Raw genomic sequence first — 57,470 nt, forward strand, 5'->3', positions numbered from 1 at the left:
TCCAGGTCTGAAGCAAACCCTCTCGCTCCTGGGGCTCAAGCGGCGTCGCGTCTTCGGGCTCTTGAAAGAGATCATATCTCGTTCCAGAGATCGCGGTCCGAGAGCCTGTCGCGGATATATGCCACCACGCGCGATTCGAAATCTGTATCATCGGTTCCCTGAGCTTCAAGCCGCATTGTATGGGCAACGCGCTGAAGGTCACGTTTGGCTATCTTGCGTGCGCGGGCTTCGACTGCAGCTTCAAGCGAACTGTTTGGAACAAGGGCGTAGACGAGCGTGCAATCCAACGCCTCGGCGGCTCGGCGCAACGTGTTAAGCTGGATGGTTCCCGCAGCCTCAGACTTTTCGATCGTTTCAATCGTTTGGGGCCTGACCCCAACTCGCCCGCCGAGCTGCGCACCGGTCATGCCAAGCGCATCACGTAGCGCGCGGACCCATCCCTTCGGAGGGGCTTTGAACCGGTCGATCGGTTGGAGTGCCCGAAGCCGTTCGTCGAGCTGCAGTCTCGCTCGCTTGCGATTGTCGTTCTTCATTCTCAGCCCATAGCCTGAGGCTGATTTTCAACGGCACAGTATCAGCCTATAGCATGATGCCTTAAGCGTAGAATCAGTTCATAACATGACCAGCGTGCAAAAATCTCAGTCCACAGCCTGAGTCCGTCGGCCGACGATAGCGTCGCGCGCCTTAACTTCGTGGGGCACGGGTTGGGTGGGACGCCGATCTCGCGCAGGACCATGCAGATCTCCTCCGAGGTCGAGGACAGTCTGCCACCGACCCTCGATCCGCGGACCATCGATCTGCCTTCGAGCCAGCTATGAGCTCGCATGCCAACAAGCCGAAATCGTCGCCAGGCGCCCAGGGGGCAAAGTTCTCAGTTTGCGCTCACTGACTATGAGCGCCGAGTGGTCTGGACATGCCCGTCAGCGACGACATGGCGCTGCTGCAGCCGATCGCCTACCCTATCGACATCAGGCTGGCATTGCCTCCGGCCGCGGCGGTGTTGATGGAGGTGGATACCTCCTCCAGCAGCCAGTTGAGGCAGTAAGCATCTGGATCGCGTTCAAGCTGCTCGGTCGGGGCGGACTGGGTGAGCAGCAAAGGACCAGGCATGGCGGCGAGTTTTGCGAGCATGGCCGAGACCCGCTCGGCGTCACCTTCGATCAGAGCGCCGGCCATTGGGTTGGGATGGGCTGATGCCTCCTGCCAGGAAATCCGCTGCGCGACACTGACGGGAACGCCGTTCAACGTCGAACGGAGGCTGTCGTCGCCATCGATGACCGCGCTGTTGCCAGTCGCGAGAGCCGCCGAGATCTGGCGAATGAGGCCGGTCCGAGAGGCCGGAGCGCACAGGATTGCGCCGCGGGGATGAAGCGCATAGAGGTTGCGCTCACCGACGGGACCGGCAAGTTCGGTTTCGAGCCCGAGGGCCGACTGGCTGCCGAGATGGCGTGCCATTTCCGCGTCTTCCGAAAGGCCCTGTTGGTCCAGCCACTTGGCAAAGTCTGAAAGAGCGGGATCGCTATAGACGGAGCTATGTTGCGGGGGAATCGGCGGCGTCTTGACCAGCCGCCCCAGATAGAGGGGCCCCCCTGCCTTGGGGCCGGTGCCGGAAAGACCGCGGCCGCCAAAGGGTTGGACGCCGACGACGGCGCCGATGACGTTGCGGTTTACGTAGAGATTGCCGGCCTTGACCTGCGAGGTAACGATGGCGATCGTTTCATCGAGCCGCGTGTGGAGGCCGAAGGTCAGGCCGTAGCCGGTCGCGTTGATCTCGTCGATCAGGCGGCCGAGGTCCTGGCGCCGCCACCGGATGACGTGCAGGACGGGACCGAAGACCTCGCGCTTCAGCTCCGAAATCTTGTTGATCTCGATGATCGTTGGCGCCACGAAGGTTCCGTTCTTGGTCGCATCCGGCAGTTCAACGCGCTCGACAGCGCAGCCGGCGGCGCCCATGGCGGCGACGTGCGCCTCGATGATATTCCTGGCCTCGGCGGTGATCACCGGGCCGATATCGGAAGCAAGCCGGTTGGTATTGGCGATCGAAAGCTCGCGCAGCGCGCCCTTCAACATGGTCAGCGTGCGATCGGCGACATCTTCCTGCAGGCACAGGATACGGAGTGCCGAGCAGCGCTGTCCGGCGCTGTCGAATGCCGAGGCGATCACGTCGCCAACGACCTGTTCGGCAAGCGCCGAGGAGTCGACGATCATGGCGTTCTGACCGCCGGTTTCGGCGATCAACGGGATCGGCTTGCCGTCCTTTGAGAGGCGCTTGGCAAGTTCCGCCTGGATGATGCGGGCGACCTCGGTCGAGCCGGTGAACATGACAGCAGCGGTTTCCGGCGCTGCGACCAGGGCGGCCCCTACCCTTCCGTCCCCTGGAACGAGCTGGACGACATCGGAGGGAATACCAGCTTCGTGCAGGATCCGAACCGCCTCGGCGGCAATCAGCGGTGTTTCTTCCGCGGGCTTGGCAAGAACCGGGTTGCCTGCGACAAGAGCGGCAGCGACCTGCCCGGTAAAAATTGCCAGCGGGAAGTTCCAGGGGCTGATGCACACCACCGGTCCGAGCGGCGCATGCGAGGGCCCAAGCGTGCGGCGGGTCTGCTCGGCGTAGTAGCGCAGGAAGTCGATAGCCTCACGCACTTCGGCGACCGCGTTCAACAGCGATTTGCCGGCTTCGCGGATGATGAGGCCCAAGAGGGTCTCCATTTTCGCCTGCATGATATCGGCAGCGCGATCAAGCAATGCTGCCCTTTCCACCGGCGAGACTGATGCCCAGGACGACGCGGCTCCCAGCGCGATCGCGACTGCTGCGGCAGCCTCGCCGGCGGTCGCTTCGCGCACGGTGCCGACAACGTCTCGGCTATCGGCCGGGTTGAGAACGTCGCGGGCCGTTGGCCCCACCTCGGTCTGGCCCGTCGGTGCAGCCGTCCACACGATCGTGGCGCTCGCCTTTAGGATTTCTGCCAGCGCCTGCAGGGAGGCTTCGTTGGAGATATCAAGGCCGGCAGAGTTGCGGCGTTGACCGTAAAGGTCGCAGGGAAGCGCGATCTTGTCGTGCTTCTGACCGGGCACCTGCATTTTGGCGACGATCTCGACAGGATCGGCAACAAGCTCATCGATCGAGACATTGGGGTCGGCGATCCGGTTTACGAACGACGAGTTGGCGCCGTTTTCAAGAAGACGGCGCACGAGGTAGGCAAGCAGGGTTTCATGGGTGCCCACGGGCGCGTAGATGCGGCACGGACGGTTGAGGTTCTGCCGGCCGACGACCTCGTCGTACAGCGGCTCGCCCATGCCATGCAGGCACTGGAACTCATACTTGCCGACATAGTAGTCGGAGCCAGCCATGTGGTAGATGGTGGCAAGCGTCTGCGCATTGTGGGTCGCAAACTGCGGGAAGACCGCATCGGTTGCAGCAAGCAGCTTCTTGGCGCAGGCGATGTAGGAGACGTCGGTATAGATCTTGCGGGTAAAGACGGGGAAGTCTTCAAGGCCATCGAGCTGCGCGCGCTTGATTTCGGCGTCCCAATAGGCGCCCTTGACGAGGCGAACCATGATGCGGCGACCCGCGCGGCGGGCAAGATCGATGATATAGTCGAGCACGAAAGGACAGCGCTTGCCATAGGCCTGGACAACAAAGCCCATTCCGTTCCAGCCGGCAAGGTCTTCATCGAGGCACAGCGTCTCGAGGATATCGAGCGATAGTTCCAGCCGATCCGCCTCCTCGGCATCGATGTTAAGGCCGATGTCATAGGACTTGGCGATCATGGCAAGCGCCTTCACCTTCGGCAGCAGCTCGCTCATGACGCGCGCGCCTTGAGCTCTCGAATAGCGTGGATGCAGGGCCGAAAGCTTGATCGAAATGCCGGGACCTTCATAGATGCCGCGTCGGTCGGAAGCCTTGCCGATGGCATGGATCGCAGCTTCGTAGTCCTTGTAGTAGCGTTCGGCATCCGCGCCCGTGGTGGCGGCCTCTCCGAGCATATCGTAGGAATAGCGAAAGCCGCGCTGTTCCAGAGGCTTGGCCCGCTGCAGCGCCTCGTCGATCGTCTCGCCGGTGACGAACTGCTCGCCCATCATGCGCATCGCCATGTCGACGCCGCGGCGGATGACAGGCTCCCCGCAGCGTGCGATCAGGCGGGTGAGCGCGGCTGACAGGTTACGATCGTTGACCGTGGAGGTGAGTTTGCCGGTGACGACCAACCCCCAGGTCGCGGCATTCACGAAGAGCGAACGACCGCCGCCCAGATGCGACTTCCAATCGCCTTCGGCGATCTTGTCGCGGATCAGGGCATCGCGCGTCGCCGTATCGGGAATGCGCAGCAGCGCTTCGGCGAGACACATCAGCGCAACGCCCTCCTGGCTCGAGAGCGAATATTCGTGAACCAGGCCCTCGACGCCGGTGCCCTTGTGCTTGGCGCGAAGCGCCTCGATGAGCTTGCGAGCGGTTGCGGCGGCGCCCTGCCTGACCTTTTGCGGAAGCGTTGCGGCGTCAACGAGGCGCGGGACACAAACGGTCTCCGGCGTACGGTAGGCCGCTGTAATAGCGCGGCGCAGATCGCTTTGCGGTCGGATCTCCGGCGCAAAGCCCTCGAAGGGATTTGCAGTGCCGCTAGACTGCGCGTTAACGGTTTCGTTCGCCACCGGATCGTTGGTGATCGTCATGTCTTTGCTCCAGAAAAGGATAATGGTCGAACATAGCAGCTCCCATAAAGGTGATTTCACTTGAAATTGGCTTTAGGGGAATATATTTGCCTAATTTAGGCGAATAAACAGAGGCAATATCGTGAACATTACCGCAAATGGAAGGGAAATCGACCAATTCGATCACAAGATCATCGAGGCCCTTGTCGCCGATGGCCGCATGTCCATTACCGACCTCGCCAAAAAGGTCGGCCTGTCAAACACGCCCTGCCAGGTCAGATTAAAGAGATTGATCGAAGATGGCTATATTCTTGGCTTTCGCGCGATCGTCGATGTGAACAAACTCGGGAAGAATCACGTCGCATTCACTGAAGTAAAGCTCTCCGACACGCGTGAGCATGCGCTGAAGGCCTTCAATATCGCCGCGCGGAAGCTGCAGGAGGTCGAGGAGTGCCACATGATCGCCGGCGCTTTCGACTATCTCTTGAAAATTCGCACGTCAGACATCGCCAATTACCGTCTCGTGCTCGGCGAGAAGATATCCAGCCTTCCTTTCGTCGCCAGCACGTCGACTTTCGTGGCCATGGAAGCCGTAAAGGAAAGCGGCCACTGACGATGGACCTGTTCTCCTAAGGCCCTTCCCCTTCAAGCCGTCTGTCTGTTGGAGAGCAATAAGCGCGCACCTAAATATTACCCATTTACAACTAACATGTCAGTCTGCTACGTCTAACACATCGACTGGGAGAATTGACATTGACTGAGAAGTTCGGGCTTTCCGTTGCGCTTGCCACACCGTTCGACGCCAAGGGCGAGATCGCTGTTAATGTGATGATTGCACAGGCAAAACAATGCCTTGCATCAGGATGTGAAAGCGTCACGCTATTTGGCACAACCGGCGAGGGATCCTCGATAGGGACGCAGGAACGTGAGCATATCCTCACCGCATTTCTCAATGCCGGTATCGCTCCTGAAAAGATCATCATGGGCGTGCTGGTCGATGCTGCCGAGGATGCTGCGGCTCAGGCCGGAAACGCTCTTTCGCGCGGTGCGCGCAACATTCTGTTGGCCCCGCCCTCCTACTTCAAGAATGTCAGCGACGACGGCCTCTTCAAGTGGTTCTCTGCTGTCTTTGCGATCCTGGGCGACAAGGCGCGCGACGTCATCGTCTACAATATTCCGTCGGTAACCATGGTGCCCCTGACTGTGTCGCTGATCGGGCGTTTGCGTACAGCTTTTCCGACGGTCGTCGCCGGCGTCAAGGATTCGTCCGGCGACTGGCCGTTTACCGAAAGCCTGCTGCAAGCCCACGGCGACCTCATTATTCTGATCGGCGATGAGCGCCACCTTGCAAAAGGCGTACGCCTCGGCGGCCAAGGCGCGATCTCCGGTATGGCGAACTTCCTGCCCGGCGAGGTGAAGCTGATGGCGCAAGAAGGCAGAGATGATGCCCGCGTAGAAGGTTTTGTCGCCGAGCTTCTGAAATATCCGGTTACCGCGGCCGTCAAAGCTATGGTGGCTCGCCTCAGCGACGACGAGATGTGGCTTGCGGTTCGTGCGCCGCTCGTTTCAATTTCCACCGAGGGACAGGAACAGCTTGCTCTTGCCTTCGATGCGCTTTTCCGCTCCAAAGCAGCATAGGCGCCATGTACGAGGGGGAGGCAATGGACGGAATGGACGAGCAGCCGACGCTGCGGGAAAAGGCGTATGAGAGCTTCACACGCCACCTGCTGGCTCGCGACGTGCGTCCCGGTCAGTTCGTCTCCCAGCGTCGCCTTGTCGAACTGACCGGACTGACGCTTGCGGCGATCCGTGAACTTATCCCGCGGCTTGAGGCGGAAGGGCTGATCAAAACGGTCCCGCAGCGCGGCCTGCAGATCGCTCATATCGATCTCAACCTCATTCGCGAGGCTTTCCAGCTTCGGCTATTCCTGGAGAAGGAGGCGGTCGCACTCTTCACGCGCTCCGCGTCCGATGAGGCGATCGCTGAGCTCTTGAAGCAGCATCGCGATATCGCCGACGCCATTGCCAATGGCGACGCCTCCCATGAGCTGGAAGTGCGTGCTCAAGCTGTCGACTGGGGCATGCATGACGCGTTTATCGACGCGCTTGGCAATACGATCATTTCCAACGCCTACCGGGTTAATTCAATCAAGATGCGCTTGATCAGTCAGGAGCGCTTCCGCATCGATGGACGTGTTGGCCCGGTCATGGGAGAGCATTTGAAGGTTCTGGAGGCGATCGAAAGGCGGTCGGCCGAGGATGCGGTCAACAACCTCGCCGCCCACATCAACCACGCGAGGGATCGCGCGCTGAAGATCTAGTCGACAACAAGCCGGCGATGAGGAGATCGGCGGCAACAAGAGGAGGAGTTACATGCCATCATCATTCCTGAATCCCACCCGGCGCGGCTTTCTCGCCGGTACCGCAGCCCTCGGTGCCAGCAGCCTCATGGGCATTCGATCGGCATCGGCAGCGGTCGACTGGAAGCGCTTTGCCGGCACGACGCTGGAAGTCAACCTGGTTAAGAGCCCGCGCAGCGAGACGCTCATCAAGTACATTCCCGAGTTCGAAGAGCTAACGGGCATCAAGGTCAATGCCGAGGCGACGCCGGAGCAGCAGCAGCGCCAGAAGACCACGATCGAATTGAGCTCGGGCAAGCCGAGTTTCGACGTCGTGCATATGAGCTATCACGTCCAGAAACGACAGTTCGAAAAGGGCGGCTGGCTTGCCGATATCAGCGGCTTCCTGAAGGATCCTTCCCTCACCGATCCGTCGCTGGTCGAAAGCGACTTTGCCGAGGCCGGCATGACCTTCGCCAAGGATTCCGATGGCGTCCTGCGCTCCCTGCCCTTCTCGGTCGACTACTGGATCGTTTACTGGAACAAGGCACTCTTCGAGAAGAAGGGCGTTTCTTACCCAACCACGTTCGAAGAACTGGCAAGTGCTGCCGAGGCACTGACAGATCCCTCGACCAACACCTATGGCTTCGTCGCCCGTGGTCTCAAGAATGCCAATACCCCGGTTTGGACGACGCTGCTGCTCGGCTACGGATCGAGCCCGCTTGGGCCGGACGGCAAGCTGCGCACCAATTCTGTGGAGGCCGTTGAAGCGGCCAAGCTCTACCAGCGCCTGATGACCAAGGCGGCTCCTCCCGGTGTGTCCGGCTTCAATTGGGCCGAAGCCCAATCGGCCTTCCTGCAGGGCAAGATCGGCATGTGGCTTGATGGCGTGGGTTTTGCGCCGCCGATCGAGAACCCGGAAAAGTCGCGTGTCGTTGGCCAGGTCGGATACGGCATCATGCCGAAGGGACCGAAGGCGCAGGCGGCTGCAACCACAGGAGATGGTCTCGGCGTCGTGGCAGCAAGCCAGAAGAAGGAAGCCGCATATCTCTTCTGCCAGTGGGCGATTTCCCATGACATGGGTGCGCGCCTGCTTCAGGCCGGCGCCGGTGTTCCGTTCCGCCAATCGGTCCTTGAGGATCAGAAGGTGCGCGAAGGCGTGAAGATGCCGCCTGCGTGGCTGGACGCTGTCGCGGGTTCGGCGAAAGTGTCGCAGCTCGCCCTGCCAATCATCATCCCGGTCACCGAGTTCCGCGACATCTATGGCGTCGGCCTCACCAACATGATCGGCGGCGCCGATCCAGCCACGGAGCTGAAGACTGCCACAGCTCAGTTCGAGCCGGTCCTGGCACGAAGCGAGGGATAATGGCTTCGGTGAGCATGGAAACCGCAACCGCGGTCAAGGCCAAGGCAAAGCAGAGGAGCAAACCGGGCCGGTTTGCTCCCAATTATTGGCCTTTCGTCATTCCCGCCCTGGTCGTCGTGGCGGCTGTCATCGTTTTTCCCTGGGTCTTTACCCTGTGGATGAGCGTCAACAGTTGGACACTTGGCCAGGCGCAGGTCTTTGCCGGGTTGGACAATTACCTCCGCCTGGCCGTTGACCTGCGCTTTTGGGACTCGTTGTGGCATACCGTGCTCTACACGACCTTGTCGGTCGTCGCCCCGTTGTTTCTGGGAACGCTGGCGGCCCTCATCTTCGATGCTCAGTTTCCACTGCGCGGGATTCTGCGCGGAATATTCGTGATGCCGATGATGGCGACTCCCGTCGCCATCGCGCTCGTCTGGACGATGATGTTTCATCCGCAGCTTGGTGTCTTGAACTACCTGCTTTCCTATATTGGTGTCGGTCCGCAGGAATGGATCTACAATCAGACAAGCGTCATTCCCTCGCTGGTGCTGGTCGAAACCTGGCAGTGGACACCGCTCGTCATGCTGATCGTGCTTGGCGGCTTGGCGGCAGTACCGCGCGAACCCTACGAGAGCGCCGAAATCGATGGCGCCAATGTCTGGCAGAAATTTCGATACCTGACGCTGCCGATGATCGCGCCGTTCCTGATGATCGCCGTCATCATTCGCAGCATCGACGCGGTCAAGAGTTTCGACATCATCTATGCGATGACGCAGGGCGGACCGGGCACTGCCTCGGAGACGATCAACATCTATCTCTACAACACGGCCTTTTCCTATTACGACATCGGATACGGCTCGGCCATGGCCGTTATATTCTTCGTGCTCATCGTGGTGCTATCCTTCGTCCTTTTGATGGTCAAGCAGCGCGCCAACTGGTCCGATGGGGAGGCACGCTGATGAAGCGCAAGGCACTCGATCGCATCGGACTTCTCTTCGTGGCGCTGGTGATGATCTCGCCGGTGGTCCTGTTCTTCCTGTGGATGATCTCATTGTCCCTGAAGTACGAGATCGATAACGGCGCCTATCCGCCGATCTTCATTCCTGAACGTTTCGCCTGGTCGAACTACGTCAAGGTGTTTAAGGAAAACAACTTCTTCCTTTACCTATGGAATTCGGTTCTGGTCACCGGGGCGGCGACGCTCCTGGCGCTCGTTATCGGCGTGCCGGCCGGTTATGGCATTGCCCGTCTGAAGGCTGAGAAATCCGCTGTCGTGATCATGATTGCCCGCATGACACCCGGCCTTTCCTTCCTGATCCCGCTCTTCCTGCTGTTCCAGTGGCTGAACCTGCTTGGCACGCTGTGGCCGCAGATCATCATCCATCTCGTCGTTACCGTCCCGATCGTCGTCTGGATCATGATCGGCTATTTCGAAACGACGCCGATGGAGCTGGAGGAAGCTGCAAGCATCGACGGGGCAACACCCTGGCAGGTCTTCCGATTGGTGGCGCTGCCGATCGCAAGGCCGGGGATCGTCGTTGCCTTCATCCTGTCGGTCATCTTCTCGTGGAACAATTTCGTCTTCGGCATCGTCCTCGCCAGCCGCGAAACGCGCACGCTCCCCGTTGCGGTCTACAACATGCTGTCGTTCGAGCAGGTGAGCTGGGGTCCGCTTGCCGCGGCAGCCTTGATCGTCACCTTGCCGGTGTTGATCCTGACAGTCTTCGCACAGCGGCAGATCGTTGCCGGCCTGACGGCAGGTGCCGTGAAGTGACGTCTGCGATTGCGATGGAGGAGCGACAGAAGCGGGCGAGGCACGTTCTGTGTATCGGCGCTGCGCTCCTCGACACGCTCTTTAGAGTTCGTGTCATGCCGACCGGGCAAGGCAAGGTCCTGCCATACGATATGTTGCAGATTGCAGAAGGCATGGCCTCAAGCGCCGCCTTTGCGGTTGCAAGGCTTGGCGGGAAGGCCAGCCTCTGGGCTGCCGTCGGAGACGACGAGACCGGCGAGCGCATCATCGCTGATCTCGCTGAAGGCGGCATAGACACCCGTGGCATGCGTCGCGTGGCAGGCGCCCGCTCGGCCGTGTCGACGATCCTGGTTGACGACGGCGGCGAGCGCCTGATCATCCCCTTCTACGATCCGCGGCTGCATCAGGTCGTCAATTCGGTTACGGCTGACGATGTCGCGGCATTCGATGCGGTTCTGGTCGACGTGCGCTGGCCAGAGCTTGCATTACAGACGCTGCTCGCTGCCGGTGAAGCAGGTATACCTGCCATCCTCGATGGTGACGTGGCGCCCGTCGGAGTGATCGAGACACTGGCGCCTGCCGCAAGCCACATTGTTTTTTCGCAGCCGGCCGCAGAAAGCCTCACGGGGACGGCGGAGGCGGTATCGATGATCCGTCTGCTGAAGGAGCGCTTCAGCCAAGCCTTCGTCAGTGTGACGTTCGGGGAAAAAGGCTCCTACTGGTTCGATGACGACAGCGCCTCTATCCGCCATCTCGAAGCACCGCGTATCACGGCCATCGATACGCTGGCGGCAGGCGATATCTTTCACGGAACCTTCGCGCTGACGCTTTCCGAGGGCTTGGCGATCGAGGACGTGATGCGCGCGTCATCGATGGCGGCGGCCATCAAATGCCAGCAATTCGGAGGGCGCCTCGGGGCGCCCGATCGAAGAGAGCTTGCGGCTGCGCTACTGAACTGGCCGGCTAGGGCTCTCGATGTCACCGCGCCGCCGGATTCGGCGTAAGCCTTTGGTATCAAGCGGCCTTCGAGGCGGTCATGGAGCAGCCGGAGGCCTTGAGCGCCCCTTCCACGACCTCGACGAACAGCTTGCGGAACCAGACCGAGCGGCCGTCGGCGTGATCAACGCGTCGGTAGAGCATCGTAACCGGGTCTGCGGGGAGCTCGATTGGCGGGGCCGAGACTTCAAGGCCGTGCAACTGTGCCATGCAGCGGGCGATCGACTCCGGAATGGTCGCGATCGCCGGCATTGCCCTCAGGGCTGGCGGCAACGCCGAAAAGCGAGGCACGGTGGCGACGACCTGACGGCTTAGACCGACCTTCGCAAGAACTGTGTCGATATTCGTTGCCGTATTGCCTTCAAAGGACACGGTGACATGCGCGGCATTGACGAAGTCTTCCAGCGTCAAGGGTGCCTTTCGCTTCATTTGCACGGGGTCGTAGACGCAGACCGAACACTGACTGAAGAGCGGTTGCCTAACATGCCAGGATGCCGGATCCTCGTGAACCGCAACGCTGAAATCATAAGCGCCGTCGTCGAGCATGCGGGCGGAATCATGCTTGTCCGCAGCGACACCGATCAGCCGTGCGCCCGGTGAGAGTTCACGCAGGCGCGCGACGAGCGGCCCGAAGAAAGCCGATTCCAGATTGTCGCACATGCCGATCTTGAACTCGCCCTGCCAGCTCTTGGGATCGAAGGCATCAGGCGGCCGGATCGCGCGCTCGATCCCCGACAAGGCATCCTCGATCGCAGGCGCAATGGCAAGGGCACGCGCCGTCGGTTGCAGGCCTCGCCCTACCCGCACGAACAGTTCGTCATCAAGTGTCTCTCGCAGCCGCTTCAAAGCGGCCGACAGGCCCGGCTGACCGAGGAGAAGCCGCTCGGCCGCACGAGAGACATTGCGCTCCTGCATCAATACCGAGAAGGCCAGCAGGAGATTGAGGTCTATCTTTCGGAGGATCGCATCATTCATCATTCTCAGTAATACCTGGCATGGTTACTATCAATTTGCAATAGGTTCAGTAGGTGTACATTTTCTCGTTCCCTGACGCTCAATCTTCCTCCCATGGCGTCGGCAGAAAGGAACGATCATTCATGACCAACTCCCGTTCTCCAGGTACAGCGAGCGTAGCATTGCTGCTGCTCTGCGCTGCCAACTTTCTCGATGCAATGGACGTATCCACGATTGGCGTCGCGCTTCCGGCGATCCAGGCCGAGCTCGGCATGAAAGCGACATCCCTCCAATGGGCGGTCAGCGCCTACGTGCTTGGCTATGGCGGGTTCCTGCTGCTGGGCGGGCGCGTCGCGGACGTCTTCGGCCACCGTCGCGTCTTCCTCTGGTCGCTCGGCATATTCGCTGCCGCCAGTATTGCGGGCGGTTTTGTCGATAGCGGCCCGACTTTGATTGCCGCTCGCTTGATAAAGGGCATTGCCGCGGCGTTCACAGCACCGGCTGCCCTTGCCCTGCTCCTGTCGGTGTTCGGCGAAGGGGCAGCCCGTGCGAAAGCGCTTGGCGTCTTTGCCTCTACCGGCGCGACCGGCTTCGTCCTCGGCATGGTGCTCGGTGGGGCCGCGACCGTTTTCAGCTGGCGGGCAACGCTTGTCATGGGCGCGCCTGTCGCCGTCATCGCGCTGGCGATTGCTCCCTTCGTCCTGCCAGCGGATCAACGTCGCAGCGGGCCGCGTGCGACGTTCGACTGGGCAGGCGCAATGACGATCACGCCTGGACTTTTGCTTTTCGTCTTTGGCATTACCAATGCTGCGGCCGAGGGCTGGCAGGCAGTGCCAACCTGGGGAGCACTGGTGGCGGCCACCGCTTTGATCGGTCTCTTCCTCATCGTCGAATCTCGCCATTCTGATCCGATGGTACCGCTTGCGATATTCCGGCGGGCAAAGCTTTCCCACGCCAATGCCATTGCCGCGCTGTTCCAGGGCGTCTATGTCGGCTTCCAGTTTATCGCGACCCTCTACTATCAGACCGTGGTCGGCTGGTCGGCCTTTGCGACCGGCTTCTCCTTTGCCTTCGGCGGCGTCTGCGTCATGTTCCTGGCGCCACGTTTTGCCACGATCGCGCAAAATCGCGGTACGACCGGGCTGATGACACTCGGCGTAGCGCTGCAGGCCATAAGCTATATCTTCTGGATCCTGAGTGTCGGCCACATCAACCCCATCTTGCTGGTTGCGCTGTCGCAGATCCCGCTCGGTGTGGGTTATGCCATGACCTACCCCTCCGTGCAGGTTGCCGCCCTCTCCGACGTTGGCGAAGACCAATCCGGGCTTGCATCCGGGCTGTTGTTCGCGTCCTTCCAGATTGGTGGCGGTATCGTCCTTGCGGCAGCTTCGGCGATCTTCGGTGCGGCCTCCGGTTTTGGCTGGGATCCGTATTTTGCCGGCATCACATTTGTCGCCGTCCTCTCGGTCCTCGTCACACTTGCTGCGGCACTCGGCCCGAGATCGTCTCTTATCGACCGGAGCATCTATCAGGCAGCGGAATAGTCCCTGACCACGTCGCACGCGACGTCGCCGGGTTCTTGCCCGGCGGTGTCCATTTTATGGATGACAGATGCGTGCTTCTCTGCCACAACAAGCCAATGAGAGACAGGGGCGCCCTCCTGATGGTGGGCTGAGAAGCACCCTTTGAACCTGAACCGGATAATGCCGGCGGAGGGAGTCGCTCGGGACTTCCAGCTTCCCGCGCAAGTCCTCGCGCCTTTCCTCCCCGATTGAAAGGCGCACCATGCCAGACCAAACCTCACCGGGAACGTTGCTGAGCCACTTGCGCGCGCGACCGCCACTCGTCCATTGCATTACCAACTTCGTTGCCATGAACATCGCGGCCAATGTGCTCCTGGCGGCTGGTGCTTCTCCCGCCATGGTGCATGCGCAAGAAGAGGCTGGCGAATTTGCCGCGATCGCTGGCGCGCTGACAATCAATATCGGTACACTTTCGTCAGGCTGGCTGCGCGGCATGGAGACGGCCGCCATCGCGGCCGGTCAGTCTGGAAAACCATGGGTTCTCGATCCGGTCGCCCATTATGCCACGGGGTTTCGTCGTGCTGCTGTGGACCGGCTGCTGGAGCTCGGCCCCGCCGTCATTCGCGGCAATGCCTCCGAAATCATCGCGCTTGCCGGCGGCGCAAGCCGTGGCCAGGGCGTGGACAGCCGCGACGGTGTCGAGCAGGCCGAGGAATCCGCACGCCTGCTCGCAAGGGTGCACGGAGCGACCGTCGCAGTGACCGGCGTTGTTGATTTCGTCACCAACGGCGAACGGGCGGCGCGCATCGAGGGGGGCTCGGCGTTGATGCCTCAGGTGACCGCGCTTGGGTGTTCGCTGACCTGCCTTGTGGGCGCCTTCGTGGCGGTTCGGCCCGACGCACCCTTCGAGGCAACGGTTGCGGCACTCGCGACCTTTGCTGTTGCCGGTGAAACGGCGGCCAGCAAGGCGGACGGCCCGAGCTCGTTTTCCTGGCGGTTCCTCGACGCGCTTGCAGGGCTCGACGCCTCACTTCTCGATCGCCACGCACGGCTGCGCTGTGCATGAAGAACATCGATCTTTCACTTTACCTCGTCCTCGATCCCGACCTTTGCGCCCGCCTAGGCATGGTGGAGACGGCGCGGGCGGCAGTCGCGGGCGGAGCGACGGTTGTGCAACTGCGCAACAAGCAAGCGGATACGGCCCGGATGATCGAGACCGGGCGGGCGCTCAAGGCGGCTTTCTTTGGCACCAGTGCGCGGCTCATCGTCAACGATGACGTCGAGGCCGCGGTCGCAATTGGTGCCGACGGTCTTCACATTGGGCAACAGGACATGGATGCACCCACTGCCCGCGCACGGATTGGGCACGACATGATCCTTGGGCTCTCGGTCGAGACCGAGGCGCTGGCCGCGGCGGTCGATCCGGCAATCGTGGATTATGCCGGCATCGGCCCGGTGTTTGCGACGCCGACAAAGGCGGACCACAAACAGCCGATTGGTTTTGCCGGGCTCGCGCGTCTGGTGCGGATCTGTCGCGTTCCCGCCGTCGCGATCGGCGGCTTGAAGGCGGATCATGTCGGAGCTGTCTTCGCGGCTGGCGCTGACGGTCTTGCGGTCGTCTCCGCGATCTGCGGCACCCCTGACCCAGAGGCTGCCACCCGCGACATCGCTGAAAACATTCGAAAGGTTCACGGATGATCCGCAACGTTCTTTCCATCGCCGGCTCCGATCCCTCGGGCGGCGCCGGAATCCAGGCCGATTTGAAGGCGTTCTCTGCCCGTGGCGTCTACGGCATGGCAGTTTTAACCGCGCTGACCGCGCAAAACAGCCAGGGTGTTTCCGGTGTCCATCTGGTTCCTGCCGCTTTCGTTGCCGACCAGATCAAGGCGGTCTTTGCCGATGTGCGCGTTGACGCGATCAAAATCGGTATGATTGCGAACGCCGAAATCGCCGGCGCCGTCGCCGATGCAATCGAACCGCACAAAGGTATACCGATCGTGCTTGATCCGGTGATGGTCGCCAAGGGTGGCGCCTCCCTCCTTGATCTGTCGGCGGTCGAAGTCCTTACTCGGCGCCTGCTGCCGCTTGCGACGCTGCTGACCCCCAACCTGCCCGAAGCTGCGGCACTCCTGCATGGACCTACGGCTGAGAGTCGTGCGGAAATGGCTGATCAGGCGCAAAGCCTGCGTGCATTGGGCCCGCAGGCCGTGTTGATCAAGGGTGGCCATCTGCCTGGGCAGGAGAGCCCTGATGTCCTGGCCACAGCCTCGAGGTTGAGCTGGTTCGAAGCGGCGCGGATACGAACGGCGAACACGCATGGCACCGGCTGCACGCTGTCAAGCGCGCTTGCCGCCGAACTTGCAAAGGGCGCCGCGCTGCTCAAGGCAGTGGCGGATGCAAAGGCCTACCTCGCCCAGGCCGTCGCGCAGGCAGACACGCTGACAGTCGGTTCCGGTCACGGACCGGTTCAGCATTTTCACGAGCTTTGGCCAACGCCACAGCTCGACCGACATTGAGGCACCCATCGAAACGCGGTGGCTATACCGCAGACCAACATTGCAGGCGTTGGCGGTGATGAGCAAGCTCCGCCGGCGGCGGGCCCGCCGCTCAGTTGAAGGGGATGAAAATGGCGACTGGAACCGTCGAGTTTCTGCCAAGCGGGGCCTCAGCGTCAGCCGATTTGGCACTCGTGGTCAGGAGGAGAATTCTTCCCGCACCATGGTGTCGAGATGTCCTGCAATCAAGCACCCACGCGGCGGGGGCGATTTCAGCGTGCGAAACATGAACGTACACGAACCGTTTTGCGATGGCCGTCGAGCATTGCTACGTTATAAGCTAGCCCTACATTCCGGAAGAGCCCTCTAGCGGTAGCCGATGCCTAGTCATCCCAAATCCTCGACCAAAAGTGGCAATGACCCAACCACGGCTGCCAATCGCCCGGCAAATTTGGAGTTCGCTGCCGACCACGTTGAGCCGCAGGCGCCTGCCTCGGACCCATCGGGAGGGCCCGGCTCATCCACCCAAGCCGCCTCCCCGGAACAGCCTCCCCGCTCCTTTGGTCAAAGCAGACAGGCGGCGCACAATCTACTGGGTGCGCTTCGCCATGATTTACAGGCAAGTTTCGCCTTCACAAGGGCAAGGGCCAAGACGGCCGTTTCCGACTTGAGAGCGAAGCTCACGGCATCAATGCCGCTGGACGCCCCATCAACTGTCCACGAACTTGGCAAGTGGTTCGCGGCTGCTCTGGTTAAAACGCGGGGCAGTGTTCGTGGCCTGCGTACAAGGCCCTTCGAAAATCGCCGGCATGCATCGCTTAAGGCGGGCTGGTGGAAGATCTCTATAGCATTGACCTGTCTTGCCGGCCTCCTCCTTGCGGGAAGTGTACTCGTGTGGGCGCTAAAGGACGTACCCTGGGGCGAGATCCGGGACGGAACATTGAAGCCCGTCGTGATACTGGAAACTGCTGACGGGGAACCGTTGGTAAGACAGGGGCCTTATCAGGGACCGTATGCGCAATACAACCAGTTTCCGCCACGTCTGATCGATGCCGTCCTCTCAATTGAGGATCGGCGGTTCATGGATCATTTCGGCATCGATGTCAGAGGAATCGGAAGGGCGCTCCTGCGAAACGTCGAAGCTGGTTCGGTGGTAGAAGGCGGCAGCACGATCACCCAACAGCTCATCAAGCTGCAATATCTCGACAGCGATCGAACAATAAAACGAAAGATACAGGAGGTCGTCATCGCCCTTTGGCTGGAGTGGAAGCTCGGCAAAAGGGAAATCCTGACGCGCTATCTCAACAGCGCCTATCTTGGGGCCGGCGCGACCGGCATGCCGGCTGCCGCGCGGATCTATTTCAATAAGGAAATCGGCGCCCTCAACCTGCCTGAATCGGCGATGTTGGCGGGATTGCTGCGGGCGCCGAGCCAGTGGAATCCCATCGACAATTACGAAGGCGCCCGGCAACGCGCCTTCGTCGTTCTCGACACGATGGTGTCCAATGGCAAGCTCACCGCATCGCAAGCAGAGGAAGTCAAGGCGAGCTTCGCCGAGCTGCATCCGACGACGCCGATACCGCGCTCCGGAAGCTGGTTTGCCGACTGGATTTCGCCGCAGGCAAGCGAAATCGCCGGTTCCTCGCCGGGTTCGACCACGGTGCGCACAACGCTGGTACCGCACCTACAGCAGATCGCCGAAAGGGTCGTGAGAACAGCCTTGGACGGGGAAGGAAAGGCTGCCAGAGCAAAGCAGGCAGCATTGGTTGCGATGACGCCGGACGGCGCGGTCGTTGCCATGGTCGGCGGGCGCGACTACAGGGCCAGCCAGTTCAACCGCGCCGTCACAGCGATGCGGCAGCCAGGCTCCACCTTCAAGCTGTTCGTCTACTACGCAGCCCTGAAGGCTGGGCTCACCTTGTCTGACCGGATTCTGGACGCGCCAATCGACATCAACGGCTGGTCGCCGGAAAATTCGGGCGGCAGCTATCGCGGCTGGGTAACGCTTGCCGAGGCCTTCGCCCGGTCGTTAAATGCCGCAACGGTGGCGCTTGCCGAAGAGGTCGGACTGGACAATGTGATTGCTGCCGCGCGAGAGCTCGGCATCAACGCGCCTCTTGCCAACACGCCGTCTCTGGCGCTCGGCACTTCCGAAGTAAACCTGCTTGACCTCACCAGCGCCTATGCGTCCGTCCATCTCGGCAGGGCGCCCGTCGAGCCCTGGGGGATCATCGACTTTCGGGCGGCCGGAGAGACGAAAACCTTTCGGGTTGGCTCACAAGCAAGGCCGAATGTCGACCTTTCGACCTACCAATCAGATCTCCTCGACCTCCTGCGGTTGGTGGTCGAGCGTGGCACTGGACGTGGAGCCGACCCTGGCACGTTTGCGGCCGGGAAGACCGGCACCAGCCAGAACAATCGCGATGCCTGGTTCGTCGGCTTCACGGAACCGTTGGTTGCCGGCGTATGGGTGGGCAATGACGACGATACGCCGATGAACGGGGTCACTGGGGGCGCCTTGCCAGCGCATATCTGGCGGGACTTCATGCGGGAGGCGATGACCGAACCTAGGCTGAATGGAGCGCCATCGACTGCAGCAGTGATCGAAGGCCAAGGCGCGCCGCAGTCCTGTAACATCACTGCCTGCGCTCGCAGCTATCGCTCGTTTCGGCCGTCGGACTGCACCTACCAGCCCTATTATGGCGGACGGCGGCTCTGCGAAAAGTGATCCTCGCTTCGGCGCACAGGCTCTGCCGCGATCTGACGCGGCGTCTTGTTGCCAAGCCTGCCGACCGGCTGGAGTGTTTCGCGGTACTGATGGTCCATGAAAGGTGTCGAAGGCGTGCACTGCGCTTTCAGGGCCCTATGGCTTGGCTTGTCCTCGAACCAGTTCCAGAAATTGATTCAGCCGGATGCCGTGACGCCTTGCAACGATGCTGACCGTCGCATCTGGCTCATACGTTTCCTGAACGACGGCAAGCTTCTCAGCAGTCGACCAGCGACGCCGCCGCTCTGGGCCGGGCAGGACGTCTCTCTTAGGATTGTGGCTGGTCATCATGGGCACATTACCTCGCTCACTTATTAAGTGGGAGATCATGTCCGGAGATTTATGGGGTCATTACACGTTCTGCAGTGCAGGCGCCGGTTCGTCGCAAGTGGTCATCATGCAGACCGCTCGACACCACTATTAACGACGTTGAAGAATTGTGACTCGACTCGTCCCTCACGCCAGTAGTTCAATTTGAAAACTGGGGTGTGAGGTTAGGTCGATGAGATACGAATGGGATGATGCCCGCGGGCGTCGGGCTTATGCGATCAAGGTCGTCTCGGTATTGTTGGCATCAGCCGTGACGGCCGGGGTTCCGACCTGGATTGTCGCCAGAGCCATGGGGTTTTGACAGACGGCGATAGCGCACTTGAAGCCGGTGCCTGCGGCCAAAAAGCCGGCCACAGGCGAACCACGTGCGCGACCGCCTCGCTCTTAACGCGATATTTGCAAGGCAAGACCACCTGCCGGCACCGTGGCTAAGGTGACTGCCAACACGGTGAGCCGAGTTGAACAAGACGATCCCGGTCCCCGCGCGCCACAACCGGTCACAATCGAGGCAATCAAACGGGTATACGAAGCACGAGGTGTCATTTTCTTCGATGAAGGGCCGCTCCCAACGGAGGAGCCGGTGTCCGCCTCGCAACGCAGTGCTATTTCGTCGCCTTGATTGGATTCGAGCGGATTTGAACATTTGAACTCCCGACCTCATGATTCTTGATCGGAGTAACGAGCCCATTTCATCAGGCACCAAGGTCGGTCAACGAGGTTGCCCAATCGCCGAACTGCCGGCATGCGGGCTTGTCCGGCCGTCTTAGTGTCATCCAGTAGGATTTGTCTTCGTTCGCCGGCCTGTCTGAGAGCAATATCAGACTTCCGCTTTGAATCTCCCGTTCAAACAATGCCACCGGGCATTGAGCTATGCCCTGACCGGCAAAAATTGCCGCGGCCAGCAGGTTGAAATCTTGATATATCGGACCTCGATCCGGAGAGAACGTTATCCTGCCGGTCGTTCGCATCCATTGCGTCCAAACCTCCATTGTTTCGTCATGAAGCAACTCGCCGGAGTCGATCGTCGCAAAATCCACACTCTCCTTTGCCTTCTCGAAATAGCCCCTCGAACATGCGGGATATGTGATCCCGTGCATCAATCTGACGGTCACCTGACTGGCCGGTATATCAACGACACCTTTGTGAGCCTGGATGACGATGTCGGCTCCTTCAAGAGAGACCCCCGGAACGGCATAGACAAGATGCAGCCTGACGTTCGGACAAAGCCGTTGAAAGCCTTGCAGTTTTGGCACCAGCCACCACGAGGCGATGGATGGAATGACGGCAATCGTGAGATCAGGCCCTTCGTCCCTTTGGCGGATCTCAGCGCAAGTCTGAGCCAACTGCGCAAGCGCGTCGTCGACAGCACGTCCAAGCATGACGGCATCCTCGCCGGGCGATATGCCGCGACCATCCCGTTGAAACAGGGATCGTCCGAACCAGCCTTCAAGAGCCTTTATGTGGTGACTGACCGCGGAATGGGAGACGTTGAGTTCTTTCGCCGCCTTCGTGACACTTTGCAGCCTTGCGACAGATGCCAACGCGCGAAGGGCGACAAATGGCGGAATTCGGGACGCATTCACTTGTCTGATTTCCTAACAAATGTGTTCGATCTATCTGCTTTATTTCATGTATGCAGCTTGTCAAATGGGCGCGTCGAAAAGCAAGCAACCGCTGCTAAGGAATGAATTGGGGATCGTGAACAATGTTCGTGCGCACACTGACAGAGCTTATCGGGACAGATCGAGATGTTGATTGGGGTAACGGGTTGAGCCGGCGTTTCGTTCTGGAGCGCGACGGACTTGGCTTCGCGCTGATGGAAACGACGGTTCGCGCCGGCAGCGAATCGCATCTGCAGTACCGCAACCATCTTGAAGTCTGCTATTGCATCGAAGGCCGAGGCGAGATCGAAGATGGCGACGGAAACGTCTGGACACTCGAGCCGGGGACACTTTACGCTTTGGACAAACACGACAAACACGTTCTTCGCGCCCACACAGACATGCGGCTCGTCAGCGTCTTCAATCCACCGATCAAGGGCCAGGAATCGCACAATTACGCAAACGGCGCGTACTCCTCGTATTGACCGCAGTTCAGCGAATGGAAATGCGCTGATGACGATTGCGCAATTCCCCAGAAGCTTTTTCAATCCAGGGTGCGATAGTGACCGGTTTCGTTCATAAGTTCGATCAGGATGCAACCGGTATTGCTGTCGAAGTGGCTGCAGGACGCCTGACAGCGAGGTCGGTCGCCGAAAGCTTCATCGCCCGGACTTTGATGAAAGAGCGTGACATCCAGGCGTTCGCTGCATTCAATCACGCGCTGGTGCTCGAACAAGCCGATCGTATAGACAGAAGTCCCGCAAAGGGACTGCTTGCGGGCGTCCCAATCGGCGTCAAGGATATCTTCGATACGGTTGACTGGGCGACTGAGTTCAATTCGCCGATCTATCGCAACAATCGACCCTCTCGAGATGCCCATGCCGTCGCCCTTCTCCGGCAGGCAGGAGGGGTCGTTATGGGCAAGACAGCGACGGCCGAATTCGCGTTCATGCATACCGGCCCTACCCGCAATCCCCATGATCTGTCACGAACACCAGGCAGTTCGAGTGCGGGATCGGCGGCGGGGCTCGCGGCGGGCCTTTTTGCCGCTGCGCTCGGCACGCAGACCGCGGGTTCCCTGATCAAGCCGGCATCCTATTGCGGGCTCTACGCTTACAAACCCTCGCACAACCTGGTTTCACTCGAAGGCGTCAAGCCGCTTGCACCCAGCTTTGACACGGCGGGCTGGTATGCTGCATCCGCACGAGATCTGAGCCTGATTGCTCGGGTCTTGATTCCTGGTTTGCCAAAATACGCTGCGGCCAATGGGCGGTTGAAGATCGGCTTTTGTAGAACGCCGTATTGGGGCATGGCCGATCCGGATGTCCACCAAGCTGTCACGGCAGCCGCAACCGCGTTTGCCGAGCGGGGCCATGGCGTCGACGAGATTGTTCTGCCACCGGCTTTCGAAACAGTTGCTCGTGATCACCAGATCATAAACGATTGCGAAGGTGCCAGGGCGCTCCACAAGGAACAAAGGACCTCCATCGAATTGATGAGTCCGGAGCTCGCCGAAATGTTTGCGCGCGCCTCGGCGATTTCCTGGCAAGATGAAGTCGCAACGCGGAGCCGGCTGGCGTTGTTCGTTTCTGTTATGAATGCCACCATCGAGCCCTATGATGCCGTGATCGCACCGGGCTGCGCCCACGTGGCACCGGTCGGACTGGCTGCTACCGGAACGTCGGACTTCATAAGGCTTTGGACGGCATTTGGCCTTCCCCAAGCCAGTATTCCGCTCATGCGCAACGACGGGGAGTTGCCGATAGGTCTCCAGGTCATCGGTTCAGCATTTTCCGATGTAAAGCTTCTGCATTGCATCGAGGTCCTGTCCGGCACCCTGAACCATCGCTCCGGACATGCCCAACCGCAATGAGTTCGTCGCATTCCTCAACAAGGAGAATCCCTATGCGTTCTGCCTTTCATCTTGCCTATCACGTGACCGATCTGGACGCGTCGAGGCGCTTCTATGGTGATGTCCTTGGCTGCCGGGAAGGCCGCAGCACGGAGACTTGGGTGGATTTCGATTTTTTCGGGCATCAGATTTCCTTGCATCTCGGCACACCGTTCGCCGTCACCCGGACCGGCAAGGTCGGCGACCACATGGTGATGATGCCACATCTCGGCGTCGTGCTGCCGCTCGATGACTGGTTTGCACTGGCGGACCGCCTTCAGGCCGCTCAGATCAATTTTGATATCCCGCCAGTCGTTCGCTTTGCCGGCGAGCCAGGCGAGCAGCGCACCATGTTCTTCTTCGACCCCAGCGGCAATCCGATCGAAGTCAAAGGTTTCCGTGATTTCGACGGTATATTCGCACGCTAAGCATCGTCCCATTTGACGATTGCATTCCAAATCTCAAACCGAAAGGCCCACTATCGCCTCATGCCCTGCCGAGGGAAATCCATCAGAAATTGGCGGCGAATGGATACTATGAACAGAGCTTCGTGGCCCTGTATGGCGACGCCGCGCTCGAAGAGGCGAAACAACATTGAAGGACGCCTGCAGTAGATGGGTTTCCCCTGATGTCGATCTAAGGCACGCGCGTCATTGAGAACGCCCGAACGCGAAGATAGAAGCCGTCACCCATGATTTGCCGATAACCTCCGGGTGAGATGTCGGAACTTCCAAGTTCCAGCAACGTGCCGCCGATGCTGCTGCATAAACGGGCTGCGCAAGCTGCTTGCGATGGCTCACGGCGCACCTGAGCCCCTCCCCGGTATTGCGTCACGACAGCAGGGCACCCGCGGAACCTCCGGCACGCTTTGAAAATTGGCAAGGGCTCCTTGGCTCTTTCGTGCTTGGCAGACCAGTCGGTCCCTATAATGGCGACAGCCATTCCGGACGGTGGAGAGTGCAAGCAACTAGTGTCGCGGATTACCCTCGTGAACTTTCCGGTCTTGATCGGGCACCAGCTTCGTCCTCGTGCTCCTTGCCGGAGATTGATGAGCATGCGATTATGATGCTCTCATCATCACGCACAAACGGAGCATTCGGCTTCAATAACGATGAACAACGCTTCAGGAGCGTTTGATGATCGGCATGGGCGTGCTCGTTTCCAAGACGAACAAAAATAGGAGGTTGCTATTCATGCCTTCTGAAACGCACCGTAGCTTCCAGATCCCACGTCGTGATGGACTTTGTCTTGCGAGCCTATCCAATGGAACTGGCCTCTCCATCTCGCTCCTGCCGAACGGGACGTTGTTTGCGATCGAATACAGCGATGCGATGGGCGCAATCATGATCAATCAGGTCTTGGGATCTCCGGTCTATGGCGGCATTGGGAGGCTTTATCTCAGGATCGGTGGTTCGCGAGCCGGTGTCTTTGAAATGGTCGGACCGCGAGCTAGGGTTACATTCAGCCAAGGTGCGACTGACTTCTTCTGGGAAGGGGAATCGGGGGATATTCGACATTCAGTTCAACTTGAGTTGCACCCGACCGAGACGACGTGGTTCTGGCGGGTGACGTTGGAAAACCTCTCGCGTGATCCTCTGGAGGCGGACCTCATCCTCATGCAGGATGTCGGCATCGGAGATTTCGGTTTCCTGATGGGAAGCGAAGCCTATGCCTCCCAATACATCGACCACACGATTGCCAATCACCCTACGTTTGGGCCGGTGGTGATGAACCGCCAGAACCTTAAACAACCCGGCGATCGCAATCCATGGCTCGCCCATGGTTGTGTCACGGGAGCTGCCGCCTACGCGACAGACGCGGTGCAGTTGGCGTTTCCGAGGCGTGATTGCCACAGCGCGATAGTTCCCGATTTCGGAGACAATCTCCCCAGTTTCCGTCGACAGCATGAACTGGCATGCCCGAGTATCCAATCCACACCGTTTTCCATTTCACCGGGCGCAATCTCAACATCGACATTTTTCGGTCTGTTCGTACCCGATCACCCCGAGCCTTCGAGCGAAGGAGATCTCTCAAGGCTCGACAGAATGGAGCATATGATGGCCGTTCCCGTGCGAAGGGACAGGTCGGCAGCGGGTATCTCGCGCAGTCTGCTTCAGGACGCAAGCGAAGCGACGCCTCTAGCGCTCGACGATGAGGCCGTGGCCGCGCTCTACCCTGTGCGGCACTTGGAGGAGCGCAAAGATGGAAAGCTTCTTTCCTTTTTCGTGCCGGACGGATTGCGCAACCGCCATATCGTCCTACGGGACAAGGAGCACGTGTCCGTTAGGCGCCACGGCGCGATCGTGCGGAGCGGCCAAAACATGCTGCTGGATGATAATACTCTTGCCGCAACCTGCTGGATGCAAGGTATCTTTGCCGCGCAACTGACGATCGGGAACACGTCGTTCCACAAACTCTTCTCGGTATCGCGCGACCCCTATAATTTGTCAGTCGCGAGTGGCTTGCGGATCCTCGTCGACCAAGGCCACGGCTGGCAGCTTCTTGGTGTTCCTTCGGTTTTCCAAATGGGACTTAGTGACTGCCGGTGGCTCTACAAACTTTCAGGGCGCACCGTCACCATCACTGCAGCCGCCTCCGGCATAGAACCGGCGATGCAGTGGGAAATGACGAGTGACGGTGCCCCCTGCCGTTTCCTCATCGTCGGACACCTCACGTTAGGCGAACGGGAATATGAAAGCGGCGCACGCATCGATGTCAACGTCGCACGCAGGCGCGTAACCTTCCGCCCGGACGCCACTGGCCTCTGGGGACAGAAATATCCGGACGCTGCCTATCATCTGGTCACGTCAATGCCTGACGTCGTCGAAGCTATCGGAGGGGACGAACTCCTGTATACCGATCGCGTCGCGCGTGGCGGGCCGTTCGTGGTCCTCAAGGTCGGTGAGACACACAGATTCCGCTTCGCCGTCACCGGCTCGATGGTTGACGCGGGCCAAGGCGAAGAGCTCGCGGAGCGCTACGAAGCCGGTATCGACCTCGTGGATATGCTTGTTCCCGCCACGCAATTCTGGGATCATGTGACGCGCGATCTTTCGATTCAGGGAGAGGGCCCCGACCTTGTCGCACACGCAACATTCCTTCCCTGGCTCGCCCATGACGCAATCATCCATTTGAGCGTTCCACATGGGCTTGAGCAATTTACCGGTGCCGCTTGGGGAACGCGCGACGTCTGCCAAGGCCCGGTGGAGCTTCTGCTCTCCTTCGAACATGACAACGAGGTTCGAGAGATTCTGAGGATTCTATTTGGCGAGCAGTTTCGGGACCGAGGCGACTGGCCACAGTGGTTCATGCTCGAACCCTATTCGAACATTCGCGCCGGGGAAAGTCACGGCGACATCGTCATCTGGCCCTTGAAGGCACTTTGCGACTACGTCGAGGCAACGGGCGACATTGCGGTCCTTGACATTGATGTCCCATGGCGGATCGACGACACCTTGGAGCAAACGCAGGAAACGGCGACAATCTCCGGTCATGTCCAAAAGCTGCTCCAAACGGTTCAAGAACGTTTCATCCCCGGCACAAGTTTGATCCGCTACGGCGACGGGGACTGGAACGATTCCCTTCAGCCCGCCGATCCGCATCTCCGAGACTGGATGGTGAGCAGTTGGACCGTCGCACTGTTGTACGAACAAATGACCCGATATGCCGTCATTCTTGACCGCGCCGGACGCACAGCGGAATCGGCTGAACTTCGTATAACAATCGCTGCCACGCGCCGGGATTTCAATGCTTTGCTGATCCGTGATGACGTCGTCGCTGGCTACGGCATATTCGACCCTGGCCGAGACGTCGAGCTGCTGCTCCATCCAGATGATCGGCGTACCGGTCTCAAGTACTCGTTAATTGCAATGACGCAATCGATCCTCGGTGGGTTATTTACGCCCGAGCAGAGCGAACAGCATTTCGCAATCATTGAGGAGAACCTCCTGTTTCCGGATGGCGTGCGTCTTATGGAAAAGCCCGTGCTCTATTCGGGGGGCACCGAACGGCTATTTCGCCGCGCTGAATCATCTGCATTCTTCGGCCGCGAGATCGGCCTGATGTATATGCACTCGCATCTTCGTTATTGCGAAGCGCTGGCGTTGCATGGCGACGCCGAGGGCCTGTGGAATGGGCTTGCACTCGCCAATCCTATATCGCTTGCCGACCGGCTGGCGCAGGCCTCGCTGCGCCAGCGAAACACCTACTTCAGCAGCAGTGATCCCGGTTTCAGCGACCGCTACCAAGCTACTTCCGACTGGGAGGGATTGCGGTCCGGTCGGATACAAGTTGACGGAGGATGGCGGATATACTCCAGCGGTGCGGGCATCTTCACGAAAATCTTGGTCGAGAAGGCTCTGGGGGTCAGGCGAGAGTTTGGCCAGCGGATTCACAAGCCGTTGCTGCCGGGATCGGTAAGGCTCACCAGCGTACGCCAATAAGCGGTCAGAGAGCCCGAATTTAGCTTCAACTAATGAGTGACGGAGGTAGCTCCGTCGTTGTCCGTCGAACGTCGTGAACAACCAGGATGCGATCGTGCGGCAAAGCGGGGAAAAAAGACGGAACAAGAACCCGGCGGAATTCGCGACTGAGTTGCCACGGTGTACTGTAGCCGACTGCCATTCCGATTTCTCCCACCCCCTGCCGTCTAAGTTGGAGCATCTCGCGGGCAGCTATTTTTGGACTTAAACTTTATCGGGCATCTCCATACTGTCGCACAACCGTGATAGATTTCCGCCGGTCAACTGGGGAGGCGCGGATGGATACGAACTATCGGGTCACTGGCAAGAACGCGGCGGCACCATTTTCTCTCACCATCCATCGCGGCGACGGCATGCTGCTTCTGGGAATGGACTGGAAGGATGGCCGCCCCCCGACCAACTTCGTTGGTTTTGCGATCCAGTATCGAGAGCCTGGAACCGATTTCTTCAAGAACGTGCGCAATCGCATCGGCTTCCCTGGCCAGGACGTTCCCGGTGACGGTATTCGCACCACTGACGCGCCGATCCAAAAATTCCGCTGGGTGCATTTTCCCTTCAACGCAGATCTGCCAGGCGCCTTCGTCTATCGAGTGATGCCGATGTTCATGGGTGCCGACGGTGCGCTCACGTCTGGCGAGGCGCAGGAAGCGGAACTCGCGCTGATGCGCGAAACCATTCCCGGCAAGCTCAACGTCGCCTTCACCCGGGGTTTTGTCTCATCGCAGGCATTCGTACGCAACTTTTCAGCCGGCGGACCCTTGATCACGCTAGTGCCGCCTGATGGGGATGAGGGATTGGACTTCGTGCCTACTCATGCCGATGCCGACCGCGCACTCGCCTGGATGGGGTTCGAAGCGCGCGGCGAAACGCTTTCGCTACTCGAACGCGCACGCGATGCAGGCGCGCAGGTCCGCGTCATTGCTTATGACCTCAATCTGCCGGAAGTGGTCGAACGGCTGGAAGCGCTTGGGCCAAATCTCAAGGTCATTATCGATGACAGCGCCCGAACCAGGGGACACGGACGACCAGACTCCCCCGAGACCCATGCGGCCGAACGGCTGATCGCCTCGGCCGGCGCGGAAAACGTGAAGCGCCAGAACATGGCAAACCTGCAGCATCACAAGTCGATCGCTGTCCGCGGAGGCGGTGTCGATACCGTCGTCTACGGTTCGACGAACCACAGTTGGCGGGGCTTTTATGTTCAGTCGAACAATAGCCTCGTTGTTCAAAGTGCAAGCGCGGTCGACGACTATTTTGCCGCCTTCGAGAATTACTTCACGGCGGACGGTGCGGCGGATTTCATCGCCTCGGCCAGCTCCCGCGGCTGGCATGACCTGGGGCTGGACGGCATCGACGCGAAGGTCGCCTTTTCTCCGCACAGCGAAGCCAACGGCCTGCTAAATGAGATCGGCGCCGATATCGACGCCGCGGGGTCGAGCGTGTTCTTCTCGCTCGCCTTCCTCGGACAGACCACCAGGGGGCCGATTGGCCCGGCCTTGGGGCGGGCGTTGCGAAAGCCGGATGTGCATGTCATGGGCATCGCAGACGGACGGGTTGCCGCCGATAACCTGGGACTGACCGTGTTCAGTCCCGACAATCGCCGCCGTGTCGTGCGCGCGGCAGCACTGACGGGCAACGTTCCGCCGCCGTTCCTGACGGAACCATCCGGACTTGCCGGCGTCCATGGAAATCAGCGCGGAACGAGGATGCACCACAAATTCGTCGTTCTCGACTTCGACAAGCCGACCGCCCGGGTCTACCTCGGCTCCTATAATTTCTCGGAGCCAGCCGACCTCGAGAACGGCGAAAATCTGGTGCTCGTCCGCGATCGCACGGTGGCGACCAGCTACATGATCGAAGCACTCAGGATGTACGACCACTACCGATTCCGCGTCGCATCCGAAGATGGGGAAGAAACGGGGCATCCGCTCGAGCTGCAATTGCCACCGCACACGGGCGAAGCCGCCTGGTTCGAACGCGACTGGACCGATCCCGTGCGCGCTCGCGACCGCCAGCTCTTTGCACGTGCCGACTGATGCCGGTGCGACGGCCGTCGGGTCTAACACTCGACTATCGTCGGTTACAAACGAGCAATTCTATCAAACGGAAGAGTTCGCGATCGCCACCTGATTTGCGCTAACCATTGGTCTGAGAATGTTCCTGCGCTTCTTCGGCGACAAGCAGCCGCCATTGTCTGACGAGATCGCGCCGCTTTCCTGGATAGCGCTCCGCCAGGAGCGTCGCATGCTGAATCCGATCGGCGCGGAACATCCGAAAATCCTGCCTCAACTCGCACCAACCAGCGATAATGCGGCGCGAGTCAAAGAAGGCAACGGCGATCGGCCAGATCACACGGTCGCTATCAGCCTCCCTGGCATCCCGATAAATGATCCGAAGCTTCATTTGCTGCTGCATAGCCTGACGAAGCACCTTAAGATCGATGGCAGGTGTTGGAAGTGCACCACGACCGACATGGAAATCATTGTCGTTCAGCTTGTGGCGTAGCTCTGACGGCAGCACCGCGTCGATTTTCGAGAGCGCGTCATGTGCCGCCAGTGAGAGCTCGTCGTCAGTTTGCCGGCTGACCCACTGAATTCCGAGTGTAATCGCCTTCAGTTCTGCTTCCGAAAACATCAACGGCGGCAGCATGAAACCCGGTCTCAGCACGTAGCCGAAACCTGGTTCACCCTCTATTTCCGCGCCCATCGACTGGAGGAGCGCGATGTCCCGGTAGATCGTCCGCAGCGATACGCCAGTTTCCTCCGCGAGGTAGCTACCCGAGACCGGTTGCCGGTGCCGGCGCAGGATCTGCAAGAGGTCGAACAGACGTTGGCTCTGGGACATGAACAATATCCTAGCACAGGCAAAGCCGGAACAAGGCAGCAACCCTGTTGCGGCATCTCGTGCCTAATCCATTCGGACCAGAACCTTTCCGCCGAGTTTATGACCTCTCTCCAGCTTGGTGAGCATGGTGATTGCGTCGGTCAGCGGAATGATCTCGGCGATCGGCAATCGTAGCTTCCCTTCGGCCGCCGCGCTCGCGAGACCGCCGAGAATGTCAGCCCGAGCGGTGCAGATGATCGGCTTGAACCTGCGATTGACGATGGCGCGAATGAACTTGCCCGGCGTTGGGTCGATGTCCAAAAAGACGCCGCCCTTGCGCAACAGCTGGAGACCTGTGGCCACTTTCATTGTGCCAGCCGTGTCATAGACCACATCGAAACGGTCACTGATCGTCGCCAGATCGGTGGTGCGATAGTCGAACGCTTTTTGCACCCCGATCGTGCGCGCCCTTTCCATAGCCTGCGCGCTGCAGCTTCCCGATACCGTCGCACCGAGCCGTCGCGCGAGCTGGACCGCCGCTTCACCCACGGCACACGTGCAGCCGTTGATGAACACTGACTTCCCACCCTTCAGGCCTGCCTTGTCGAACAAGCCGTTCCATGCCGTAACGCCCGGTGTGGCGAGACAGGCCGCGTCCTCAAGAGAAACCGAATCCGGCCTTTTCGCGAGGAAGGTTTCTGGCGCGATCACTGCCTCGCCAAGTGCTCCGCCGTCCTTGATCTGTGCCATGCCGAAGACGGCCTCCCCCGGCTTGAAGCGGGTTACGCCGGGTCCGACCGAAATCACAGTGCCTGAGAAATCGCTGCCCATGGCCCGGGGAAAGGTCTTGCCCGTGACCATTTTCAGGTAGCCGTTGCGAACCTTCCAGTCGATCGGATTGATGGCGGCAAAACTGACTTTCACCGCAACCTCACCCTTGCCGGGAGTTCGTAGCTGGAAATCCTCAAGCTTCATAAGCTCCGGACCGCCGTATTGATGATACTGAATCCGTTTCACAGCAGTCCGTTCCTCTTCAGCGTCGCTTCGACGACATCGGCGAGCGGGGTACTCGGACGCCCCAAGAGGCGAGACAGATCAATGCTTTCCGAATACCAATCGCCGCGCTGGGTGGCGAAGCTGGTATCGGCGACGATATCTGCGAGGAAGGCTGGCAAGCCCGCGCCTGCAAGCGCCTGACCGTATGCGTCGACTGGCATGTCATGATAGACGAGCGGCTTGCCTGTGAGGTCCGAGATCGTTTGCGCGATGTCCCCCATGGTGAAGGGCGTGCCACCGAGTTCATAGACGGCGTTGCCGGGAACATCGCTGGTGAGTACCACTGCAGCCGCTTCCGCGAGGTCGTCGCGGCTCGCGCCGGAGACAAGACCACCGTCGCCTGCCGCCCCTGTCAGCAGCCCCGTGGAGAGCGCATGACCAATGTTGCCGAGATCACCGGCATAGACCTCGATATAGGCACCGTTACGCAGGAAGACGTAAGGCAAACCGGATGCCATGATAACCGCCTCGGTCTGTTTGTGTTCCTCGCCCAACCGCAGAGTGCTGGTGTCGCCATTGATAAAGCCGGCATAGGCAATGCGCCCCACCTTTGCCTCGACGGCCGCGTTGACCGCGCGTTCCATGTGGGGGAAACGCTCGCCGACCACGGTCGAGGGAATAAGTAGGAGCTTGTCGGCGCCGGCGAACGCAGGCGCCAGGGTGTCCGGCCGGTCGAAATCAGCCTCACGGATCTGAACTCCCTTGGCAGCCAGGTCGGCTGCCTTTTGGGGATTGCGAACAGCTGCCACGATGCTGGCAGCGGGCCGTCAGGGTTTTGTCGGTCCGGATCGCGGACAGCGCCTCGATGATCTCGGTTTCATGACCTGGGCGCGAAAACATCCATCGGAGCGGATGGCGCAGTGCGGCATTCTCGATTCGAGGCGAAACTAAGCGCCCGCTCCTGGGCATCCCAGTCGAGTTCAAGAAAATTAGTTGGCAAGTTCCGCCTCGTTGATTGCCTTAACCATCCACGCAGGAACGCTCGGCTTCATCTTGGAAACCTGCTTCCACTCCCCGGCGGTCAGCTTGCTGCGTACTGCCTTTGCGAAGGACGCTGCGTGCTGCGGACCCAAATGTGCAATCGCCCTGATCGCTTCACCTGCCCTGGAGTTCGGCATTGCCGTCTGCCAGGAAGGGGCATGCTTCAGAAAGACCTTTCGCCGTCCGAGCATCAGAGTCCTTGCCTTTCCGGTTGTTAGGAAAAGCTCTCCCACAGGCACTTGTGTCGTCAGACCTAGGTTATTGGCCGCCCTCGCGCCGCTGGGAACAATCCGCTCGCCAGTGATCTTTCCGTACGAGCTGACGACTTTTTCCGCAGACGGTGGGTAAGTGCCGAACTCGCTTTCCTGGGTGGCTACATACATTCCTCGCGTCACGCGGATAACCTTCCCTGCTGCCGCAAGCCGACTAAAGGTTTTGTCGACAGCAGTCCGAGACCCGAGGGAAAGGAATTCCTTCGGGGTCACGATCTGGCCTGCAGGTGCCCGGCGAAGCCGTTGGCTGATGACGCTTTTCACTTCTTCCATGATTGTTCTCTTGTCCGAATCAATATGCATGTTTCGGACATATGGCAATGTCAAGTGACTGATTCAACATCATTATTATTTAAATATAAAATGCGCATTCTCAAGCACCGAGCCGAGCAATTCTATTTCGACGAAGAAATTCAAAGCTGAAGGTGCGCTTGCCTCCGTCCCGTTCGCCCATGCCGCGGGCCGGGACGCTCGAATGGACCTATTTCCAAGCGCATGAGGCCGGCTTCCGCCGCACGCCGGTGCTGCTGACCGGCGACAAGGCGGAAATCCTCATCGACGGCGGCTTCACGCTCTCGGATGGGCCGCGCCTTGGCCGACTCCCATCCGTCGGACGGGCAAGGTGCTGACGACTATTTATGTGAGTTGCAACGACCCGGACTATTACTTCGGCCTTCGTCCGGTCGTCGAGGCTTTCCCCAATGCAAAGGTCATCGCCAAGCCGGCGACCGTCGATGCGATCGGAGGCAATGTTGAAGGCAAGCTCGCGGTCTGGGGTCCGCAGTTGAAGGACAACGGCCCGCAGACGCTTGCCGGTGTCGTCATTCCCACGGACGCCAACACGCTCGATTTCGAAGGCAACAGCATCGAGATCGTCGACGTGCCGGATAGGCACGACCGCCGTTATCTCTGGGTGCCGTCGCTGGAGCCGGTGTTCGGTGGCGTGCTCGTCTCCTCGGCATCCATGTCTGGGTCGCCGACGAGGCGACGCCCGAAAAGGGGTCGGCTCCGGGAGGGGGCGAAATGACACCCTAAGGGAAAGCAGGAACGGCTTCAGCCAAGAATGTGGTAAACCGCGAATAAGGGCGGCGCGGGAGCGCGGCCAACATCCTTAGTGATCGAAATTGACTCGCGTTCACGGGCATAAGGGTGGTTCGCCCGTTCGCCCCGACACGGTTCTTCGTTGCAGAGATCGTTGATCTCCCCCGCAGCGCGGCCTTTCGGACGTCTTGAAATTCGCGATTTCGGCACCGATATTTTCTTCACTTCTTTTTCATCCGGTGTGAATGCGAAAGGAGGACATCATGCTCAACCCGGAATTGGTTTGGATGACGCCTGTCACCGTCCGCATGAAGGACGGGGTGCCCCAGGTCTTCGCATCTGTCAACGACGCGCTCGATTTCCTCGAAGGGGATTGGAATATCTATCGAGGCAGAAAATACAATCGGGCGGTTCAAACGTGCCGCCGTGCTCTGAACCGAATGACGCCAGTCGCCATCGCGCGTGACGCGTTCATTGACGCCTGTCACGATGCGGGCATGTCGACGGCTGCGGATGGACCGCTCGGGACGAAGAGCAGCGCTGGCGGTCCACGCTCGCTTGCCTAGAAAGGAAAGGCTGGGGCACTCTTAGTGCCCCAGCCTTTCGAGCATTCGCCCCGCGACGTGCCCGAGCAATTCGTCGTCGCGCTTAACAGGTTCCGTTAGGGCGGCCAGGCGCCATGTGTGGGCATTTGGGTCCCGCCAGAGTTCGCCTTCGGCTGGCTTTACGCATGCCAATCGCCGGGGCCGGTTGCCGACCTGCTCCGGGAACTTCCGCTCAGCGTCGAGACTTGGTTCGTACCGCTCTACCAGCCGGGCGCGTCCGCACCCGGCTGGCTTGCGGCGAGCGGTATTATTTGGTGCTGTCGATGGTGATCCGCTTGACGTTGGCTCGCGCCTTTTCGGTCTTCGGCAGCGTCACTGTGAGCAGGCCGTTCTTGAACGTTGCGGCAACGTTATTCTCATCGACCTGACGACCAAGAGCCAGCCGCCGTTCGAAGCGCCCGTAGTAGCGCTCGCTGAAGCGGCGATCCTTGTCCTCGGTCTCCCTTTTGTTTTCGCCGCGAAGCGTCAGCACACCGTCTTCCAGCAGCACCTCGACGGCGTCTGGATCGATGCCCGGAACCTCCGCTGTGATGCGGATCTCGTTGTCATTCTCCTCGATCTCCACGTGCGGCCACGCGCCATTGAAGGGCGTATCACCGAACAACGATGGCGAGCCGAAACCGCGGAAGACTTCGTCGAACAGACGGTTGACATTGCGGTGCAGCGACAGGAATGGATCCATGTCATCACCGCGATACACGCTCGGAACCTGGCTGCTGCCACGGCTCCAAGGGATCAGATCACGTACACTCATAGCTTCATCCTTTCTTCGGTTTCTTTTTCTCCTTTTTGTCAACTGCTTCCTCGGCTGTTCGGCAACAACCGAGGATCGAGCAGTGCGCGTCACATTAGGCTGCCTTGTCGCCTTCGATCTGCTTCGAAGCGGGCTTCGTCGGCTCGGCCTGGATGGCGATCCGACGCGGCTTCATCTCCTCAGGGACTTCCTTCTTGAGTTTGATGACAAGTAGCCCGTTTTCGAGCTTGGCGCCCTCGACGATGACATGATCGGCGAGTTCAAATCTGCGCGCAAACGGCCTCACAGCGAGGCCCTGGTGCAGATACTGTACCTCCTCATCCTCCGACTTCGCGCCGTTGACCACAAGCATGTTCGCCTCGTGGGTGATCGTCAGTTCGTGCTCGGCAAAACCTGCCACCGCGATAACGATGCGGTACGCGTCTTCGCCAAGTTTGACGATGTTGTAAGGCGGCCAGTTGTCAGCGTTGAGGCTGGCGTTTTCGAGCAGGTCGAACATGCGGTCGAAGCCGATGCTTGACCTGTAGAAGGGGGTAAAGTCGAGGTTTGTTCTCATAGCTACATCCTCCGTAGAGCAACATAGATACGAGGGAACGCCAAGAAGCTCGGCGCTCCCTGACCGTGCCGACCCCATTTGGGCATCGACAATAATAAGTTGGGAATGCCATTGTCTTGCGTCAAGAGGGGTGCCAAGCCTGGCGGGCCCGGGTCGGCGTAAAATATCCTATGAATTTACGGCATTAGCACTCTCTAGATGCGAGTGCTAAAAAATTTTCGTCCCCTCTTGAAACTCGAAAAATCAGAAACCAGATCGATTGGCGCGCGATGCCGAAAGGATCGCACGTCCCGCGTCGAATTCTTTAAGATGCGGCGCGGAGGAACCTCTAAAACCCTGTTAGTCCATGAGGAGAACGACATGGCGTTCCGTCCATTGCACGACCGAATCCTGGTCCGCCGCATTGAAGCCGAGGAAAAGACGGCCGGCGGCATCATCATCCCAGACACGGCAAAGGAAAAGCCGCAGGAAGGTGAGGTCATCGCCGTTGGTCCGGGCGCACGCGACGACAGCGGCAAGCTGGTCGAACTCGACGTCAAAGTGGGCGACCGCATCCTGTTCGGCAAATGGTCCGGCACAGAGATCAAGCTCAATGGTGAGGACCTCCTGATCATGAAGGAATCCGACGTCATGGGCGTGATCGAGAGCGAAGCCTCGGCGAAGAAGGTCGCCTGAGCGAACCGGATCGATTGAAGGAGTAGAAAAATGGCTGCCAAGGAAGTGAGATTCCACACCGAAGCCCGCGAGAAGATGCTGCGTGGCGTCGACATTCTCGCCAATGCCGTCAAGGTCACGTTGGGCCCCAAGGGACGCAACGTCGTTATCGACAAGTCGTACGGCGCGCCCCGCATCACCAAGGACGGTGTAACCGTCGCCAAGGAGATTGAGCTCGAGGACAAGTTCGAGAACATGGGCGCCCAGATGGTGCGCGAAGTGGCGTCGAAAACCAGTGACATCGCCGGCGACGGTACCACCACGGCAACGGTTCTTGCCCAGGCGATCGTCAAAGAGGGAGCGAAAGCCGTCACCTCCGGCATGAACCCGATGGACCTCAAGCGTGGCATCGACAAGGCAGTCGAAGCCGTGGTCGAGGAACTGCGCGGGAACGCCCGTAAAGTGACCAGGAACGACGAGATCGCCCAGGTCGGTACGATCTCGGCCAACGGCGACGCGGAGATTGGCCGTTTCCTTGCAGAGGCGATGGAAAAGGTCGGCAATGAAGGGGTGATTACCGTCGAGGAAGCCAAGACCGCCGTAACGGAGCTCGAGGTCGTTGAAGGCATGCAGTTCGACCGCGGTTATCTCTCGCCGTATTTCATCACCAATCCGGACAAGATGCGCGTCGAGCTCGAGGAACCATACATCCTGATCCACGAGAAGAAGCTCTCGAACCTGCAGGCGCTGCTTCCGGTGCTCGAGGCGGTCGTTCAATCCAGCAAGCCGTTGCTGATCATCGCCGAAGACGTTGAGGGCGAGGCGCTGGCGACCCTCGTCGTCAACAAGCTGCGCGGCGGCCTGAAGATCGCCGCTGTCAAGGCGCCGGGCTTCGGCGATCGCCGCAAGGCCATGCTCGAAGACATCGCCATCCTGACCGGCGGAACGGCAATCTCCGAGGATCTCGGCATCAAACTTGAGAACGTCACCCTCGAGATGCTTGGCCGTGCGAAGAAGGTCGTCGTCGAGAAGGAAAACACGACGATCGTCGACGGCGCAGGCTCGAAGAGCGAGATTCAGGGCCGCGTCGCCCAGATCAAGGCGCAGATCGAGGAAACGACCTCCGACTATGATCGCGAGAAGCTGCAGGAGCGGCTGGCCAAGCTCGCCGGCGGCGTTGCGGTGATCCGCGTCGGCGGCTCGACCGAGGTCGAGGTGAAGGAACGCAAGGACCGCGTCGACGATGCGATGCACGCCACACGGGCGGCCGTCGAGGAGGGCGTGCTGCCCGGCGGTGGCGTCGCCTTGCTGCGAGCCGTCAAGGCACTGGATAGCGTTGAGACCGAGAATCCCGACCAGAGACACGGCATCGAGATCGTCCGCCGTGCCATCGAAGCGCCGGTTCGCCAGATAGCCGAGAATGCGGGTGCCGAAGGCTCGATCATCGTCGGCAAGCTGCGCGAGAAGACCGAATTTGGCTATGGCTGGAACGCCCAGACCAACGAATTGGGTGACCTTTACGATCAGGGCGTGATTGACCCGGTCAAGGTCGTTCGCACCGCGCTGCAGGACGCTGCCTCGATCGCCGGCCTGCTGATTACCACCGAGGCAATGGTCGCCGAGAAGCCGAAGAAGGATGTACCGCTCCCGCCGATGCCGGGAGGAGGCATGGACTTCTGACTGAAGCGACAAGTCCGCCCCGACGGGGCGCGGACGATGGATCCAATGAACCAAGCATGCGTTGCGCCGGGATGGGTGCGACGTTTGGATGTCCGGAGCTGGTGCAGGTTACAAGCCGCGAAGATCGCGGCTTGGATGAGGCTGGATCGGAGGGCCTGCCCGCACCGAAGGAGGATCTTAAGTATTCGGGGCCAGAAATGACCACGCGTTCGTCGAATTTGGCTGGCGTATTCGCCGCACTCGTCCTCATCCTGGTTCCTGCGCCGCTACCGGCGGCGCAGCCGCAGTCCGCCTTTTCGGCGAGCACTCAGCGATTGCTTGCTGATGTCCTGGAGGAGCTCACGCCGGCGGTTGTCAACATTGCAGTGAGGTCGCGTGCTCCGGCCGAAAGCAATCCTCTCTACAACGATCCCTTTTTCCGTCGCTATTTCAACCTGCCTGAGCAGCCGCAGCAGCGCCTGAGCGCCGGTTCCGGCGTCATTGTTGACGCCGACAAAGGCTATATTCTCACCAATCATCACGTGGTCGCGGACGCCGGCGAAATCGCGGTCACCCTGAAGGACCGCCGCCGCTTCACAGCCGAGCTGGTGGGCAGCGACAAGGCAACCGATATAGCGTTGCTGAAGATCGCCGCGGACAAGCTGACGGCGCTGCCCTTTGGCGATTCCGATGCCCTCCGTGTCGGGGACTCCGTTGTCGCGATCGGCAATCCGTTCGGGCTTGGACAGACGGTAACCTCCGGCATCGTCAGCGCCCTTGGTCGTGGCGGCATCAATGTCGAGGGCTATGAGGACTTCATCCAGACGGATGCCTCGATCAATCCCGGCAACTCGGGAGGCGCCCTGGTGACTGCCGATGGCCGGCTGGTCGGCGTCAACACCGCGATCATCGCGCCCACCGGCGGCAATGTCGGCATCGGCTTTGCGGTTCCGATCGCGATGGCGTCGGCCGTGATGGAGCAACTGATAGAGCATGGCGAAGTGCGGCGCGGCCGGATCGGCATCTCCGTCCAGGACCTGACGCCCGACCTCGCCGAAGCGCTGAGGATTGAGGAAAGTTACGGCGCCGTCGTCGGCAGCGTCGAGCAGAATTCGCCGGCGGAACAGGCGGGCCTTCAGGCTGGCGATGTCATCCTCGCCGTCAACAATCGCAAAATCACGGGCGCGGCAGATCTCCGCAATCGGGTCGGCCTGGCTCAGGTCGGATCTCAGGTCGAAATGGAATATCTGCGCGATCGGGTTCGCAAGACGGTGACAATGCGCATCGAGCCGGACGAGTCAATTGCCAAGGCCGGCGCCACATCCGCCCGCCTCGAGGGCGCTGAGTTCCAGGATGCGGCCGGCAACGTGGTTGTTTCCAACATTGAAGACGGAAGCGCAGCGGCCCGATCGGGTTTGCGCGCGGGCGACGTGATCGTTGTCGTCAATCATCAGCCTGTCGCGAGCGTGGCGGAACTCGCGGCGGCCTTAGAGAATGTGAGCGGCACGATAGCGCTCGATCTGTTTCGCGCCGGGTCGAAACTCTTCCTGGTGATCCGGTAGGGTGCAACTTCGAAGACACGTGAATGGAGGAAAACGATGGAACGCGGTTGCTTTCGACATCCAGTCACAATCCTTGTGGGTCTCGGATTTCCCGCTGAGATCCAAGGTGCGAAAGAGGCCTATGCCTGGCTGAATGAGTGGCCGCCATCGAAGCGCGACCCAACGCACGCCATCGCGCTCAATGCCTGCAGAGCAGCACTTGCGGGCGAGATTGATGTCGAGACCGCTCGCGGAACGCTTGTCGCCTTCGCTCGACGGGCCAATCTCCTCGCACCTGACGCCGAGGCGATCGCCGCCGCTAGCAGAGTCGTGCGCCTGACGACGCTTCGCCCGCCGGAGCCGGCACCTCAATGTGATCCGTAGGACCGAGCCGGCGATGAGCGATATTCGATTTCCCGTTCCGGTGAGATTGCGGCTGACCTCCGCCGAGGTGCGAGTTGTCGCCAATTCCTGGGAAGCGCTGGAGTGCCTTCGCGACCAGTGGCCCGAAGGAGCGAGAGGGCGCACCTATCGCGCAGCTTGGCGGGTCTGCCGCGACGCGCTGGACGGCTGGAGACAACCGCACGAAGCAAGGCGCGCATTCGTGAAGGCGGCACGCCGCGCCGGGCTGGTAGAGCACATGGCGTGGATTCCCCGCCAGACAACATGAGAACGAAGCCGGATTGCCGTCGCGCAGCGCGTTATTTTCGCCCAACCAAGGGAGGTAGCATTATGTGCCCCAGCAGAGACTTCCATTCCCTTCCGCTCTCACCCGATGACCTCGATGTGCTCCAGCGCATACTGGATGGAGAATTGGAAACTAGACACATCTCAAGCGACAGCGACGAAGCGGACATACTTGCACGAGCTCTCATAGAGCTCTTTCAGACCGGCGTGAGAGGTGAAGATGCTCTGCGCGAAATGGTGAAGGCGGCCTAAGGCAAGATCGCGCTCCTGCCGTTCTAGGAAGCGGTGCTTCCGGGTAACCGGTCATTAAGGAGTTGAGAAATTGCGGTCGTCAGTTGTGCCATGGCAAAGGGCTTCTCGATCATGATGCTGTTCGGGACACCTTTTGATGCCCAATCATGGGCACTGTCTCCACTGACGTAGACAACGGGCATCTCGGAGTCGCACTCCCTGGCGTTACGTGCGACATCCCAACCATCCGGCGGCTCGCGGAACTGAATATCAGTGATAAGGCCCTGGATGGATGAACCTTCGGCATTCAGGAGCGCTATTGCCTCCCCGCCACTCGAAACAGCGAGAACACCGAATCCTGCCTCAATGAGCGCCTGTTTGAAGTCAAGCAGTAACAGCGTCTCATCCTCGGCTAGCAGTATGACGCTGGTTTCCATTGTAAGGCCCGGGGCATGTCCGACACGGACGAACGCCGGTGGAGGCAAAAGGTTCCTTTTAGGTACAGATGCTTGCGACAAGGCGCCTCGGGTGTGAAGAGACGATGCACTGGCAGGGCTTTCCAAGGGAGGGGGAAAACGGCCGTAGGAATAATCTTCGCAGCGTCGATCGCCATCATCGCCTACCTTATCGTAGGCGGAGTGATGGTCGGTAACAAGCAGTCCGCGTCGAAAGTCTACCTGCCAGCAGCAACCCAGCACCAACCCGGATAACGAACAGCCTTCCGAACTCGTTCCAAGACCTCCACAATCTTACAAGGCGGCCGCCATAGCCCATTTACAGCGCGCATAAATGGTGTGGGTCACGACACTAGGAAGAGAACAAAAAACTGGGCAGCGGTCATCCTCGGGTTATTCCGCGGGACGCCGCGGCGGTTCCATTGCTCGAAATCGCTGCACAACGTCAGCGACGGTATTCTTGCTAATGCCAAGGTCCCGAGCGATCCAGCGGTAGCTCCGGCCTTCGGCAATTAGAGCTAACACTCTCGGGGCGAGCCGATCTGATTTAGGACGCTGACCCAGTTGGCGGCCTAGGTGCTTTCCCCGCGCTCTTGCGGCGGCGAGACCGGATTTGACGCGTTCGCTGATGAGGTCGCGTTCGAATTCGGCGATACCCGAGAGGAAAGTTGCCAGCATTCGACCATGCGGCGAGGCTAGATCGAAGGTCATACCGTTCATGGAAATGACAGAGACCTTCCAGCTTTCCAATTCGCGCAGCGTGTTGAGAAGGTCGATCGTTGAGCGCCCCCAGCGCGACAATTCGGTCACCAGGATCGCGTCGATCTGCCTGGCTTGGGCTAGAGCCATGACTTTCTTGCGCTCAGCACGATCAAGCTTCGCGCCGGGGCCTGTCTCCTTGAAAATTCCAACGACATCGTAGCCGGCGCGGCTGGCAAAAGCCGTCAGGTCACGTTCCTGCCGTTCACAGGACTGGTCGGCGGTCGAAACGCGGCAGTAGACGGCGGCGCGCTGTCCCAATTGAACCCTCGTCGATTTTGGTGCCGGAAGGCCTTGATTTGCATGGGGCGATTGTTGTCCAAAACAGACTATACTTCAATAGGGACAATTCCGGCATGCCAAGGCGACATATTCTCACCGAGCGACAGCGCTCGGCACTCTTCGATATGCCAACCGATGAACTGTCGCTGCTCAGGCATTACACATTGGCCGATGACGATCTTGAGCATATCCGGGAGCGGCGCAGACCAGAGAACCGGCTCGGGTTCGCTCCAACTATGTGCCCTTCGTTATCCAGGCCGCTCGCTCGCGCCGGGCGAGATGATCCCGCATGAAGTCCTATCCTTTATCGGAGCTCAGCTCGGCATTCCGGCTGACGCGCTTCTTACCTATGCTACCCGGCGTCAGACCCGCCAGCAGCATATGGACGCGTTGCGTAAGATTTACGGCTACAAGGCGTTCGCGGGCCGTGGTGCGCGAGATCTGCGAGACTGGCTTTTCGATCAGGCCGCGGATGCCCGGTCGAACGAGGATCTTGCCCGGCGTTTTGTCGCGCAATGCAGAAACACGCTGACGATCTTGCCGGCGGTGTCAACAATCGAGCGCCTGTGTGCCGACGCTCTCGTTGCCGCCGAACGACAGATCGAGACCCGGATAGCCGAGAAGCTTGATGCTGACGTGCGCGAGCGATTGGATGGGCTGCTGACTGAGATGTCGGCCGGAAACGTCAGCCGCTTCATCTGGCTTCGCCAGTTCGACGTTGGCAGCAATTCCTCGGCTGCAAACCGACTGCTCGATCGGCTGGACTTCCTGCACGGCCTGGAAATCGATCCACAAGTGCTCGCCGGTGTTCCTGCGCACCGTATAGCGCGTCTGCGTCGGCAGGGTGAGCGCTACTTCACCGATGGTCTGCGTGACATCGGCTCTGATCGTCGTTGGGCGATCCTCGCCGTCTGCGCCGTGGAATGGGAAGCGGCGATCGCCGACGCCATAATCGAGACCCACGACCGCATCGTAGGGAAAACCTGGCGCGAAGCGAAACGGCTGCATGACGAGCGGATTGCCGGCTCAAAAGAAGCCGTCACTAATACTCTTCGCGCATTCACGGCATTGGGAGCCTCTTTGCTCGAAGCCCGCAACGATAGCATCCCGCTGGAAACGATCCTCGCCCAAACAGCCGAATGGCACCAACTTGAACAATTGGTCGCGGCAGGGACGCAGCTCACAAACACACTGGCGGACGAGCCGCTGGCTCACGTCGGCCAAGGGTATCATCGCTTCCGCCGATATGCGCCGCGGATGTTGCGATGCCTGAAGCTGAAGGCTGCACCGGTAGCCGAGTCACTGATCGCAGCCGCAAATGCCATCGGCAAAGCGCATGCGCTATCATCAGCAAGTATTTCTTTCCTACGGCCCAATTCGAAATGGCATCGCCATCTCCGAGCGCAAGACCAAGGCGATAATCGTTTGTGGGAGGTCGCGGTTCTGTTTCATCTCCGGGACGCTTTCCGATCCGGCGACATATGGCTGGATCATTCTCGTCGCTACGGTGATCTGAAGCAGGTCCTTGTACCGATGACATCGGCGCAAGCAAATGCCAAGCTGGCTGTTCCGCTCGATCCTCAAGCTTGGCTGGCCGATCGCAAAGCCCGCCTCGCGGACGGCTTGAAGCGGCTGGCGCGTGCGGCTCGCGATGGGACCATCCCCCATGGCAGCATCGAAGATGGAACGTTGCGGATCGACCGGTTGACTGCCGACGTTCCCGAAAATGCAGAGGAACTGGTTCTCGATCTCTATCGTCGAATGCCGCCCGCGCGCATCACCGATATCTTGCTGGAAGTCGACGCCGCGGTCGGCTTCATCGATGCCTTTGCCCATCTCAGGACCGGAGCGCCATGCGGCGACCGGATCGGCCTGTTGAACGTTCTGCTTGCCGAAGGGCTGAACCTGGCCTTCGAAAAATGGCGGAGGCCTCGAATACGCATGATTACTGGCAGCTCTCGCGCCTGGCCCGCTGGCACGTCGAAAGCGAGGCCATGGACCAAGCGCTGGCAATGGTCGTGGCGGCGCAGGGCAAGCTTCCGATGTCCCGGTTCTGGGGCATGGGAACGACGGCGTCGAGCGATGGCCAGTTCTTTCCTTCGGCACGACAGGGCGAGGCGATGAACATGATCAATGCCAAATACGGCAATGAACCTGGGCTTAAAGCTTACACCCACGTCAATGACCAGTTCGCACCTTTTGCCTCACAGACTATTCCCGCAACCGTCAGTGAAGCGCCGTACATCCTCGATGGCCTGCTGATGAATGAAGCCGGCCGGCAAGTCGGCGAGCAATATGCCGATACGGCCGGGTTTACCGATCATCTGTTCGGGATCAGCGCCATGCTCGGCTATCGGCTCGTGCTGCGCATTCGCGACTTGCCCTCAAAACGGCTTTACGTGTTCAATCCCGCGGCGACGCCCAAGGACTTGCGCAAGCTGGTCGGCGGCAAAATCCGCGAAGAACTGATCGTTGCAAACTGGCCGGATCTCTTCCGTTGTGCGGCCACGATGGCCTCCGGTAAAATCAGACCGAGCCAGTTGCTCCGAAAACTCGCATCCTATCCCCGGCAGAACGATCTGGCGGCCGCCCTCCGCGAGGTCGGCCGCGTCGAGCGCACTCTCTTCATAATAGAGTGGATTCTCGACACCGATATGCAACGGCGCGCCCAGATTGGCCTCAATAAAGGTGAGGCTCACCATGCGCTGAAGAATGCCCTGCGCATCGGTCGCCAAGGCGAAATACGTGATCGCACCACCGAGGGGCAACATTACAGGATCGCCGGGCTGAACCTGCTCACGGCGATCATCATCTACTGGAATACGGTGCATCTTGGACATGCTGTCGCGGAACGCCGAAACGACGGCCTTGATGTGCCGCCCGAGCTTCTAGCCCACATCTCTCCCCTCGGCTGGGCGCACATCCTGCTGACCGGCGAATATTTGTGGCCCACAGACGCGAACGCTTAGGGTGTCATTCCGCCCCCAACCGGAATCGACCCCGAAAAGCGCGCGGCCTGGATCAAGGCGCTCGACGCCATGGCCGCGCGCAAACCGAAGGTCGTGCTTCCCGCCCACCAAGCCGAAGACGCTCCTCAGGGGCTAGCGACCGTCGAGTTCACTCGCGACTATCTCCGCGCATTCGATGAGGAAGCGGCCAAGGCCAAGGACAGCGCAGCGCTGATCGCCGCCATGACCGGGCGCTATCCGGATCTGAAAGATGCCGGTTCGTTGGAACTCGGCGCCAAGGTGGCAAAAGGCGAGATGAAGTGGGGCTGAGTAGCCTCCACCGACTTAAACAAGGAAGGAATGGTCAGTGGCAAACATCGCCCTCATCGGCGCCTCCGGCAATGCTGGCTCGCGCATTCTCAAAGAACTCTCCGACCGTGGGCATCCCCAACACGTGAAGCAGCGTTTTACCGTGGGTTATTGAGGCCTCGATAAGAAGGACAGAGCCTAGACCCACCGCTGCTCTGCCACGGCACGCGACGTCCGCTCAGCGAATAGCTTCTCAGGCCTTGAACCGGTCGAATGCCGTGAGCCGCTTGATCGGTGGGTCGGCTTCATCCCACCGATAGATTTCCGAGCGCAGATAGCGGAGTTCGTCGTCGAGGGCGTCTTCCGCAAGCTCGATCCACCATGACTTCGGGCGGCCGTCACTGCCATCCGACCAGCGATAGCCACGCGCCTTGAGGTGATCCTTCATGTCGAACGGACTGTTTTCCGCGAAGATGCGAATGCGGGATCGCTGGCTCGTCTCATAAAGTTCGGCAAACGGTGTCCGTCCCGGCTCTCCCCCATCCTGCGCGAGGACTTCGAGCAGGGCAAAGCAGTCGTCGACGGCCCGATGGCCTTGGTGGAAATAGCCCATTTGTCCCATCAGGTAGCCGAGCTTGGTACCCTCAAAGCCACGCGCCGACCAATCGACTTCGGCGACCGAGCAGGCCCAGGCTTTTCCGGTGAAAATGGGCGAGAATGCCTCGCAGAACGGCCGGTCGAAGCCGGCGTTGTGCGCAATGACGAGATCGGCCGGCTCGACCACGGCGCGTAATTGTTGGAGATCGATCATCTGGCCGGCCACCATTCCGTCAGCGATGCCGGTGAGACGGGTGATTTCCGGTGGGATCGGAACGCTCGGCTGCTGCAATCCACCATAGACGCCAATAACATCGCCAATGTTTCCAGCCGCGTCGAATGTGAATGCGACCGCGCCGATCTCGATGATCTCGTCGTTGCGATGATTGAGGCCGGTAGTCTCGGTATCGAGGATCACACCTCTCAGCGGAAATCCCGGTCGCGCGGATGCCGGAACTGGGCGAGGCTCAAGCTTTTTCAGGATGCGGTACCGGCCCGTCTCCTGGAGGTGCCGCACCATGTCGTCTTCGCTCAACGCTGCCGGAGAATGGCGTTTCATCGCCGGGGAACCGGTCGCCTTCACCGGTGTTGCCTCCGGCGAAACAAACAGATCGAACTGCTGCGTCATTCGCTATCTCGGGTTCATTCGTTAGACGACTCTCAGGACTGCAGTGTCCGCCAGATCCGCTATAAGGCATCCGCTCGAACAAATCAGGAGAAATGATGGAAACCGTGGAAATCACCAACCGCAGCGACTTTGCCTTGTGGACGAACCAACGCGCGCAAGAGATCGTGACGGTTGAAGGCGCCGCCCTCGCGATGGCCGCGCGCGACATGAATGAGGAAGCACTTGCGGAGACTGCGGCCGCGCTCGGCAAGGCCATCAGCGACGCTTCTCCAATCGGCGTATTGAGGTCAAGCGTTTTTCGAGCTTTTCCCTGGGCGGGACGAGATGACATCGTCGTCCGCTATTGGCAGCCCAATGCGGACTCCCCTACAGGGTCGTGAAGAGCGACTCGAATCTGTGCACTCCAACTGCCGGCGACGACCGACCGACGGCACGCCTGCCGTAGCCGATCAAAACAGCAATCAATCATTTTGGCTTCCGCTGCAAATGAGTTCGATGCCTTCGCGCTGGCACGGCCGGGCAATCCGAGGCACGCTGTCATTGCGTAGACGATGGCGGACCTCCAGTCCTGCCGTACCATACCAGATGTTGCGGGCGTGGCAGCACATAAAGGCGTATAGTCCCAACCACAACCCTGAATTTGACCCAGCCGTTGGGGCAATTCGCCTGTTAGCCCAATCGTCACACGGCCGAAGAGAAGCAATTCTGGAGGTTACCAGTGGCTATCATCAAGCGGCAGGAGGGTTAGAGCGGGGCGGCGGTGGCACGATAGTGGATCGATCCCGGCCGGCATGGGGTGGAGGCCCGCAAGGGAGGGACAGGGAACGTGAGCGAAGAAACCGCAGTCGATTTGGACGTCAATTCAGCGATAGCGGCCATCGAGAAGGTTACCGACGGTTTTGCGACGGGGCTGCACGCACGGTTCTCTGCTGTGCTCGACCTGCCCGGTGAGTTTGCAAACTTGCGGAACTCCATGGCGACAACATCGACTTCGCCGCTCTTCCTTTGCTTTGCCGTCGTCCTGGTGGTGACGTTGACGGCAGGCACTTTCCTGGTGCTGGCCCGGCAAATGACCATATGGAATCCCGCGAGTGCCGGTTGGCGAAGATTTGGCTTGCGTGCGGCGGCCATGGGCGTTGCCCTCGCGGCGGGTGTTGTCGCGGCATGGCTGCTTACCCCGCCTGGCCCGCCTCTGCGGACCCTTCGACTATGGGTGGTAGTGACGGTCGTTGTTTTTGTCGTTTTCTATCTGACGAGAGTTATATTGACGGCATCGCGACGGCCGGAATTCCGCCACCGGTCCCTTCATATGCTGGCGCTGTCCCATGACCTGTCGATCATCATTGGCTGGGCGACAATCGGGGTCGCCCTTGTCGCCACATTGCAGATTTGGGGTGCGGGGCCGGGCCTCCGGGATCTGACCCGGACAGTTTTGATGGCAATCCCGTCCTACCTTCTGCTTGCAGGTGTGGTGTGGCGACACAAGCGCACGATGGCCGCTGCGGTTGCTGGTCCGCGCCCGAGAAGCAACTGGCGCAGTCGTCTTTCCCGATTCTGGCCTGCGATCGTCATCGGATTTCTCGTCATCACGTTTATTAGCAGCCAGACCGCTCTCACGCTTGGCGCCCCGCTGCCCGGATCGGCTGTGATTGTGACCGTCCTCATGCTGCTCCTAACGCCGCATCTCGATGCGATGATCCGGAACTGGGCGCGGCGTAAGTTGCAGGCCCCCGACGTTTCGATCCCTACCGCGGCCGGGCGGCAGACAGTCCGCTTCGCCATCCTGATTGCCGCAGTTTCCATGTTGGGAGTATTGTGGGCGACGCCGTTGGCGCTTGCACTCGGCTTCGAATTGCGAAGCGTCACGCGCGACGCGTTCGGGATCGCTTTGATTGCGCTTCTGGCGGCGTTTCTTTGGAATGTGATCGGGACCGTAACAGCGCGCGCCACGATCGTAGCGAGTCCAACACCCGGTGGTGGAGAGCTGGGCGTACCACGATCAAGGCTAGGCACGATCGTCCCGCTGATCAGCGCCGTCGGAAAATCGAGCATCCTTGCAGTGGCGCTGCTTTCGATCCTGGTGTCGCAAGGCGTCAATGTCTGGCCACTGATCACTGGCCTGAGTGTCTTTGGGCTCGCGATCGGTTTCGGCTCGCAGACGCTTGTTAAGGATGTCGTATCCGGCCTTTTCTTCCTGATCGACGATGCCTTCCGATTCGGCGAATATATCGAAACGTCGGGTGCCAAGGGGACCGTGGAGAAGATTTCGATACGGTCCGTATCGCTGCGCAACTCACGTGGCTCAATAGCGACGGTGCCCTACGGCCAGATCGGCAAGATTCAGAATTTCAGCCGTGATTGGGCGATCGAAAAGTTTAGTTTTCGCGTTGCATTCGAGACCGACGTCGAATTGGTCCGCAGGCTCTTCAAAAAGATCGGACAGGACATTGCCGCCGACCCGGAGCTTGCCCCAGACCTCATCGAAACCTTCAAGAGCAAAGGCATCGGCGACGTTGAGGACGGGACGCTGATCATCAAGGCATCGTTCACAGCAAAACCGGGCAAACAGTCGATGATCCGCCGCGCAGCCTTGATGGCGGTGCAAAACGCATTCAGGGAGAACGGTATCAAAGCCGTGCCGAAACCAATGACGGCCGATGCCGGTCCGGGGGAATCCGGTTAGCCAATCTAGTCTTAGACCAAATATCGCATTTCAGTCGATCCCCGAATAGGCGGACATGACCGATCCGTTTGCTTTCGCCGGACTGGTTGAGTCCCACTACGGCTCCCACCGCCCGCGAATGGCGGAACCGGCTGGGAATATCGATCGTCGCCTTCGTGTGGCGCGTCTCGATACAGAATACCGGCAGACCGGCATTTGCCAGTCCTTCGAACAGCCATTGAGGCTTCCAGGCCCACCCGTTCCAAGCTGAACGCGGGATCACTCAGGATGGCGATCAAATCCTCCGGGTGAGATACAACCTTTTTCTCCTGGCAGGTCTTCCCGCTCTCATCGAGATGGCGCCGACATGCCTGATCGCGCGCCGATTTTCTCGATATCGGAACGCCCAACGCTGTCGAAAAGGCCCTCCAGCGACTCGCCAAGCGCGGTGACATTCGTCGCCCCACCGCGGCCTCTACGACAAGCCAAACACGAGCCGACTGACGGGCAAGATGGCCTTTCCGCCGCGAGGCTCATTCATCGATGCTATTGCCCGGCGCGATAAGCAGCGGGTCCTGGTCGACGGAATGACAGCTGCCAACGATTTGGGCCCGACAACAGCCGCGGGGTCGATGCTTTCGACGGCGGAAAAGCTCTTGCCAAATTCCAGCTGCGTATCGCGGACGGCGTTATTTGTGCTTCAGCAGCCACATCTTGCCGGCCATCGTAATGCCGCGCGCAGACTGTCCCGGTGCAACCTCGAGATTGAGGGCTTGCAGAAGGCCACGGTCTGTCAACTCTTCCAATGTTGCTGTGGTCAGCGATTTCACCTTGATCGGCCGCTCCTTGAAGCGATCTGTTTTCGCATAAGTTACCCCGGCATCGAAATGCGTCCACTTCCCGCCCTCCTGAAGGTTGTTGGACTATGTTCGCTGACGCTGCTTCCCGGAAGGAAACGAGCTTGCCAATGCGCTCATCCCAAAGCGCCAATCGCACACAGCCAAGGCTCTGCCACAGGGTGATGCGGCCGATCCCTGCCAACTCCGGATGTTCGCGCAACACGTCCGGCAGTCGATAGTAGGGAATTCTGCTCGAGAGGTGGTGAATGTGGTGGACGCCAATATTGCCGCTCAGCCAGCGCAGCACGACAGGCAGGTCGTAATGAGACGCACCGTGGAGGGCTGCCTGTGGAAATTGCCATTCTTCGGTCTTCGACCAATGAGTTTCGTCGAACTGGTGCTGGACATAAAATAGCCAGACGCCTGCGGCACCCGCGAGAAGGACGACAGGCAGATGGATCAGAATGAAGGGAACAAATCCCACGGCCCATATCATCGAGGCAGCCAGGACTGCGACCGCCAGATTGGTGCTCATGGTTGAAACCCACGGCATGGCACCGGAGCGCATCATCCCGAAAGGCAGCCGCTGTTTGCATAGAAAGAGCCAGGCTGGTCCGATGCCGAACATCACCAGCGGATGCCGATAAAGCCGATAAGCAAGGCGCCCCGACCAGGAACGCGTCCGATACTCTTCGACGGTGAGGGTGGTGATGTCGCCGATGCCACGCTCATCCAGATTGCCGGCGGACGCGTGATGCAGGGAATGAGCCCGTCGCCAGTAATCATAAGGTGTGAGGGTTAAGACCCCGAGCGTGCGCCCGATCCATGTATCGAGTCGCCGCCGTGCGAAGAACGATCCGTGTCCGCAATCGTGCTGGATCATGAATAGCCTGAGCAGAAAGCCGGCTGCCGGGACGACGAGGATCAACCCCGGCCAGAACTCCTGCATCAGGGATACGTAGGTCAAGGCCCAAAGCGCGACAAATGGGCCAACCGTCACAAGTAGTTCGAACGCGCTGCGGCTCAATCGTGGCTGTCGGTATTTTGCAAGGATCTTCAACCACGCACCGGCGGTGTCTTCGATGGCCGCTTCCGGTCGATGGGCGTGCGCGTTCATTGGTTGGAATCTCTTTCCAGCAGCAAGGAAGCGGGTTGGATCCACGCTTCGAGGCGGTCGCATGCTTGTTAGCCCTGACGCGCCTTGCGAGCAGCATAGCGGCGGTCGCGCTCGGCCTTGCGCGCGGCCTCATCCGCTACGACACACGCAGTGCGATTGTTGACTTCGGCCTGCCGGGCTTCGGCTTCGGCCCTTTCATGAACCTCTGCGGCAGCAGCCAAAGCGTTGGTTTCTGCCAGTACGCGCTCGTTTTCGGCTGCTTTCAGCGCGTCGCGCTCAGCGCGGCGGGCCGTTCTTGCAACAGCGGCAGCCTCGCGCGCCGCCAGACGTTCCTGCATAGCAGGATCGGTAGGCTTCGGCGCGGATGCAAATTTCGTCAAAAGCTTAAGTCTGGCCTCTTGTGCAGTCTTGCGGCGCTCGGCGAAGCTGTTGTCGTTCGGAGTTCTCAATAAATCGTCCTATCGAATTTCGGAGGTTGCGGTGGAGGCGATTTGAAACCGTACAGCCCGTCCGAAGCACCTGGATCGCTCAACCGCCTAACGGAAAAAGGCCAGACATTCGCCTGGCCTTTCAATGCTATTGCCGCCATGCCAGGACATCCTTGGTCATGGGAGGCTCAAGCTTCAAGCGGCTTGGAGCTGGCCTGCGGACATCTTGCCCGACTTGCGATCCTGCTCCAGCTGGAAGCCGAGCTTCTGGCCTTCGACGATCGATGTCATCCCGGCGCGCTCGACGGCGGAGATGTGAACGAACACATCGGCGCTGCCATCATCGGGCTGAATGAAGCCGAAGCCCTTGGTGGCGTTGAACCATTTTACTGTGCCAGTGGTCATAACAAACCCTTTCATTGCACGACTGATCGACCACCGTGCGACGCACGGCGGTGGTTTCGACTTTTGAGAGGGAAAGTTGATCAAGAGGCGCAGAGCGCTGCAAAAACAATATCGGCAAACAAAGTATCGATGGTTCTTGATATAGCGTCATCGACGTCTCGTCAACTTCTTGTTATGCAGTTTGCCACTATTCTATTTTTGGTTGCGTATCTTGCGGATACATGCCGCCCTGTTTGTCTTCGGCCGGTGAGCACGGTAACTCGAAAGCCTCTGACCGATCCGCGCTGCATACTCCGCTTTCGTCAGGCTTTCGCCTTCGATGATCGAAAGAACTTCGTTGTAGCCTTGCCAAAAGTTCGCCTCGCCTCCATCCATGATCGTGTCCAACACAGCTAACTGCGTTTGCGAGAACGTTGTCATCGAATAGCCTCTGACGAAGCGCCCGGTCGCGTGACGCGCCGCTCTCTTATCAGCAGATGCTGCGAGCGGAGCACGGTCTGAATTCTCATTGATGCGCGGCCCGCCGCCGCGGCGATCTCAAAACACATCTCCGTGAACCCGCCTTCCATTCCCGGAATCGTCATGCCAATATCCGACACATGAATCTCCACAAGGTCCTCCATCACCTGTTTCTGCTTGTCGCCATGTTCGCCGTCGTCGTCGGCCCTGCGAGCATTGGACTGGCCAGCAGCGCCATGGCGTCTTCGGGTGCGGCGGCGATGGAGGATATGTCCAGCACCATGCCCGGCATGAAGATGGCGGCGGAGATGCCCTGCTGCCCGGAAAAGCAGCCCGTCAAGCCGGACTGCGCCAAGGGCTGCCCGCTGTCACTGGTGTGCACGACCTCGATCTTCGCCCACGCCCCGGGCGGCCACGGCTGGTCGTTCGCCGTCTCCTGGCAGTCCCACCGCTACAATCTGATTCCCGCGTCGCAACTGACGCCGGCCCTTGTCGAGCCGCCGGCCCGACCTCCGAAAGCCTGATCTCAATCCATTCTTGAAGCACGCCTGCGGCTCACACCGGACGCACGAATACGTTCGTTGGAATCCGACGGCCATCAATTTTGACCCGAGGACGCGATCAAAGAGATCCGTCCCGATGAGATCGGAATCATGAACAAGACTTCCTTTTCAGCAGGAGCGATGCTCCTCGCCGGCGCTCTGGTCGTCGGCTCCGCCACCGTGTCCTTCGCAGCCGCGCAGGACTACGAGTTCCAGCCGGTTTCGACCGACGTCAAGCAGGGCCAGGGATCGCTGGTCTCCGTCCGCCTGGTCGACAAGCGGACGGGCAAGCCGGTTCCCGACGCCGTCATCTTCACCACCCGCATGGACATGGCCCCCGAGGGCATGGAGACGATGACGACTCCAGTCGAAGCGGCCAGCTCGACGGAACCCGGCGTCTACGCCTTCAAGTCCGACTTCACCATGGCGGGCGGCTGGCGCTTCAAGCTCGCCGCCAAGATCCAGGGCGAGCCGGACACCGTCGAGGGCGAAGTCGTCCTCAAGGCAGCGCCTTGAACACGCCATCGCGTGTGGCAGCCACGCTCTGCCTCGCCGTATTGCTCGGCGCGGGAGGCTATTGGGCTGGCACGAACAACCTGGCATCCGTTCTCGGCTTCGACCTGGCCGAGACGGCGCTCGCAACGCCCGCCGCTCCCACACCCTCCCCGACTGGAGTGGTCATCTACTACCGCCATCCGGACGGCTTGCCGCAGTTCTCGGCGACGCCGAAGAACATCGACGACGGACGACCGTTCGTCGCCGTGCACGCGAGCGAGGACGTCAGCTTCGACGACAAGGCGAAGGCGCCCGCCGCTACCGCAGCCACGGACGCCGAGCCGTCGAAACGACCCATCCTCTACTATCGCAACCCGATGGGTTTGCCGGACACGTCGAAGGTGCCGAAGAAGGATTCGATGGGCATGGACTACATTCCTGTCTACGAGGGTGAGCAGTCCGACGCTTCCACGGTCAAGGTCTCGCTCGGCAAGCTGCAGCGCACGGGCGTGAAGACGGCGACCGCCGAGATGGCCAGCATCGGCCGCAAGGTTCGCGTGCCGGGCACCGTGGCGCTCGACGAGCGCCTCGTCAGCATCATCTCGATGCGCACGGACTCCTTTATCGACGACGTCGCCAACGTCACGACGGGCGACCACATCGGCAAGGGAGAGAGACTCTTCCGCTTCTATTCGAGGGAGATCGCAACCGCCGCCTCGGAATACGCCGCCGGCAGGACCGGTGGACGCGGAGACGACGACGCCGGCTCGGCATTGCGGCTGAAGAACCTCGGCGTCCCGCAGGAAGTCGTCGATAGCATAGCCCACACCCGTCAGGTGCCGGCGAGCATGACCTACACCGCCCCGCGCGACGGCATCGTGCTCGAGCGCACGGCGACGACGGGCATGATGGCCAAGCCCGGCGACGTGCTGTTCCGCATCGCCGACATCTCCAACGTCTGGGTGATCGCCAACGTCCCGGAATACGACCTCGCCTCCGTCCGGATCGGCGCGCAGGCCGACGTCACCGTCCGGAGCCTTCCAGGCAGGACGTTCAAGGGTACCGTCAATCTTGTCTATCCGGAGGTCGAGACGCAGACGCGGACGACGAAGGTCCGCATCGAGCTCCCCAATCCGGACGGCACACTGCTCGCCAACATGTATGCAGACGTCGCGATCGAGGCCGGTGCTCCCAACCCGGTCGTCGCCGTCCCCAATAGCGCCGTCGTCGACACGGGTGACCGCCAGATCGTCTTCATCGACAAGGGCGACGGAAAGTTCGAGCCGAAAGGCGTCGTGCTCGGCGTCCGGGGCGAGGACAGCACGGAGATCACCAAGGGCGTCGCCGCCGGCGACAAGGTCGTCGTGTCCGCTAACTTCCTGCTCGACGCGGAAAGCAACCTGAACTCGGCGCTCAGCGCCATGACCGAGGGGGCCAAACCATGATCTCCCGTTTGATCTCCTGGTCCGCCCATAATCTCGTGCTGATTTTCGTTGGCGCCGCGCTCGCCGTCGCCGGCGGCGTCTATGCTCTGCGGTCCCTTCCCCTGGACGCCATTCCCGATCTCTCCGACGTGCAGGTCATTGTCTATACCGAATATCCCGGCCAGGCCCCGCAGGTGGTCGAGGACCAGGTGACCTATCCGCTGACGACGTCGATGCTGACGGTGCCGAAATCAAAGGTCGTGCGCGGTTTCTCCTTCTTCGGCGTCTCCTTCGTCTATGTGATCTTCGACGACGGCACCGATCCCTACTGGGCGCGCAGCCGCGTGCTCGAATATTTGAACGCCGCGCAAAGCCGCCTTCCCCAGGGCGTCACGCCGACGCTCGGCCCCGACGCGACGGGCGTCGGCTGGGTCTACCAGTATGCCGTCATCGCCAAGGAGCTGTCGCTCGCCGAACTGCGATCGGTGCAGGACTGGGTGGTGCGCTTCGCCGTTTCCAAGTCCGAAGGCGTCTCGGAAGTCGCCAGCGTCGGCGGCTTCGTCAAACAATATTCCATCGTCGTCGATCCGGCCCGCCTCAAGGCGCAGGGCGTGTCGCTCAGTGACGTCGCCAACGCGGTCCGCGCCAGCAACACCGACGTCGGCGGCCGTACGGTCGAGCTGTCCGAGTTCGAGTTCATGGTGCGCGGGCGCGGCTACCTCAAGGGTATCCCCGACATCGAGAACATCGTTCTGAAGAGCCAGAACGGCGTTCCGCTCAAGCTCAGTGACGTTGCCAAGGTGGAACTTGTTCCGGACGAACGGCGCGGCATCACCGAACTGAACGGCGAAGGCGAAGTCGCGAGCGGCATCGTGCTGCAGCGGTTCGGGGCCAATGCGCTGACCGTCATCGACAATGCCAAGAAGAGCCTCGATTCCATCCAGAGCAGCCTTCCGGCAGGGACCGAGATCGTTCCCGTCTACGACCGCTCGACCTTGATCGAGGCTGCTATCGAGACGCTGAAGGGCACGCTGGTGGAAGAATCCATCGTCGTCGCGCTGGTAACCATCGCGTTCCTGCTACATGTCCGCAGCGCGCTCGTTGCCATCATCATGCTGCCGGTCGGCATCCTGATCGCCTTCATCGCGATGCGGCTGCTCGGTCTTGGTGCGAACATCATGAGCCTCGGCGGTATCGCCATCGCCATCGGCGCGATGATCGACGCGGCGATCGTCATGATCGAGAACGCCCACAAGCATCTGGAACGGGCGCCGCCGGACAAGCCGAGGATCGACATTCTTGTCGAGGCGGCGAGCGAGGTCGGTCCGGCGCTGTTCTTCAGCCTGCTGATCATCACCGTATCCTTCCTGCCGATCTTCACGCTGGAATCGCAGGAGGGACGCTTGTTCGGTCCGCTCGCCTTCACAAAGACCTTCTCGATGGCGGCGGCCGCGCTGCTATCGGTGACGCTGGTGCCGGCACTGATGGTGCTGTTCGTCCGTGGGCATATCGTGCCTGAACGGAAGAACCCGGTGAACCGCTTTCTGATCTGGGTCTACCGCCCGGTCATCTCCGGCGTGCTGAAGGTGAAGACTTTGACGATCCTGGCCGCCGTCACCATCCTGGCGGCGACCGTCTGGCCCGCACAGCACATCGGCAGCGAGTTCATGCCCAATCTCGACGAGGGCACGCTGATGTACATGCCGACGACCCTGCCCGGGATCTCCGTCACCAAGGCGGCGGAACTGATGCAGACGCAGGACCGCATCATCAAGTCCTTCCCCGAGGTGCAAAGCGTCTTCGGCAAGGCTGGGCGTGCCCTGACCGCCACCGATCCGGCCCCGACGGAAATGTTCGAAACGATCATCACGCTCAAGCCGAAGTCGGAATGGCGGCCGGGCGTGACGATCGACAGCCTGAAGCAGGAGATGGACGCGGCCCTGCAGTTCCCCGGCGTCTCCAACGCCTGGACCATGCCGATCCGGGCACGCATCGACATGCTGTCGACCGGGATCAGGACGCCCGTGGGCGTCAAGGTCTATGGCACTGACCTCGGCGAGATGGAGACGATCGCCCGCCAGATCGAGGCGGTTCTGAAGACGATCCCCGGCACGTCGAGCGCCTATGCAGAGCGGGTGATCGGCGGCTACTACCTCGACATCGTTCCTGATCGCGTCGCGCTGGGCCGCTACGGACTGACCATTAACGATGTCCAGGATGTCGTCGGCATGGCGCTCGGCTCGGAGGTCGTGACATCGACCGTCGAGGGCCGCGAGCGATATGGCGTGGCAATACGGTATCCACGGGCGTCGCGAAGCGATCCGCAGTCAATCGCCAGGGACGTGCAAGTATCTCTCCCTGGCGGCGGAACCGTTCCTCTCGGCGAGGTGGCCGACGTCAAGCTCACCCGAGGGGCGACGACCATCCGTACCGAGAACGGCCAGCTTGCGGTCTACATCTACGTCGACATCGCCAACCGCGATCTCGGCGGTTACGTCGCCGAAGCCCAGCAGGCAGTCGCCAAATCGGTGAGGATGCCGCCCGGCTATTCCGTCGCATGGAGCGGCCAGTTCGAATATCTCGAACGGGCCGAGGCGCGGCTTGCCATCGTCGTCCCCCTGACGCTGGCGCTGATCTTCCTGCTGCTTTACCTGAACTTCAAGGCGCTGACCGAGACGATGATCGTCATGCTGTCCCTGCCCTTCGCGCTGGTCGGCGGCATATGGCTGATGTGGTGGATGGGTTTCAATGCGTCCGTGGCGGTCGCCGTCGGCTTCATCGCCCTTGCGGGTGTGGCGGCCGAGACGGGTGTGATCATGCTGATCTACCTCGACCACGCCTTGAAGGAACAGCGCGAAGCCTGTGAAAAGGAAGGTCGTTCCTTCTCGAGGCTGGACCTCAACAGAGCGATCATGGTCGGCGCGGTCGAGCGCGTCAGGCCGAAGATGATGACCGTCGTCGCCATCATGGCCGGCCTCGTTCCCATCCTCTGGAGGACCGGCACGGGATCGGAGATCATGCAGCGCATCGCCGTGCCGATGATCGGCGGGATGGTGTCGTCGACGCTGCTGACGCTGGTCGTCATTCCAGCAGTCTACGGCATGGTCAAGGGATGGCGACTTCCTGCGACGGCGTA

At 60.3% G+C, this 57,470-nt stretch carries 49 protein-coding genes, 7 pseudogenes and 1 riboswitch (2 of these 57 cut by a window edge); of the genes and pseudogenes, 36 read left to right on the forward strand and 20 right to left on the reverse strand.

The window, feature by feature from the left end; translation table 11 throughout:
* The 3 genes and pseudogenes from FHT71_RS09630 to putA all read right to left on the reverse strand — a co-directional run.
* Positions 1-91, reverse strand: a pseudogene (locus FHT71_RS09630) (mobile mystery protein B) (it extends 518 nt beyond the left edge of the window).
* Positions 72-533 (reverse strand): mobile mystery protein A, encoded by a 462-nt coding sequence (locus tag FHT71_RS09635; protein ID WP_183719581.1) that lies wholly within the window; start codon positions 531-533, stop codon positions 72-74. The pseudogene FHT71_RS09630 and the gene FHT71_RS09635 overlap by 20 nt, the downstream one beginning before the upstream one ends.
* 421 nt (positions 534-954) lie before the next feature.
* Positions 955-4,668, reverse strand: coding sequence for a trifunctional transcriptional regulator/proline dehydrogenase/L-glutamate gamma-semialdehyde dehydrogenase (gene putA / locus FHT71_RS09640; protein ID WP_210294120.1), 3,714 nt, complete (start codon positions 4,666-4,668; stop codon positions 955-957).
* A 121-nt stretch (positions 4,669-4,789) separates the two neighbouring features.
* On the opposite strand from putA, the gene FHT71_RS09645 reads away from it, so the two are divergent.
* The 7 genes from FHT71_RS09645 (at position 4,790) to FHT71_RS09675 (ending at position 11,091) form a co-directional block, all read left to right on the forward strand.
* A complete protein-coding gene (locus FHT71_RS09645) occupies positions 4,790-5,260 on the forward strand; it encodes an Lrp/AsnC ligand binding domain-containing protein (protein WP_132594629.1) in 471 nt (156 codons plus the stop codon).
* Positions 5,261-5,400: 140 nt separating this feature from the next.
* Positions 5,401-6,285, forward strand: coding sequence for a dihydrodipicolinate synthase family protein (locus FHT71_RS09650; protein WP_132594627.1), 885 nt, complete (start codon positions 5,401-5,403; stop codon positions 6,283-6,285).
* A gap of 5 nt (positions 6,286-6,290) precedes the next feature.
* Positions 6,291-6,968, forward strand: coding sequence for a GntR family transcriptional regulator (locus FHT71_RS09655; protein WP_183719583.1), 678 nt, complete (start codon positions 6,291-6,293; stop codon positions 6,966-6,968).
* Positions 6,969-7,020: 52 nt separating this feature from the next.
* A complete protein-coding gene (locus FHT71_RS09660; protein ID WP_132594625.1) occupies positions 7,021-8,352 on the forward strand; it encodes a sugar ABC transporter substrate-binding protein in 1,332 nt (443 codons plus the stop codon).
* On the forward strand, positions 8,352-9,293 hold the full coding sequence (locus tag FHT71_RS09665; RefSeq protein WP_132594623.1) for a sugar ABC transporter permease: 942 nt from the start codon (positions 8,352-8,354) through the stop codon (positions 9,291-9,293). The genes FHT71_RS09660 and FHT71_RS09665 overlap by 1 nt, the downstream gene beginning before the upstream one ends.
* Positions 9,293-10,108 (forward strand): carbohydrate ABC transporter permease, encoded by an 816-nt coding sequence (locus tag FHT71_RS09670; protein WP_132594621.1) that lies wholly within the window; start codon positions 9,293-9,295, stop codon positions 10,106-10,108. Before FHT71_RS09665 ends, FHT71_RS09670 begins: the two co-directional genes overlap by 1 nt.
* A gap of 14 nt (positions 10,109-10,122) precedes the next feature.
* Positions 10,123-11,091 (forward strand): sugar kinase, encoded by a 969-nt coding sequence (locus FHT71_RS09675; protein ID WP_132594635.1) that lies wholly within the window; start codon positions 10,123-10,125, stop codon positions 11,089-11,091.
* A gap of 10 nt (positions 11,092-11,101) precedes the next feature.
* Here FHT71_RS09675 and FHT71_RS09680 read toward each other — a convergent pair whose 3' ends face one another.
* On the reverse strand, positions 11,102-12,061 hold the full coding sequence (locus FHT71_RS09680; protein WP_132594619.1) for a LysR family transcriptional regulator: 960 nt from the start codon (positions 12,059-12,061) through the stop codon (positions 11,102-11,104).
* 119 nt (positions 12,062-12,180) lie between these two features.
* Between FHT71_RS09680 and FHT71_RS09685 the strand changes: the two genes are divergently transcribed.
* The 5 genes from FHT71_RS09685 to FHT71_RS09705 all read left to right on the forward strand — a co-directional run bounded on the left by FHT71_RS09685 (position 12,181) and on the right by FHT71_RS09705 (position 18,783).
* The gene (locus FHT71_RS09685) at positions 12,181-13,581 is read left to right on the forward strand and encodes an MFS transporter (RefSeq protein ID WP_132594617.1); all 1,401 of its coding nucleotides are present in this window, start codon (positions 12,181-12,183) and stop codon (positions 13,579-13,581) included.
* Positions 13,582-13,675: 94 nt separating this feature from the next.
* Positions 13,676-13,772, forward strand: a riboswitch (TPP riboswitch).
* Positions 13,773-13,822: 50 nt separating this feature from the next.
* Positions 13,823-14,626, forward strand: a complete 804-nt coding sequence (gene thiM / locus FHT71_RS09690; protein ID WP_183719585.1) for a hydroxyethylthiazole kinase — start codon at positions 13,823-13,825, stop codon at positions 14,624-14,626.
* Complete coding sequence (gene thiE / locus FHT71_RS09695; RefSeq protein WP_132594613.1) at positions 14,623-15,258, forward strand: thiamine phosphate synthase; 636 nt, start codon at positions 14,623-14,625, stop codon at positions 15,256-15,258. The genes thiM and thiE overlap by 4 nt, the downstream gene beginning before the upstream one ends.
* Entirely contained in the window at positions 15,255-16,076 is an 822-nt protein-coding gene (thiD, locus tag FHT71_RS09700; RefSeq protein WP_132594611.1) for a bifunctional hydroxymethylpyrimidine kinase/phosphomethylpyrimidine kinase, read from the forward strand. Before thiE ends, thiD begins: the two co-directional genes overlap by 4 nt.
* A 358-nt stretch (positions 16,077-16,434) precedes the next feature.
* A complete protein-coding gene (locus FHT71_RS09705; protein ID WP_132594609.1) occupies positions 16,435-18,783 on the forward strand; it encodes a PBP1A family penicillin-binding protein in 2,349 nt (782 codons plus the stop codon).
* 135 nt (positions 18,784-18,918) lie between these two features.
* Here FHT71_RS09705 and FHT71_RS09710 read toward each other — a convergent pair whose 3' ends face one another.
* Both FHT71_RS09710 and FHT71_RS31530 read right to left on the reverse strand, forming a co-directional pair.
* Positions 18,919-19,110 (reverse strand): transposase, encoded by a 192-nt coding sequence (locus tag FHT71_RS09710; protein ID WP_348632843.1) that lies wholly within the window; start codon positions 19,108-19,110, stop codon positions 18,919-18,921.
* Positions 19,111-19,844: 734 nt separating this feature from the next.
* Entirely contained in the window at positions 19,845-20,405 is a 561-nt protein-coding gene (locus FHT71_RS31530) for a LysR substrate-binding domain-containing protein (RefSeq protein WP_245505579.1), read from the reverse strand.
* Between FHT71_RS31530 and FHT71_RS31535 the strand changes: the two genes are divergently transcribed.
* The 6 genes from FHT71_RS31535 (at position 20,382) to FHT71_RS09740 (ending at position 29,161) form a co-directional block, all read left to right on the forward strand.
* On the forward strand, positions 20,382-20,840 hold the full coding sequence (locus FHT71_RS31535; protein WP_245505578.1) for a hypothetical protein: 459 nt from the start codon (positions 20,382-20,384) through the stop codon (positions 20,838-20,840). The two genes, FHT71_RS31530 and FHT71_RS31535, sit on opposite strands and share 24 nt — an antisense overlap.
* Positions 20,841-20,857: 17 nt before the next feature.
* On the forward strand, positions 20,858-21,238 hold the full coding sequence (locus FHT71_RS09720; RefSeq protein WP_132594605.1) for an ectoine synthase: 381 nt from the start codon (positions 20,858-20,860) through the stop codon (positions 21,236-21,238).
* 77 nt (positions 21,239-21,315) lie between these two features.
* Positions 21,316-22,626 carry an amidase gene (locus FHT71_RS09725; protein ID WP_245505577.1) on the forward strand — a complete coding sequence of 437 codons (1,311 nt, stop codon included), beginning with the start codon at positions 21,316-21,318 and terminating at the stop codon, positions 22,624-22,626.
* 32 nt (positions 22,627-22,658) lie between these two features.
* Complete coding sequence (locus FHT71_RS09730) at positions 22,659-23,072, forward strand: VOC family protein (RefSeq protein ID WP_007788045.1); 414 nt, start codon at positions 22,659-22,661, stop codon at positions 23,070-23,072.
* Positions 23,073-23,837: 765 nt separating this feature from the next.
* Entirely contained in the window at positions 23,838-27,086 is a 3,249-nt protein-coding gene (locus FHT71_RS09735) for a cellobiose phosphorylase (RefSeq protein ID WP_132594603.1), read from the forward strand.
* Positions 27,087-27,403: 317 nt separating this feature from the next.
* Positions 27,404-29,161 (forward strand): phospholipase D-like domain-containing protein, encoded by a 1,758-nt coding sequence (locus FHT71_RS09740; RefSeq protein WP_132594601.1) that lies wholly within the window; start codon positions 27,404-27,406, stop codon positions 29,159-29,161.
* A gap of 100 nt (positions 29,162-29,261) precedes the next feature.
* On the opposite strand, the gene FHT71_RS09745 is transcribed toward FHT71_RS09740, so the two are convergent.
* From FHT71_RS09745 to FHT71_RS09760, 4 genes are all read right to left on the reverse strand, one after another.
* Positions 29,262-29,969 carry a YafY family protein gene (locus FHT71_RS09745; protein WP_132594599.1) on the reverse strand — a complete coding sequence of 236 codons (708 nt, stop codon included), beginning with the start codon at positions 29,967-29,969 and terminating at the stop codon, positions 29,262-29,264.
* 63 nt (positions 29,970-30,032) lie between these two features.
* Positions 30,033-30,965, reverse strand: a complete 933-nt coding sequence (locus FHT71_RS09750) for an NAD(P)-dependent alcohol dehydrogenase (protein ID WP_132594597.1) — start codon at positions 30,963-30,965, stop codon at positions 30,033-30,035.
* Positions 30,962-31,753 carry an NAD(P)H-binding protein gene (locus FHT71_RS09755; RefSeq protein ID WP_245505576.1) on the reverse strand — a complete coding sequence of 264 codons (792 nt, stop codon included), beginning with the start codon at positions 31,751-31,753 and terminating at the stop codon, positions 30,962-30,964. Before FHT71_RS09755 ends, FHT71_RS09750 begins: the two co-directional genes overlap by 4 nt.
* 180 nt (positions 31,754-31,933) lie before the next feature.
* The gene (locus FHT71_RS09760; RefSeq protein WP_132594595.1) at positions 31,934-32,530 is read right to left on the reverse strand and encodes a DUF6088 family protein; all 597 of its coding nucleotides are present in this window, start codon (positions 32,528-32,530) and stop codon (positions 31,934-31,936) included.
* Between the two features lie 158 nt (positions 32,531-32,688).
* Between FHT71_RS09760 and FHT71_RS31540 the strand changes: the two genes are divergently transcribed.
* The 3 genes from FHT71_RS31540 to FHT71_RS09770 all read left to right on the forward strand — a co-directional run bounded on the left by FHT71_RS31540 (position 32,689) and on the right by FHT71_RS09770 (position 33,864).
* Positions 32,689-32,886 carry a hypothetical protein gene (locus tag FHT71_RS31540; RefSeq protein WP_245505575.1) on the forward strand — a complete coding sequence of 66 codons (198 nt, stop codon included), beginning with the start codon at positions 32,689-32,691 and terminating at the stop codon, positions 32,884-32,886.
* A complete protein-coding gene (locus tag FHT71_RS09765) occupies positions 32,880-33,284 on the forward strand; it encodes a hypothetical protein (protein WP_245505574.1) in 405 nt (134 codons plus the stop codon). The genes FHT71_RS31540 and FHT71_RS09765 overlap by 7 nt, the downstream gene beginning before the upstream one ends.
* 277 nt (positions 33,285-33,561) lie before the next feature.
* Positions 33,562-33,864, forward strand: coding sequence for a DUF982 domain-containing protein (locus tag FHT71_RS09770; RefSeq protein WP_165933204.1), 303 nt, complete (start codon positions 33,562-33,564; stop codon positions 33,862-33,864).
* 286 nt (positions 33,865-34,150) lie between these two features.
* Here FHT71_RS09770 and FHT71_RS09775 read toward each other — a convergent pair whose 3' ends face one another.
* Positions 34,151-34,657 (reverse strand): Hsp20/alpha crystallin family protein, encoded by a 507-nt coding sequence (locus FHT71_RS09775; RefSeq protein ID WP_132594591.1) that lies wholly within the window; start codon positions 34,655-34,657, stop codon positions 34,151-34,153.
* Between the two features lie 94 nt (positions 34,658-34,751).
* Positions 34,752-35,213, reverse strand: a complete 462-nt coding sequence (locus tag FHT71_RS09780) for an Hsp20 family protein (protein ID WP_132594589.1) — start codon at positions 35,211-35,213, stop codon at positions 34,752-34,754.
* A 360-nt stretch (positions 35,214-35,573) separates the two neighbouring features.
* Here FHT71_RS09780 and groES point away from each other — a divergent pair, with 360 nt between their 5' ends.
* From groES to FHT71_RS09805, 5 genes are all read left to right on the forward strand, one after another.
* Positions 35,574-35,888: a co-chaperone GroES gene (gene groES, locus FHT71_RS09785; RefSeq protein WP_132594587.1), complete on the forward strand. Its 315-nt coding sequence runs from the start codon at positions 35,574-35,576 to the stop codon at positions 35,886-35,888.
* 30 nt (positions 35,889-35,918) lie between these two features.
* Complete coding sequence (gene groL / locus FHT71_RS09790) at positions 35,919-37,547, forward strand: chaperonin GroEL (RefSeq protein WP_132594585.1); 1,629 nt, start codon at positions 35,919-35,921, stop codon at positions 37,545-37,547.
* 197 nt (positions 37,548-37,744) lie between these two features.
* Positions 37,745-39,088 (forward strand): DegQ family serine endoprotease, encoded by a 1,344-nt coding sequence (locus FHT71_RS09795; protein ID WP_165933203.1) that lies wholly within the window; start codon positions 37,745-37,747, stop codon positions 39,086-39,088.
* Positions 39,089-39,124: 36 nt separating this feature from the next.
* Positions 39,125-39,451 (forward strand): DUF982 domain-containing protein, encoded by a 327-nt coding sequence (locus tag FHT71_RS09800; RefSeq protein WP_132594583.1) that lies wholly within the window; start codon positions 39,125-39,127, stop codon positions 39,449-39,451.
* 13 nt (positions 39,452-39,464) lie between these two features.
* On the forward strand, positions 39,465-39,737 hold the full coding sequence (locus FHT71_RS09805) for a DUF982 domain-containing protein (RefSeq protein WP_132594581.1): 273 nt from the start codon (positions 39,465-39,467) through the stop codon (positions 39,735-39,737).
* 292 nt (positions 39,738-40,029) lie between these two features.
* On the opposite strand, the gene FHT71_RS09810 is transcribed toward FHT71_RS09805, so the two are convergent.
* Positions 40,030-40,422 (reverse strand): response regulator, encoded by a 393-nt coding sequence (locus tag FHT71_RS09810; RefSeq protein WP_132594577.1) that lies wholly within the window; start codon positions 40,420-40,422, stop codon positions 40,030-40,032.
* Between the two features lie 411 nt (positions 40,423-40,833).
* Positions 40,834-41,460 (reverse strand): recombinase family protein, encoded by a 627-nt coding sequence (locus tag FHT71_RS09815; RefSeq protein WP_183719587.1) that lies wholly within the window; start codon positions 41,458-41,460, stop codon positions 40,834-40,836.
* Between the two features lie 95 nt (positions 41,461-41,555).
* Here FHT71_RS09815 and FHT71_RS09820 point away from each other — a divergent pair.
* The 3 genes and pseudogenes from FHT71_RS09820 to FHT71_RS32315 all read left to right on the forward strand — a co-directional run.
* Positions 41,556-44,450 (forward strand): annotated as a pseudogene (locus FHT71_RS09820) (Tn3 family transposase).
* 69 nt (positions 44,451-44,519) lie between these two features.
* Positions 44,520-44,759 carry a hypothetical protein gene (locus FHT71_RS09825; RefSeq protein WP_245505497.1) on the forward strand — a complete coding sequence of 80 codons (240 nt, stop codon included), beginning with the start codon at positions 44,520-44,522 and terminating at the stop codon, positions 44,757-44,759.
* Positions 44,760-44,796: 37 nt separating this feature from the next.
* Positions 44,797-44,874: pseudogene (locus tag FHT71_RS32315) on the forward strand (NAD(P)-dependent oxidoreductase); the annotation flags it as partial.
* A 117-nt stretch (positions 44,875-44,991) separates the two neighbouring features.
* Here the strand turns inward: FHT71_RS32315 and FHT71_RS09835 are convergent.
* Positions 44,992-45,963, reverse strand: a complete 972-nt coding sequence (locus tag FHT71_RS09835; protein WP_165933127.1) for a 3'-5' exonuclease — start codon at positions 45,961-45,963, stop codon at positions 44,992-44,994.
* 104 nt (positions 45,964-46,067) lie between these two features.
* Here FHT71_RS09835 and FHT71_RS09840 point away from each other — a divergent pair, with 104 nt between their 5' ends.
* A complete protein-coding gene (locus FHT71_RS09840; RefSeq protein WP_210294132.1) occupies positions 46,068-46,343 on the forward strand; it encodes a hypothetical protein in 276 nt (91 codons plus the stop codon).
* A gap of 446 nt (positions 46,344-46,789) precedes the next feature.
* On the forward strand, positions 46,790-48,646 hold the full coding sequence (locus tag FHT71_RS09845) for a mechanosensitive ion channel family protein (RefSeq protein WP_132591413.1): 1,857 nt from the start codon (positions 46,790-46,792) through the stop codon (positions 48,644-48,646).
* 142 nt (positions 48,647-48,788) lie between these two features.
* Here FHT71_RS09845 and FHT71_RS31550 read toward each other — a convergent pair.
* Positions 48,789-49,035: pseudogene (locus FHT71_RS31550) on the reverse strand (hypothetical protein); the annotation flags it as partial.
* On the opposite strand from FHT71_RS31550, the pseudogene FHT71_RS31555 reads away from it, so the two are divergent.
* Positions 49,022-49,248, forward strand: a pseudogene (locus FHT71_RS31555) (DUF6088 family protein); the annotation flags it as partial. The pseudogenes FHT71_RS31550 and FHT71_RS31555 sit on opposite strands and share 14 nt — an antisense overlap.
* A gap of 66 nt (positions 49,249-49,314) precedes the next feature.
* On the opposite strand, the pseudogene FHT71_RS31560 reads toward FHT71_RS31555, so the two are convergent.
* The 4 genes and pseudogenes from FHT71_RS31560 to FHT71_RS09860 all read right to left on the reverse strand — a co-directional run.
* Positions 49,315-49,542 (reverse strand): annotated as a pseudogene (locus FHT71_RS31560) (hypothetical protein); the annotation flags it as partial.
* A 13-nt stretch (positions 49,543-49,555) separates the two neighbouring features.
* Positions 49,556-50,581, reverse strand: a pseudogene (locus FHT71_RS09850) (fatty acid desaturase); the annotation flags it as partial.
* Between the two features lie 68 nt (positions 50,582-50,649).
* Positions 50,650-51,030: a DUF6481 family protein gene (locus FHT71_RS09855; protein WP_132591407.1), complete on the reverse strand. Its 381-nt coding sequence runs from the start codon at positions 51,028-51,030 to the stop codon at positions 50,650-50,652.
* 174 nt (positions 51,031-51,204) lie between these two features.
* Entirely contained in the window at positions 51,205-51,414 is a 210-nt protein-coding gene (locus tag FHT71_RS09860; protein ID WP_007788021.1) for a cold-shock protein, read from the reverse strand.
* Between the two features lie 599 nt (positions 51,415-52,013).
* Between FHT71_RS09860 and FHT71_RS09865 the strand changes: the two genes are divergently transcribed.
* The 4 genes from FHT71_RS09865 to FHT71_RS09880 form a co-directional block, all read left to right on the forward strand.
* Positions 52,014-52,397 carry a hypothetical protein gene (locus FHT71_RS09865; protein ID WP_132591405.1) on the forward strand — a complete coding sequence of 128 codons (384 nt, stop codon included), beginning with the start codon at positions 52,014-52,016 and terminating at the stop codon, positions 52,395-52,397.
* Between the two features lie 129 nt (positions 52,398-52,526).
* The gene (locus FHT71_RS09870) at positions 52,527-52,931 is read left to right on the forward strand and encodes a FixH family protein (protein ID WP_244423699.1); all 405 of its coding nucleotides are present in this window, start codon (positions 52,527-52,529) and stop codon (positions 52,929-52,931) included.
* Positions 52,928-54,355, forward strand: a complete 1,428-nt coding sequence (locus tag FHT71_RS09875) for an efflux RND transporter periplasmic adaptor subunit (protein WP_210294121.1) — start codon at positions 52,928-52,930, stop codon at positions 54,353-54,355. Before FHT71_RS09870 ends, FHT71_RS09875 begins: the two co-directional genes overlap by 4 nt.
* Positions 54,352-57,470 carry the 5' portion of a CusA/CzcA family heavy metal efflux RND transporter gene (locus tag FHT71_RS09880; protein WP_132591403.1) on the forward strand. 58 nt of this gene lie beyond the right edge of the window, so 3,119 of the gene's 3,177 nt are visible here — the first part of the coding sequence; the start codon lies at positions 54,352-54,354; its stop codon lies off the right edge, out of view. The genes FHT71_RS09875 and FHT71_RS09880 overlap by 4 nt, the downstream gene beginning before the upstream one ends.

This window comes from Rhizobium sp. BK060 (assembly GCF_014193145.1).
Classification (GTDB): Bacteria; Pseudomonadota; Alphaproteobacteria; order Rhizobiales; family Rhizobiaceae; genus Rhizobium.

Excerpts from the sequence above, each read along its gene's own strand:
- FHT71_RS09635 (WP_183719581.1), bottom strand. The coding sequence starts at position 533 with ATGAAGAACGACAATCGCAAGCGAGCGAGACTGCAGCTCGACGAACGG.
- putA (WP_210294120.1), bottom strand. The coding sequence starts at position 4,668 with ATGACGATCACCAACGATCCGGTGGCGAACGAAACCGTTAACGCGCAG.
- FHT71_RS09655 (WP_183719583.1), top strand. The coding sequence starts at position 6,291 with ATGTACGAGGGGGAGGCAATGGACGGAATGGACGAGCAGCCGACGCTG.
- FHT71_RS09660 (WP_132594625.1), top strand. The coding sequence starts at position 7,021 with ATGCCATCATCATTCCTGAATCCCACCCGGCGCGGCTTTCTCGCCGGT.
- FHT71_RS09665 (WP_132594623.1), top strand. The coding sequence starts at position 8,352 with ATGGCTTCGGTGAGCATGGAAACCGCAACCGCGGTCAAGGCCAAGGCA.
- FHT71_RS09670 (WP_132594621.1), top strand. The coding sequence starts at position 9,293 with ATGAAGCGCAAGGCACTCGATCGCATCGGACTTCTCTTCGTGGCGCTG.
- FHT71_RS09675 (WP_132594635.1), top strand. The coding sequence starts at position 10,123 with ATGGAGGAGCGACAGAAGCGGGCGAGGCACGTTCTGTGTATCGGCGCT.
- FHT71_RS09680 (WP_132594619.1), bottom strand. The coding sequence starts at position 12,061 with ATGATGAATGATGCGATCCTCCGAAAGATAGACCTCAATCTCCTGCTG.
- FHT71_RS09685 (WP_132594617.1), top strand. The coding sequence starts at position 12,181 with ATGACCAACTCCCGTTCTCCAGGTACAGCGAGCGTAGCATTGCTGCTG.
- thiM (WP_183719585.1), top strand. The coding sequence starts at position 13,823 with ATGCCAGACCAAACCTCACCGGGAACGTTGCTGAGCCACTTGCGCGCG.
- thiE (WP_132594613.1), top strand. The coding sequence starts at position 14,623 with ATGAAGAACATCGATCTTTCACTTTACCTCGTCCTCGATCCCGACCTT.
- thiD (WP_132594611.1), top strand. The coding sequence starts at position 15,255 with ATGATCCGCAACGTTCTTTCCATCGCCGGCTCCGATCCCTCGGGCGGC.
- FHT71_RS09705 (WP_132594609.1), top strand. The coding sequence starts at position 16,435 with ATGCCTAGTCATCCCAAATCCTCGACCAAAAGTGGCAATGACCCAACC.
- FHT71_RS09710 (WP_348632843.1), bottom strand. The coding sequence starts at position 19,110 with ATGACCAGCCACAATCCTAAGAGAGACGTCCTGCCCGGCCCAGAGCGG.
- FHT71_RS09720 (WP_132594605.1), top strand. The coding sequence starts at position 20,858 with ATGTTCGTGCGCACACTGACAGAGCTTATCGGGACAGATCGAGATGTT.
- FHT71_RS09730 (WP_007788045.1), top strand. The coding sequence starts at position 22,659 with ATGCGTTCTGCCTTTCATCTTGCCTATCACGTGACCGATCTGGACGCG.
- FHT71_RS09735 (WP_132594603.1), top strand. The coding sequence starts at position 23,838 with ATGCCTTCTGAAACGCACCGTAGCTTCCAGATCCCACGTCGTGATGGA.
- FHT71_RS09740 (WP_132594601.1), top strand. The coding sequence starts at position 27,404 with ATGGATACGAACTATCGGGTCACTGGCAAGAACGCGGCGGCACCATTT.
- FHT71_RS09745 (WP_132594599.1), bottom strand. The coding sequence starts at position 29,969 with ATGTCCCAGAGCCAACGTCTGTTCGACCTCTTGCAGATCCTGCGCCGG.
- FHT71_RS09760 (WP_132594595.1), bottom strand. The coding sequence starts at position 32,530 with ATGGAAGAAGTGAAAAGCGTCATCAGCCAACGGCTTCGCCGGGCACCT.
- FHT71_RS09770 (WP_165933204.1), top strand. The coding sequence starts at position 33,562 with ATGCTCAACCCGGAATTGGTTTGGATGACGCCTGTCACCGTCCGCATG.
- FHT71_RS09775 (WP_132594591.1), bottom strand. The coding sequence starts at position 34,657 with ATGAGTGTACGTGATCTGATCCCTTGGAGCCGTGGCAGCAGCCAGGTT.
- FHT71_RS09780 (WP_132594589.1), bottom strand. The coding sequence starts at position 35,213 with ATGAGAACAAACCTCGACTTTACCCCCTTCTACAGGTCAAGCATCGGC.
- groES (WP_132594587.1), top strand. The coding sequence starts at position 35,574 with ATGGCGTTCCGTCCATTGCACGACCGAATCCTGGTCCGCCGCATTGAA.
- groL (WP_132594585.1), top strand. The coding sequence starts at position 35,919 with ATGGCTGCCAAGGAAGTGAGATTCCACACCGAAGCCCGCGAGAAGATG.
- FHT71_RS09795 (WP_165933203.1), top strand. The coding sequence starts at position 37,745 with ATGACCACGCGTTCGTCGAATTTGGCTGGCGTATTCGCCGCACTCGTC.
- FHT71_RS09800 (WP_132594583.1), top strand. The coding sequence starts at position 39,125 with ATGGAACGCGGTTGCTTTCGACATCCAGTCACAATCCTTGTGGGTCTC.
- FHT71_RS09805 (WP_132594581.1), top strand. The coding sequence starts at position 39,465 with ATGAGCGATATTCGATTTCCCGTTCCGGTGAGATTGCGGCTGACCTCC.
- FHT71_RS09810 (WP_132594577.1), bottom strand. The coding sequence starts at position 40,422 with ATGGAAACCAGCGTCATACTGCTAGCCGAGGATGAGACGCTGTTACTG.
- FHT71_RS09825 (WP_245505497.1), top strand. The coding sequence starts at position 44,520 with ATGGCCGCGCGCAAACCGAAGGTCGTGCTTCCCGCCCACCAAGCCGAA.
- FHT71_RS09835 (WP_165933127.1), bottom strand. The coding sequence starts at position 45,963 with ATGACGCAGCAGTTCGATCTGTTTGTTTCGCCGGAGGCAACACCGGTG.
- FHT71_RS09860 (WP_007788021.1), bottom strand. The coding sequence starts at position 51,414 with ATGACCACTGGCACAGTAAAATGGTTCAACGCCACCAAGGGCTTCGGC.
- FHT71_RS09865 (WP_132591405.1), top strand. The coding sequence starts at position 52,014 with ATGAATCTCCACAAGGTCCTCCATCACCTGTTTCTGCTTGTCGCCATG.
- FHT71_RS09870 (WP_244423699.1), top strand. The coding sequence starts at position 52,527 with ATGAACAAGACTTCCTTTTCAGCAGGAGCGATGCTCCTCGCCGGCGCT.